At 73.1% G+C, this 56,401-nt stretch carries 51 protein-coding genes and 1 riboswitch; of the genes, 26 read left to right on the top strand and 25 right to left on the bottom strand.

All coding sequences use genetic code 11. The features are described 5' to 3' along the window. Positions 1-95: 95 nt before the first annotated feature. The 5 genes from NYZ98_RS00125 to NYZ98_RS00145 form a co-directional block, all read right to left on the bottom strand. Positions 96-1,406: an AAA family ATPase gene (locus tag NYZ98_RS00125; RefSeq protein WP_262840267.1), complete on the bottom strand. Its 1,311-nt coding sequence runs from the start codon at positions 1,404-1,406 to the stop codon at positions 96-98. Further along, positions 1,403-2,875 (bottom strand): serine/threonine-protein kinase, encoded by a 1,473-nt coding sequence (locus NYZ98_RS00130; RefSeq protein WP_262840268.1) that lies wholly within the window; start codon positions 2,873-2,875, stop codon positions 1,403-1,405. Before NYZ98_RS00130 ends, NYZ98_RS00125 begins: the two co-directional genes overlap by 4 nt. Before the next feature lie 94 nt (positions 2,876-2,969). After that, positions 2,970-4,079 (bottom strand): hypothetical protein, encoded by a 1,110-nt coding sequence (locus NYZ98_RS00135; RefSeq protein WP_262840269.1) that lies wholly within the window; start codon positions 4,077-4,079, stop codon positions 2,970-2,972. A 1-nt stretch (position 4,080) separates the two neighbouring features. Continuing rightward, complete coding sequence (locus NYZ98_RS00140; RefSeq protein ID WP_262840271.1) at positions 4,081-4,944, bottom strand: hypothetical protein; 864 nt, start codon at positions 4,942-4,944, stop codon at positions 4,081-4,083. An 80-nt stretch (positions 4,945-5,024) separates the two neighbouring features. After that, on the bottom strand, positions 5,025-6,785 hold the full coding sequence (locus NYZ98_RS00145) for a serine/threonine-protein kinase (protein ID WP_262840272.1): 1,761 nt from the start codon (positions 6,783-6,785) through the stop codon (positions 5,025-5,027). 178 nt (positions 6,786-6,963) lie between these two features. On the opposite strand from NYZ98_RS00145, the gene NYZ98_RS00150 reads away from it, so the two are divergent. Both NYZ98_RS00150 and NYZ98_RS00155 read left to right on the top strand, forming a co-directional pair. Further along, positions 6,964-7,599, top strand: coding sequence for a TetR/AcrR family transcriptional regulator (locus tag NYZ98_RS00150; RefSeq protein WP_262840273.1), 636 nt, complete (start codon positions 6,964-6,966; stop codon positions 7,597-7,599). Positions 7,600-7,774: 175 nt separating this feature from the next. Then, positions 7,775-8,764 carry a substrate-binding domain-containing protein gene (locus NYZ98_RS00155; protein WP_262840274.1) on the top strand — a complete coding sequence of 330 codons (990 nt, stop codon included), beginning with the start codon at positions 7,775-7,777 and terminating at the stop codon, positions 8,762-8,764. Positions 8,765-8,830: 66 nt separating this feature from the next. Here NYZ98_RS00155 and NYZ98_RS00160 read toward each other — a convergent pair whose 3' ends face one another. Continuing rightward, positions 8,831-9,817: a phosphotransferase family protein gene (locus NYZ98_RS00160; protein WP_262840275.1), complete on the bottom strand. Its 987-nt coding sequence runs from the start codon at positions 9,815-9,817 to the stop codon at positions 8,831-8,833. Between the two features lies 1 nt (position 9,818). After that, positions 9,819-11,009 carry an acyl-CoA dehydrogenase family protein gene (locus NYZ98_RS00165; protein ID WP_262840276.1) on the bottom strand — a complete coding sequence of 397 codons (1,191 nt, stop codon included), beginning with the start codon at positions 11,007-11,009 and terminating at the stop codon, positions 9,819-9,821. A 50-nt stretch (positions 11,010-11,059) separates the two neighbouring features. Between NYZ98_RS00165 and NYZ98_RS00170 the strand changes: the two genes are divergently transcribed. Beyond that, complete coding sequence (locus NYZ98_RS00170) at positions 11,060-11,473, top strand: DUF6285 domain-containing protein (RefSeq protein ID WP_262840277.1); 414 nt, start codon at positions 11,060-11,062, stop codon at positions 11,471-11,473. Here the strand turns inward: NYZ98_RS00170 and mctP are convergent. The 4 genes from mctP to NYZ98_RS00190 form a co-directional block, all read right to left on the bottom strand. Further along, on the bottom strand, positions 11,467-13,071 hold the full coding sequence (gene mctP, locus NYZ98_RS00175; RefSeq protein WP_262840278.1) for a monocarboxylate uptake permease MctP: 1,605 nt from the start codon (positions 13,069-13,071) through the stop codon (positions 11,467-11,469). The two genes, NYZ98_RS00170 and mctP, sit on opposite strands and share 7 nt — an antisense overlap. Next, positions 13,068-13,301: a DUF3311 domain-containing protein gene (locus NYZ98_RS00180; RefSeq protein WP_262840279.1), complete on the bottom strand. Its 234-nt coding sequence runs from the start codon at positions 13,299-13,301 to the stop codon at positions 13,068-13,070. The genes mctP and NYZ98_RS00180 overlap by 4 nt, the downstream gene beginning before the upstream one ends. Positions 13,302-13,518: 217 nt before the next feature. After that, positions 13,519-14,076 (bottom strand): VOC family protein, encoded by a 558-nt coding sequence (locus NYZ98_RS00185; protein ID WP_262840280.1) that lies wholly within the window; start codon positions 14,074-14,076, stop codon positions 13,519-13,521. Between the two features lie 57 nt (positions 14,077-14,133). Further along, complete coding sequence (locus tag NYZ98_RS00190; protein ID WP_262840282.1) at positions 14,134-15,729, bottom strand: CocE/NonD family hydrolase; 1,596 nt, start codon at positions 15,727-15,729, stop codon at positions 14,134-14,136. 331 nt (positions 15,730-16,060) lie between these two features. Here NYZ98_RS00190 and NYZ98_RS00195 point away from each other — a divergent pair, with 331 nt between their 5' ends. From NYZ98_RS00195 to thyX, 5 genes are all read left to right on the top strand, one after another. Next, a complete protein-coding gene (locus NYZ98_RS00195) occupies positions 16,061-18,196 on the top strand; it encodes an anthranilate synthase component I (protein ID WP_262840284.1) in 2,136 nt (711 codons plus the stop codon). A gap of 104 nt (positions 18,197-18,300) precedes the next feature. Then, the gene (locus NYZ98_RS00200) at positions 18,301-19,470 is read left to right on the top strand and encodes an amidohydrolase (protein WP_262840285.1); all 1,170 of its coding nucleotides are present in this window, start codon (positions 18,301-18,303) and stop codon (positions 19,468-19,470) included. A gap of 61 nt (positions 19,471-19,531) precedes the next feature. Then, the gene (locus NYZ98_RS00205; RefSeq protein WP_262840286.1) at positions 19,532-20,482 is read left to right on the top strand and encodes an ABC transporter ATP-binding protein; all 951 of its coding nucleotides are present in this window, start codon (positions 19,532-19,534) and stop codon (positions 20,480-20,482) included. Next, on the top strand, positions 20,479-21,231 hold the full coding sequence (locus NYZ98_RS00210) for an ABC transporter permease (RefSeq protein WP_262840287.1): 753 nt from the start codon (positions 20,479-20,481) through the stop codon (positions 21,229-21,231). The genes NYZ98_RS00205 and NYZ98_RS00210 overlap by 4 nt, the downstream gene beginning before the upstream one ends. A 74-nt stretch (positions 21,232-21,305) precedes the next feature. Next, positions 21,306-22,016, top strand: a complete 711-nt coding sequence (gene thyX / locus NYZ98_RS00215; protein ID WP_262840288.1) for an FAD-dependent thymidylate synthase — start codon at positions 21,306-21,308, stop codon at positions 22,014-22,016. Between the two features lie 10 nt (positions 22,017-22,026). Here thyX and NYZ98_RS00220 read toward each other — a convergent pair whose 3' ends face one another. Beyond that, on the bottom strand, positions 22,027-22,332 hold the full coding sequence (locus NYZ98_RS00220) for a ubiquitin family protein (protein WP_262840290.1): 306 nt from the start codon (positions 22,330-22,332) through the stop codon (positions 22,027-22,029). A gap of 190 nt (positions 22,333-22,522) precedes the next feature. Continuing rightward, complete coding sequence (locus tag NYZ98_RS00225; RefSeq protein WP_262840291.1) at positions 22,523-23,743, bottom strand: globin domain-containing protein; 1,221 nt, start codon at positions 23,741-23,743, stop codon at positions 22,523-22,525. A 535-nt stretch (positions 23,744-24,278) separates the two neighbouring features. On the opposite strand from NYZ98_RS00225, the gene NYZ98_RS00230 reads away from it, so the two are divergent. Next, entirely contained in the window at positions 24,279-24,965 is a 687-nt protein-coding gene (locus NYZ98_RS00230; protein ID WP_262840293.1) for a gamma-glutamyl-gamma-aminobutyrate hydrolase family protein, read from the top strand. A gap of 9 nt (positions 24,966-24,974) precedes the next feature. On the opposite strand, the gene NYZ98_RS00235 is transcribed toward NYZ98_RS00230, so the two are convergent. Then, positions 24,975-26,156 (bottom strand): acyl-CoA dehydrogenase family protein, encoded by a 1,182-nt coding sequence (locus NYZ98_RS00235; protein ID WP_262840295.1) that lies wholly within the window; start codon positions 26,154-26,156, stop codon positions 24,975-24,977. Positions 26,157-26,234: 78 nt separating this feature from the next. Beyond that, positions 26,235-26,825, bottom strand: a complete 591-nt coding sequence (locus tag NYZ98_RS00240; RefSeq protein WP_262840297.1) for a class I SAM-dependent methyltransferase — start codon at positions 26,823-26,825, stop codon at positions 26,235-26,237. 236 nt (positions 26,826-27,061) lie between these two features. Between NYZ98_RS00240 and NYZ98_RS00245 the strand changes: the two genes are divergently transcribed. The 8 genes from NYZ98_RS00245 (at position 27,062) to NYZ98_RS00280 (ending at position 37,642) form a co-directional block, all read left to right on the top strand. Then, positions 27,062-27,640: a CDP-alcohol phosphatidyltransferase family protein gene (locus NYZ98_RS00245; protein ID WP_262840298.1), complete on the top strand. Its 579-nt coding sequence runs from the start codon at positions 27,062-27,064 to the stop codon at positions 27,638-27,640. A 94-nt stretch (positions 27,641-27,734) separates the two neighbouring features. Beyond that, complete coding sequence (locus tag NYZ98_RS00250) at positions 27,735-30,236, top strand: mannose-1-phosphate guanyltransferase (RefSeq protein WP_262840299.1); 2,502 nt, start codon at positions 27,735-27,737, stop codon at positions 30,234-30,236. 441 nt (positions 30,237-30,677) lie between these two features. Further along, positions 30,678-31,181 carry an FHA domain-containing protein gene (locus NYZ98_RS00255; protein WP_262840300.1) on the top strand — a complete coding sequence of 168 codons (504 nt, stop codon included), beginning with the start codon at positions 30,678-30,680 and terminating at the stop codon, positions 31,179-31,181. A 12-nt stretch (positions 31,182-31,193) separates the two neighbouring features. Continuing rightward, a complete protein-coding gene (gene ftsR, locus NYZ98_RS00260; protein ID WP_262840302.1) occupies positions 31,194-31,871 on the top strand; it encodes a transcriptional regulator FtsR in 678 nt (225 codons plus the stop codon). 131 nt (positions 31,872-32,002) lie between these two features. Continuing rightward, positions 32,003-32,473 (top strand): bifunctional nuclease family protein, encoded by a 471-nt coding sequence (locus NYZ98_RS00265; RefSeq protein WP_262840304.1) that lies wholly within the window; start codon positions 32,003-32,005, stop codon positions 32,471-32,473. A 146-nt stretch (positions 32,474-32,619) separates the two neighbouring features. Continuing rightward, complete coding sequence (locus NYZ98_RS00270; RefSeq protein ID WP_262840305.1) at positions 32,620-33,240, top strand: MerR family transcriptional regulator; 621 nt, start codon at positions 32,620-32,622, stop codon at positions 33,238-33,240. A 189-nt stretch (positions 33,241-33,429) separates the two neighbouring features. Continuing rightward, positions 33,430-33,555: riboswitch (glycine riboswitch) on the top strand. A gap of 163 nt (positions 33,556-33,718) precedes the next feature. Beyond that, on the top strand, positions 33,719-36,577 hold the full coding sequence (gcvP, locus tag NYZ98_RS00275) for an aminomethyl-transferring glycine dehydrogenase (protein ID WP_262840306.1): 2,859 nt from the start codon (positions 33,719-33,721) through the stop codon (positions 36,575-36,577). A gap of 105 nt (positions 36,578-36,682) precedes the next feature. Then, positions 36,683-37,642 (top strand): tetratricopeptide repeat protein, encoded by a 960-nt coding sequence (locus NYZ98_RS00280; RefSeq protein ID WP_262840308.1) that lies wholly within the window; start codon positions 36,683-36,685, stop codon positions 37,640-37,642. Between the two features lie 32 nt (positions 37,643-37,674). On the opposite strand, the gene NYZ98_RS00285 is transcribed toward NYZ98_RS00280, so the two are convergent. Beyond that, positions 37,675-39,939, bottom strand: coding sequence for a polysaccharide lyase 8 family protein (locus NYZ98_RS00285; RefSeq protein WP_262840310.1), 2,265 nt, complete (start codon positions 39,937-39,939; stop codon positions 37,675-37,677). Between the two features lie 330 nt (positions 39,940-40,269). Here NYZ98_RS00285 and NYZ98_RS00290 point away from each other — a divergent pair, with 330 nt between their 5' ends. Further along, a complete protein-coding gene (locus NYZ98_RS00290) occupies positions 40,270-41,124 on the top strand; it encodes a TIGR03619 family F420-dependent LLM class oxidoreductase (protein ID WP_262840312.1) in 855 nt (284 codons plus the stop codon). Between the two features lie 9 nt (positions 41,125-41,133). Here the strand turns inward: NYZ98_RS00290 and NYZ98_RS00295 are convergent, their stop codons facing one another. Together NYZ98_RS00295 and NYZ98_RS00300 are read right to left on the bottom strand one after the other, a co-directional pair. After that, the gene (locus tag NYZ98_RS00295) at positions 41,134-41,574 is read right to left on the bottom strand and encodes a MerR family transcriptional regulator (RefSeq protein ID WP_262840314.1); all 441 of its coding nucleotides are present in this window, start codon (positions 41,572-41,574) and stop codon (positions 41,134-41,136) included. 152 nt (positions 41,575-41,726) lie between these two features. After that, positions 41,727-42,110 (bottom strand): hypothetical protein, encoded by a 384-nt coding sequence (locus NYZ98_RS00300; RefSeq protein ID WP_262840315.1) that lies wholly within the window; start codon positions 42,108-42,110, stop codon positions 41,727-41,729. Between the two features lie 80 nt (positions 42,111-42,190). On the opposite strand from NYZ98_RS00300, the gene NYZ98_RS00305 reads away from it, so the two are divergent. Beyond that, the gene (locus tag NYZ98_RS00305; protein ID WP_262840316.1) at positions 42,191-42,784 is read left to right on the top strand and encodes an alpha/beta hydrolase family protein; all 594 of its coding nucleotides are present in this window, start codon (positions 42,191-42,193) and stop codon (positions 42,782-42,784) included. A gap of 2 nt (positions 42,785-42,786) precedes the next feature. Here NYZ98_RS00305 and NYZ98_RS00310 read toward each other — a convergent pair whose 3' ends face one another. Together NYZ98_RS00310 and NYZ98_RS00315 are read right to left on the bottom strand one after the other, a co-directional pair. Continuing rightward, the gene (locus tag NYZ98_RS00310) at positions 42,787-42,987 is read right to left on the bottom strand and encodes a DUF5999 family protein (RefSeq protein ID WP_262840317.1); all 201 of its coding nucleotides are present in this window, start codon (positions 42,985-42,987) and stop codon (positions 42,787-42,789) included. A gap of 327 nt (positions 42,988-43,314) precedes the next feature. Further along, complete coding sequence (locus NYZ98_RS00315) at positions 43,315-43,908, bottom strand: TetR/AcrR family transcriptional regulator (RefSeq protein WP_262840319.1); 594 nt, start codon at positions 43,906-43,908, stop codon at positions 43,315-43,317. A 139-nt stretch (positions 43,909-44,047) separates the two neighbouring features. Here NYZ98_RS00315 and NYZ98_RS00320 point away from each other — a divergent pair, with 139 nt between their 5' ends. After that, the gene (locus NYZ98_RS00320) at positions 44,048-44,446 is read left to right on the top strand and encodes a hypothetical protein (RefSeq protein ID WP_262840321.1); all 399 of its coding nucleotides are present in this window, start codon (positions 44,048-44,050) and stop codon (positions 44,444-44,446) included. 25 nt (positions 44,447-44,471) lie between these two features. Here NYZ98_RS00320 and NYZ98_RS00325 read toward each other — a convergent pair whose 3' ends face one another. The 3 genes from NYZ98_RS00325 to NYZ98_RS00335 form a co-directional block, all read right to left on the bottom strand. Further along, positions 44,472-45,890: an RNA polymerase sigma factor gene (locus NYZ98_RS00325; protein ID WP_262840323.1), complete on the bottom strand. Its 1,419-nt coding sequence runs from the start codon at positions 45,888-45,890 to the stop codon at positions 44,472-44,474. Between the two features lie 274 nt (positions 45,891-46,164). Then, positions 46,165-46,521 carry a hypothetical protein gene (locus NYZ98_RS00330; protein ID WP_262840325.1) on the bottom strand — a complete coding sequence of 119 codons (357 nt, stop codon included), beginning with the start codon at positions 46,519-46,521 and terminating at the stop codon, positions 46,165-46,167. A gap of 78 nt (positions 46,522-46,599) precedes the next feature. After that, entirely contained in the window at positions 46,600-47,733 is a 1,134-nt protein-coding gene (locus NYZ98_RS00335) for an AMP-binding protein (protein ID WP_262840595.1), read from the bottom strand. Between the two features lie 144 nt (positions 47,734-47,877). On the opposite strand from NYZ98_RS00335, the gene menB reads away from it, so the two are divergent. From menB to NYZ98_RS00350, 3 genes are all read left to right on the top strand, one after another. Beyond that, positions 47,878-48,699 carry a 1,4-dihydroxy-2-naphthoyl-CoA synthase gene (menB, locus tag NYZ98_RS00340; protein WP_262840596.1) on the top strand — a complete coding sequence of 274 codons (822 nt, stop codon included), beginning with the start codon at positions 47,878-47,880 and terminating at the stop codon, positions 48,697-48,699. A 65-nt stretch (positions 48,700-48,764) separates the two neighbouring features. Then, positions 48,765-50,420 carry a 2-succinyl-5-enolpyruvyl-6-hydroxy-3-cyclohexene-1-carboxylic-acid synthase gene (gene menD, locus NYZ98_RS00345; RefSeq protein WP_262840327.1) on the top strand — a complete coding sequence of 552 codons (1,656 nt, stop codon included), beginning with the start codon at positions 48,765-48,767 and terminating at the stop codon, positions 50,418-50,420. A gap of 51 nt (positions 50,421-50,471) precedes the next feature. Further along, positions 50,472-51,131: a DedA family protein gene (locus NYZ98_RS00350; protein WP_262840329.1), complete on the top strand. Its 660-nt coding sequence runs from the start codon at positions 50,472-50,474 to the stop codon at positions 51,129-51,131. Here the strand turns inward: NYZ98_RS00350 and NYZ98_RS00355 are convergent. Continuing rightward, the gene (locus NYZ98_RS00355) at positions 51,098-51,838 is read right to left on the bottom strand and encodes a GntR family transcriptional regulator (RefSeq protein ID WP_262840330.1); all 741 of its coding nucleotides are present in this window, start codon (positions 51,836-51,838) and stop codon (positions 51,098-51,100) included. The two genes, NYZ98_RS00350 and NYZ98_RS00355, sit on opposite strands and share 34 nt — an antisense overlap. 338 nt (positions 51,839-52,176) lie before the next feature. Here NYZ98_RS00355 and NYZ98_RS00360 point away from each other — a divergent pair, with 338 nt between their 5' ends. The 3 genes from NYZ98_RS00360 to NYZ98_RS00370 are packed head-to-tail and all read left to right on the top strand — an operon-like array spanning position 52,177 to position 55,006. Then, positions 52,177-53,166 carry a sugar ABC transporter substrate-binding protein gene (locus NYZ98_RS00360; RefSeq protein WP_262840332.1) on the top strand — a complete coding sequence of 330 codons (990 nt, stop codon included), beginning with the start codon at positions 52,177-52,179 and terminating at the stop codon, positions 53,164-53,166. Beyond that, complete coding sequence (locus NYZ98_RS00365) at positions 53,163-54,197, top strand: ABC transporter permease (RefSeq protein ID WP_262840334.1); 1,035 nt, start codon at positions 53,163-53,165, stop codon at positions 54,195-54,197. Before NYZ98_RS00360 ends, NYZ98_RS00365 begins: the two co-directional genes overlap by 4 nt. Next, positions 54,194-55,006, top strand: coding sequence for an ATP-binding cassette domain-containing protein (locus tag NYZ98_RS00370; protein ID WP_262840335.1), 813 nt, complete (start codon positions 54,194-54,196; stop codon positions 55,004-55,006). Before NYZ98_RS00365 ends, NYZ98_RS00370 begins: the two co-directional genes overlap by 4 nt. A gap of 4 nt (positions 55,007-55,010) precedes the next feature. Here the strand turns inward: NYZ98_RS00370 and NYZ98_RS00375 are convergent, their stop codons facing one another. Continuing rightward, positions 55,011-56,240, bottom strand: coding sequence for an isochorismate synthase (locus tag NYZ98_RS00375; protein ID WP_262840337.1), 1,230 nt, complete (start codon positions 56,238-56,240; stop codon positions 55,011-55,013). Positions 56,241-56,401: the final 161 nt, after the last annotated feature.

Below are 56,401 nucleotides of genomic sequence, written 5' to 3' on the forward strand. Positions count from 1 at the left end.
CCCCCCTCGCCCAGCGGCGCCGCCCCCGGGGCCGCGGGCCCCCCGCCCCCGGGCCCCCGCGCTTCCCCGTAGCGCAGGGCCTGTGCCGCGCGGTCTCACCGCAGGGGCGCCGCCTCGACGCGGTGCGCGGCGAGGTGGGCGAGCACGGCCTGGTTGGCCTCCCAGCCGTCGGGGAACTTCACCGGCACGTTGAGCCGCACCGGTTCGGCGGACGGGTGGGCGTCCAGCAGCTCGGGGATCCCGGCACGCGCGACGACGACGCAGGCGTGCCGGTGGCGCGAGGTGAGCACGCACAGCCGCCCCGACTCCAGGTGGAAGGCCGTGGCGTCCCTGCGCCCCGACAGGGGGTGCAGGATGATCGTCACGTCGTACTCCCGGCCCTGCAACCGGTTGGCCGTGTCGACGGTCACCCCCTCCGGCACCCCGGCGGCCTGGATCGCGGCCACCTGGTCGCGGTGCGCCGCGCCGATCGCGACGCGGTCGGCGGTGACGGGGTGCTCGCCGCGCTCGGAGTGCGCGACCGGCGCCCGCTGGAGCAGCCGGGCCGCGAGCACGGCCACGGCTTGGACGGCCTCGGCGTCGGTGCGCACCGTGTGCCGGTTCGGCAGCTCGTACAGCGCCCACCCCGAAACCGCCGCCTCCTCCAGGGCGCGGTCGTAGGCCGTGCGCATGCCGCCCGCCGCGAACGACAGGCGCCGCTCGCCGGGCAGGGTGCCGGCCCGGAACCCGGTGTAGGGGTAGAACGCCTCCGACACCACCGGCGCGGCCGAGGCGGGCAGCCGCCAGGAGACCGGGAGCCGGTGGACCGGGAGGCCGGGGTTGTGGCGCAGCAGCACCGCCACCGCGCTCTGCAGCGGGTCCCACGACAGGCCCGCCCAGCGGTCGCCGTCCACGATCGAGAACGGGTCGAGCTGGCCGGGGTCCCCGACGAACAGGGCCCGGTCGAACAGCCCGGCGATGCGCAGCAGCTTGTCCGACCGCATCTGGTAGGCCTCGTCCACGATGGCCCACGGCCAGGTGCGGTCGCCGGCCCAGGCCCACTTGTCGGCGGTGGCGACCACCACGGCCGGGTCGCCCAGGTCGGGCAGCTTGGTGCCGATGCTCGCCTTGCCCATCACGCGGCGCGGCACCGAGTAGTCGGCGGCCGACAGCCGCCCGAGCGGCACGCCGGGGTGCTCGGCGGCCATCCGGACGATCAGGTCGTCCACCTGCTCGTTCGTCTGAGCGATGATCATCAGGGGTTCGCCGGTGGCGGCGAGGTGCCCGGCGGCCCGCACCACCAGGGTGGACTTGCCCGCGCCAGGCGGTGAGTCGACGACCACGCCGCGGTGGTCCGGCAGGTCGGCCAGGACCGCCTCCACGACCGCCGCCGCGTCGCGCGCGGTAGCGGGCTCCGTAACGGTCACGCCCACTCCTCCTCGTCCGGTTCCTCCACGGCGGGGACGTGCTCGGGCGGCGGCCCGCCGTGCGTCCACGGGGTGTCCTCAGGGGCGGGCAGGCTCGCCGGCGGCTGGTACTCGTCGGTCAGGGCGGCGTAGCACACCCGCTCGCCGACCTCGGGCACCGAGCCGGGGCTGGCGGTCCTGCCGCGCCCCATCCCCTTGACGATCTTCAGGGTGACGTGCCCGCCGGTGATCTCGACGACCTCGGCCTGCTGGCCGCGCCGTTCGGGCGTGCCGAGCCGGGTCCCGGCCGCCAGCCGCACGGGGTCGGAGGTACGCACGGTGAGCAGCGGGCGCAGCTTGCGTCCCCGGCCCTCGCCCTCGGCGTGGTCGGGGTCGGCGGCCAGCACCGTGCCGGTGAACGCCTCGCCGGTGAGCCGGTGGCCCGCCATGACCAGCGGGTCGTCGTAGGCCCGCTGCGCGTCGTAGGAGGCCTGCGCCCGTTCCATGCGGGCCAGCCGCGACGCCGCGCCGACCGCGCCGTCCCGTTTGGGCTGCGGCGGGCCGCCCTCGGCGAGCTGGGCCGCGAAGCCGGTGAACGACGCGCGGTCACCCTCCCACCGCGCCGCGACGCCCGGCCCGGCGGGCAGCGCGCCGAGCAGGCCGACCGCCCGCCACATCAGCCGCCACGTCGGTTCGAGCTGCGAGCGCACCGCCTCGCCGACCCGCGCCGCCGCGCGGTCGGACCGGGTCTCCGCGTACGCCCGGATGGCGGGCGCCAGGACCTCGCTGTCGAAACCCGGGTCGGTGGCCGGCCCGGCGGGCGGCCAGACCAGCGGGTCCTCCGCCTCCCTGGCCGCCTCCGCCCCCGTCATGCCCGGAGGCGGGTCGATCCACCCCATCAGGGACGCGAGGTTGGCGTCCTCCAGCGCGCTCTGGCCGGTGGCCCAGTGCAGCGACATCGCCTCGGTGGCCGCGAGCAGCGACGCCGACCCGGGGTACTGCGCCCGCTGGGCCAGGAAGGTGAGCCACCGGCCCAGCACCGGCACCGACGGGTGCACCGCGTACTCGCCCTCGGCCCGGCGGAACCGGGTCGAGCGGCCGAGCAACTGGACGAACGCGACGGCGCTCCGGTTGGGGACGATGACCTGCGGCGCGTCGACGCACCGCTCGAACGGCTCGGCGCCGCGCCGCTCGACCGTCTCGGTCGCCTTCTGCAGGCCCTCGATGTAGGGCAGCAGGATCTCGGCCAGCTCGGCGGCGAAGGCGAACCGCAGGTCGCGGTCGCGCGGCTGCGGCACCACCAGCAGCCGGGGACGGGCGGGGTCGGTGCCCGCCATCGCGGCCAGCGGCGCCGCGGCCTCGCCCGCCAGCCTCAGCGGGATCAAGACCATCGGGCGTTCCGACAGGTGGCAGTGGCGCACGGTCGCCAGCCGCTGCGCGGCGCCGGTGTGCACCGCCCGCAGGCGCGCGAGCGCGGCGAGCGTGCTCACGCCGCCCCCGCGGGCGACGGCGGGCCGAGACCCGCAGGCGACGGCCCGCCGGTCCCTGTGAGTGGCGGCCCGCCGGGGCCCGCGTCCGGCGGGGTCACGAGACCTCCGCGTACATGCGGTCGGCGAGGCGGAGCAGGCGGGCGATCTCCTCCTGCCCCTCGTCGGGGATGAGCGACCCGTCGGCCAGCCCGAGCGCCTCGGCGACCGTCGCCACCCCGCCGAGCGCGTCGCGCACCTGCCGGCCCAGCAGGTCGGTCGACCCCTCGGACGCGGCCTCGTCGCGGCAGAAGAAGCACAGGTCGCACGTCGACAGGCAGTCGGGCGCGTACCGGGCGCCGACCCCGCGCACCGCCTCGCGCAGGTCGGCCACCGGGCGGGTCGGCGCGCCGCCGGCGTCCGGCACCAGGTCGAAGGTCAGGCCGGGCTCCAGCGCGTCCACGATCGCGCCGACCCGGGTCATGCGGGCCAGCTGCCTCCTGAGCACGGCCAGCTCCCTGCGCACGTCGACCAGCGTCGCCGCCGGCCGGTTGGCGAAGTTCTCCGGGCACACCAGGACGACGTCGTGCGACACCCGCGCGGGGTCGTGGCCCAGTTCCTCCAGCGTGTCGCGCAACGCCAGCACGTACACGGCGGCCTGGCGGGCCGCCGCCGCGACCTTGTCCGGCTCGGCCTGCCCGTCGATGACGGAGAACGACTTGATCTCCACGATGTGGAACCGGCCGCCCAGCCGGAACGCCACCACGTCCGGTTCGAGGTAGGAGGTGTGGCCGGCGATGTCCAGCCGCAGCAGCGGGTGGTCGTACAGCGTCCCGGCGTCGTCGCCGTCGCGGGCCGCCCGGTCCAGTAGCCGGCGGGTGTGGGAGTGGCGGAGGTGCGCCGACGGGTTGCCGCCGACGTCCCCGAGGTCGGTGTAGGAGGCCAGCGGGATCGGCAGGCCGAGGATCTCGCGCAGCAGCCTCAGCAGCTCCGCGCACCCGCTCTCCTTCACCAGCGCCTCGAACACGTTCCCCCGGGTGATGGCGAACGGCGACTGGCCGAACGGGGCCGGGAACCCCAGGTGGGTGGCGGTGGCGTCCTTGTCGATCCCGGCCGCGTCCAGCACCGCGCGGCGGGCGCACCCGGGGTTGGCCGCCAGCGCGGCGATCGCCCGCGCGTCGTGGGGGCGCGGCGGCACCGGGCCGCGCAGTTCGTCGAGTCGGTCCACCTCACGCCTCTCTTCTGGCCAGGGTCAGCATCGCGCCGCCGAACAGCCGCTCGGGGTCGCGAAGCCGGTCGCGGGCGCGACCGGCGATCTCCGCGCGTGCCGTGGCGTCGGCGTCGGCGTGCACCGCCAGCTCGGCGCGGGCCGCCTTCACCACCACGGCCGGGTCGGGCACGGCGAACCCGGGCACCACGCCGGGACCCGCGCCCCTGACCGCGGCGCCCGCACCGGGCGTCCCGGTCCCGTACGGCGCGGCGCCGGGGATGTTCTGCGCCAGCCGGGCCAGCAGCCGCTGGGCGCCGGGCGGGGCCTGCTCGGCGGGCTCGTCCAGCCGCAGCAGGTGCTCGGCCACGCGGATGGCGGTGGTGAGGAAGTCGACGCGGGGGCTCAGCGGGCCGATGACCCGCTTCTCCAGCGGCCACGTGCTCACCGCGAGCAGTCCCCGCGACGCCGACAGGCGGTCGGTGAGCGCGGCGCACAGGTAGTACGGCCGGGCGAAGGGCGAGGTCCTGAACGAGCGTTCCTCGTCGCGGCGCAGGCTCGTGAGCTGCGGGCCCCTGAGCGAGCCCGCGCGCAGGGCGCCGTGCACCGCCACGATCATCTTCCCGGCGGCGGGCACGCCGAGCAGCGTGAGCGCCTGGTGGACCTGCTCGCGGACCGGGAGCAGCGACCCCGGCGGCTCGTCGGGGGCCGCCTCGTCGGGGGTGGGCTCGTGGGCGGCCAGCGCCTGGTCCCAGGCCCGCTCGGCCCCGCGCAGCTCGGCGCGCAACGACCTGGCGAGCGCGCCCTCGCGGGCCCGGACGGCCCGGCGGATCTCGCTCCGGAGCGTGTTGATCCGCTCCTCGAGATCGTCCAGCGATTCACTCACGCCCGGAGCGTACCAACAGTTCCCTTGAGTTCCAGGGATTTCCAGTGTTCACTCGGCGTGTCACCCGTCCCGCGCACCGGTCAGCTCAGGGGGCGGAAGTAGGTGCCGGGGCGGTCGCGGCCCATCACGCCGCCGACGCAGCGGTAGATCCGGACGCCCTCCTTGAACGCCTCGGGGGTCGGCGGCAGCACCGAGACCATCCACTTGGCCGGGGCGATCGCCTTGGCCGCGCCGTACCTCGACTGGATGAGCACCTGCATCGAGCACAGCTTCTTCACCAGAGGGTGCCCCTCCAGGTCCTGCAGGTCGTAGGTGATCGCGTCCACCGGCATCGGGGCCACGGCGAAGGTCTCCCACGAATGGGTCTCCTCGCAGCCGCGCCGCTTGACCGACACCGAGCCCGTGATCGCCACGATGCCCCCCCAGCACTCCGCCTCCCGCCCGCAGGCGGCGTTCGCGCCGGCGACGGCCGCCGCCGGGCAGTTCACGGTGGTGGTCGCGACCGTGCCGGGGGAGGAGGACGACGGGGCCGCCGACACCGGACCGGCCGTACCGGTCACCGTCCGGCCCGGACCTGAGGAGACCTGGCCGTCCCCGGGCGCGAGCCTCTCGTGCAGCATGATCGCCGTCCCGGCCGCCAGGAGCAGGGCGAACACGCCCGCCACCGCGACGTACCGCCCGGCATGCGCGTACTGCTTCGGCGAGGAGGGCGGGCGGGTCTCCCACGCGTCGCGGCCGCCCGGCCCGGCCGGCTCAGGGCCGGCACCGGGACCTCCCCGCCGGTCACGCCCGCCGTGGGTGGCCGCCCCGTCCCGGGAACCCGTCCCCGGCGCGGACTGGGACGGCGCCCCCGAATAGGACGTGGCCGGACGAGGCGGCCTGGACGGGGCCGATCCAGGTCGCGACGGGTCGTACGGGGACGGTCCTGAGGGTCCGGAGTGGGGGGCGCCGGGACGCGAGGGTCCCTGGCCGGGGGCCATGGGGTGCGGCGCGGGGGCCGGGCGGGCGCCGGAGAGGACGTGCGCGGGGACCGCCGACAGCGCGTCCCGCAGCGCGGCGGCCGAGGGGACCCGCTCGCGCGGGTCGGTGGCCAGCCCGGCGCGCAGGACGGCGGTCAGCTCCGGCGGCACCCCGGGGATCTCCGGCACCGGCCGCCGGTGCAACGCCATGATGACCGCGATGTTGACCACGCCGGACTCGGGGAAGCGCGGCGGACGGCCGTTGAGCAGCGCGTACAGCGTCGCCGCCAGCGAGTACACGTCGCCCGCCGGGCTCGGCTCGGCCAGCTCGAACGCCTCGGGCGGCCCGAACGCCGGCGTGAGCGAGTCGCGGGTGACCGACATGTCGCTGTCGGCCTGCGCGGTCATGGCCAGCCCGAAGTCCGACAGGGCCACCATCCCGTATCCGTTGACCAGGATGTTGGCGGGTTTGACGTCGCGGTGCAGCACGCCCGCCGCGTGGGCCGCCGCCAGCGCGTCGGCGACGCGCACGCCGATGTCGCGCACCTCGCGCGGGCTGAACGGGCCCTCCTCGCGCAGCCGGTCGGCCAGCGAGCCGCCAGGGCACAGCTCCAGCACCATGTACGGCCGGCCGTCGGCGAGCACCCCGGCGTCGTAGACGTCGGCCACGTGCGGGTGGCCGGACAGGGCGCCGGCCGAGGTGACCTCCCGCATGAACCGCCGCCGGTCGCGCTCGCTGACCAGAACGCGGTTGTCGACCTTGAGGGCGACCTCACGGCGCACGGCGAGCTGCCGGGCGCGGTACACCACGCCGAACCCGCCCTGCCCGAGGATGCCGAGCACCTCGTAGCCCGGCACATCGGGCGCCCCAGGCTCGCTCACCGGCCACCTCCATCACGATCCGCGAGCGGCACCCTATCGGAAACGGTCCCTCCGATATTTCCGCCAAGGCCACAGTTTCACGATGATCCATCGCTTATAACGCCAAATGGTGATGCTTGTGATGACACGATCACCTGACAGCGGTACGTGACGGAGAAGTGCCCCTATGCTGTCCAGCATGGCGACCGAGGCGGAGAAAGCGGGGCGTGACCCCGACCGCCGCCGGGCCCTGCTCGACGCCGCCGACCGCGTCATCCGGCGCGAGGGCCCGCAGGCGTCGATGGTGTCCATCGCCGCCGAGGCCGGCATCTCCAAGCCCATCCTCTACCGCCACTTCGGCGACAAGAGCGGCCTCTACCAGGCCCTCGCCGACCGGCACATCCGCACGGTGATCAAGCAGCTCCGGCCCGAGTTCGCCAAGGCCCGCGCCGACCTGCGCGGCCGCGCCCGGGCCACCATCGGCACCTACCTCGACATGATCTCCGGCAACCTCAACCTCTACCGCTTCCTGTTCCACCGCGCCGGCGCCGAGGACAGCAGGACGCACTCCCACATGGCCGGCATCGTCCGCAGCCTGGGGGAGGAGCTCGGCGCGGTCATCGCCGCCGACGGCGCCGTGGCCGACCCGGTGCGCGCCCAGATCCTCGGCCACGCGTTCGTCGGCATGGTGCAGACGACCGGCGACTGGTGGCTGGAGCACCACGAGGTCGACCGCCGCCAGGTGGTCGACGGGCTCGCCGACGTGATCGTCGCCGCCATGACGGCCCCCCCGCCCCTCAGCCGCGACCGGCCGGGCGGCCCGGCCGACGTGTAGGACGATCCCGCCCCCGGCGCGGCGGCGGGGCGGAGCGGCCTCCGGTTCGTGGTCGCCTGGGTGATCTGTCCCGCTACCATCACCTTCGGTGGAATCGATCACGCCGTCCGGGGACGAGCACGCGCGGTCCGGCCGTTCGTCACGTGAGGTCCCCGTGGAACGAAGGAGCGCCCGCATGTCCGAACTCCCCCTGTCCTTCGCCTGCTGGGACTACGACCGCGTCAAGGCGCTGCGGGAGGGCAGGGTCCGGCCCGAGGGCATCGACCTGAACTGCCTGGCGCTGCCCGTCGAGGAGACCTTCTACCGGCAGTTGCGCCACCAGGAGTTCGACGTCAGCGAGATGAGCCTGTCGTCCTACGTGCTCACCCTGAACGAGCCCGACCCGCCGTTCGTCGCGCTGCCGGTGTTCCCCTCCCGGGCCTTCCGCCACCAGTCGATCTACGTCAACGCCAGGAGCGGCATCGAGAAGCCGCAGGACCTGGTGGGCAAGCGGGTCGGCACCCCCGAGTACCAGATGACGGCCGGGGTCTGGCAGCGCGGGATCCTCGCCGAGGAGCACGGCGTGCCGGTCGACTCCGTGACCTACTGGACGGGCGGCATGGAGCAGAGCGGGCGCACCGAGAAGATCGCCCTGGACCTCCCCGGCACCATCCAGGTCACGCCGATCCCGCCCGGCAGCACCCTTTCCGGCATGCTGGCCGCGGGCGAGCTGGACGCCGTCTACAGCGCCGGGCAGCCGTCCTGCTTCGGCCGCGAACCGCACATCAGGCACTTGTTCGAGGACTTCAAGCAGGTCGAGCAGGACTACTACCGCCGCACCTCGATCTTCCCCATCATGCACACGGTCGTGATCAAGAAGGCGGTCCACGAGCGGCACCCGTGGGTCGCGCGGTCGCTGACCAAGGCCTTCGACGCGTCCCTGCGGCTGGCCTACGAGGACCTGACGCACCGCAACGCCCTGAAGGTCATGCTGCCGTGGCTGCACGACCACGTCCGCGAGACCCTGGACGTGCTCGGCGCGGGGTACTGGGACCACGGGCTCGAGCGCAACCGCCACGTGCTGGAGAGGTTCGCCGGCTACTCCCACGAGCAGGGCCTGGCGAACCGCCGCTGGACCCCCGAGGAGCTGTTCCTCCCCAGCGCCTCCGACAGCTTCCGCCTCTGACCCGCCCGCACCCGCACCCGCGCACCGCCCGCCACGTCCACCGCCCACCGCCCGGCGGGCGCGAGGTCACGCGTCGAGCAGGCCCAGCAGGCCGAGCAGGTCCCACTCGTTCTCGCACACCCGGCGGCCGATCGCGGCCAGCTCCACCGACCGCGTGCCGCCGCCGAGGTGGCGCTCGGACTGCATCACGCAGATGACGCCCCACTTCAGCACGCCGAACGTCTCCCACCAGCGCAGTGCCGCGCGTCCCACCGGGTGCCCGCCGGCCTCCTCGTAGGCCCGCAGCAGCCGGTCGTAGTCCCCGAACCCGCCCACCGGCAGGGACGAGCCGAAACGCCACGCCTTCACGCACAGCCAGCCGAGGTCCTCGGCCGGGTCCCCGAGATGGGCCAGTTCCCAGTCGAGGACGGCCCTGACGCCGTCCGGGCCGACGACCAGGTTCCCATTGCGGAAGTCACCGTGCACGACGGCCACGTCCCCCGGGGCGGGCCGGGTCGCGGCCAGGCGCCGCAGCGCCAGCTCGAACACCGGGTGCGGCCGCCCGGTCGCGTCCAGCAGCTCCCGCCACTCCTCCAGCGGATCCCGCACCCCACCCGGGCCGCCCGCCCCCGGCCCCGGGCCGTCCGGTGACAGCGGGTCGTGCGGCATGCGGTGCACGGCGGCCAGGATCCGCCCGCACTGGTCGGTCAGCAGCGGGCCCAGGCCGGGAAAGCGGCGCAGGATCCGCCTCGGGATGGTCTCGCCCTCGATCCGGTCCATCAGGATGTACGCCCGCCCCTGCCCGGTGGTCCCCTCGGCGACCACCTCAGGGACGGGCACGCCGGTGGACCGCGCGGCCCGCATCAGGGCCGCCTCGCGGGGCAGCCCGGCACCGGCGCCGGGCGCGGCGCCGGGGGAGTCCAGGCGCAGGACCAGCTCGCGCCGGGCGCCGCCGGGGGTGACGGCGTCCAGCGACCACGTCTCCCGCGAGGCGCCGCCGGGCAGCCGGACCCGCGCCTCGACGGCCGTCCCCGGCCCGAAGACCTCCGCCACCAGCTCCTCGGCGTCCCCCATGTCAGCGCAGGCCGAACTCCCAGTTGCCGCCCGAGGCGTACTCGCCGAGGATCCGGCGGCCGACCGAGTCGATGTGCACCTCGTCGGGGCCGTCGTAGATGCGGCCCGCGCGGGCGTGCCGGTACATCCGGTCGAGCGGGGTGTCGGGCGTGAGCCCCATCGCGCCGTGGACCTGGATGGCCCGGTCGATCACGTTGTGCAGCATGCGGGCGGCCACCACCTTCACCGCCCCGATCTCCACCCTGGCCTGCTCGCCCCGGTCGATGGCCTGCGCGGCGTTCAGCGTGAGCAGCCGGGCCGACTGGATCTCGGTGTAGGAGTCGAACACGTGCTGGCGCATGAGCTGCTTCTTGGCCAGCGGCTGGCCGAACGCGCTGCGCTCGTGCAGCCGGGCGCACATCAGGTCGAAGGCGCGTTGCGCCTGGCCGAGCCAGCGCATGCAGTGGAAGATGCGCCCGGGGCCGAGGCGCTGCTGGGCGATCACGAAGCCCTGCCCGCGCGGCCCGAGCAGGTTGCCCGAGGGCACGCGCACGTCCTCGTACCGCACCTCGCAGTGCCCGCTCTGGATCCCGAGCACGGGGGTGTCGCGCACGATCTCGTACCCGGGGGTGTCGGTGGGCACCAGGATCATGGAGAACGCCAGGTGGGGCGGGGCGTCGGTCTCGGTGCGGCACATCACCGTCGTGTAGGCGGCCCGGTTCGCCCCGGTGGTGAACCACTTGTGGCCGTTGACGACCCATTCGTCGCCGTCCAGCACGGCGGTGGTCCGCAACTGGGTGGGGTCGCTGCTGGACACCTCCGGCTCGGTCATCGCGAAGCTCGGCCAGATCTCCGCCTGGACCAGCGGCGCGAGGAACCGCTCGCGCTGCTCGTCGCTCGCGTACTGGTTCAGCATCAGCGAGTCCTGGAGGGTGAAGGTGCCGAGCGCGAGCTGGCCGAGCTCGCTGCGGCCCTGCACCTCGTTGACGTAGACGTAGTCGAGGAACGGAAGGCCGCCGCCGCCCAGGTCCTTCGGATGGCCGAGCGCCCACAGGCCCTCCATCTTGGCCTGGCGCTGCAGGTCGCGCAGCGTGGTGGCGGCCTGCTCGCCGCCGCGGTGCACGATCTCCTCGGCGGGTTCGACCCGCTCGGTCATGAACGCGTGCACCGCGTCGCGGATCGGCCGCACGCTGTCGGGAACGGCGAAGCTCATGCGACGATCTCATCGGAGAATCGTTGCCGGGTCAACGGACAGGAGCCCGCATGACCGAGCCACCGCCCGCCGGCCGGCAGGACGCGACCCCCGGCCGTCCTGCCGAGGTGCCGCCCGCGTGCCCTCCGCATGACGTGCCCTCCGCCGCCGACCTGGTGGCGGCGGTGCGGGAGTTCCTGTCCGGCGAGGTGCTCCCGGCCCTGGAAGGGCGCACGGCCTTCCACACCCGGGTCGCGGTGAACGTGCTCGGCATGGTGGAACGCGAGATCCGCCTCGGCCCGGCCCAGGCCGAGGCGCACGCCGCCCGCCTGGCCGCCCTCGGCGTGACCGGCGACGCCGCCCTGGCCGCCGCCATCCGCGAGGGCCGCCTGGACGGGGACCCCGCGACGGCCGCCGCGCTGGTGGCGGCCGTGCGGGACAAGCTCCTGGTCGCGAACCCCGGCTACCTCGGCGAGGCTCAGTGAGAGCCGGAGAGTTCGATCTCGTGGACGCGGGGGTCGCCCTCGTCGGCCTCGTAGTCGGCGGGGCGGGTGGCGTCGGTGCCGTCGGTGAGCTTGCCGGCCCGGGCGATGAGCGTGCCGGCGACCGCGACCACGAGGTTGACGGCCAGCGCCAGGAAACCGGCGTAGATCGTCATCTTGGTGTCCAGGCCCAGCTTGGCCAGTGAGAAGGCCGAGCCGCCGAAGTGGGCGTGGTTGGTCGCCGGGTTGGCGACGTTGTAGAGCATCAGCACCCCCGCCGCCATGCCGGCGGTCCATCCGGCGATCAGGCCGGCCCGGTGGAACCAACGGGTGTACAGGCCGAGGGCCACCGCCGGCAGGGTCTGCAGGATGATCACGCCGCCGATGAGCTGGAGGTCGATGGAGAACTGCGGGTCGATCAGCAGGATGACCAGCACCGCGCCGATCTTCACGACCAGCGAGGCGATCTTGCTGACCGCGGCCTCCTGGGCGTCGGTGGCGTCCCGCTTGATGTACTCCTTGTAGATGTTGCGGGTGAACAGGTTGGCCGCCGCGATGGACATGATCGCGGCCGGTACCAGGGCGCCGATGCCGATGGCGGCATAGGTGACCCCGGCGAACCAGTCGGGGAACATCTTGTCGAACAGCTGGGGGACCACCGTGTTGACGTCGGCCTTGCCGCCGGCGGTGATGGGCGTGATCTTGGCGGCGATGGCCATGTAGCCGAGCAGCGCGATCAGGCCGAGCAGCAGGCTGTACGCCGGCAGCGCCGACATGTTCCGCTTGATCACGCCGCGGCTGCGCGACGCGAGGACGCCGGTGACGCTGTGCGGGTACAGGAACAGCGCCATGGCCGAGCCGAGGGCCAGGGTGATGTACTGGAGCTGGTTGTTGGCGTTGAGCAGGATGCCGTCCGGCGCGGGGGTGGCGTCGAACTTGGCCTTGGCCGCGTCGAAGATCGAGCCCCAGCCGCCCAGCCGGGTCGGGATGTAGATGATCGCCACGATGATCACGACGTAGATCAGCGCGTCCTTGACGAAGGCGATCAGGGCGGGCGCGCGCAGGCCCGACTGGTAGGTGTAGGCGGCCAGGATCGCGAAGGCGATGATCAGCGGCAGGTCGCCGGTGACGCCCATCGTCTTCAGCACCGCCTCGATGCCGACGAGCTGCAGCGCGATGTACGGCATGGTGGCCACCAGGCCGGTGATCGCGATCAGCAGCGCCAGCGTGGGGGAGCCGAAGCGGGCGCGCACGAAGTCGGCGGGCGTCACCATGCCGTGCACGTGGGCCACCGACCAGAGCCGGATCAGTACCAGGAACACCAGCGGGTAGACCACGACCGTGTACGGCAGGGCGAAGAAGCCCGTCGCCCCGGCGCCGAACAGCAGCGCGGGGACCGCCACGAAGGTGTAGGCGGTGTACAGGTCGCCGCCGACCAGGAACCAGGTGACCCAGGAGCCGAACTTGCGTCCGCCGAGCCCCCATTCGTCCAGGCTCGCCAGGTCGTCGGGGCGGCGCCAGCGGGCCGCGACGAAGCCCATGCCGCTGACGATCAGGAACAGGATCGCGAAGACGACGATCTCGGTGACGTGGCCGCTCATCGCCCGCTCCTCTTCTTGCCCATCTGGTACACCACGGTGGTGGCCGTGACGCCGAGGATGATGAACGCGAGCTGGAGCCAGTAGAAGAGCGGGAACCCGAACAGGCGGGGTTCGTCCGAGTTGTACAGGGCGGTGATCAAGGGAATCACGATCGGGACGATCAGCAGCCAGTTCCACGGGCTGCGGTCGCGGCGAGCGGGGCGCTGATCGCTGGGTGGCGTGGTCAACACACTCTCCTAGGGAGAAGAGAGGCGCAACTAGCCTGGTGAGGCCAGTCCTTCGGTTCTGCGAAGCGTATTTCGCGGCGGGGACGGTCTCCTCACCAATCGCCGAACGCGCGCGTTGGCGCGCCGAACGGCCACCGCTCAGGGACGCCGGTACGCCCCGGGATCGCCCTCGACGTCGCCGGCGATGTCGGCGCCTGGCCCTGCGGGTGCGGCGCGCGGATCACAGGGTGCGGTCGGCGGCGGTCCTCGGCTCGTGGCGCACGGGGGAGGTGTCGGCGAGGTCGCGCGTCCAGGCGGCGAACTCCAGCAGGATGCCGTCGGGGTCCTTGAAGTAGATGGACCGCACGAACACGCCATCGTGCATCTCGGGGGCCACGCCGAACTCGCTGTCGTCGTGGTTGAGGATCACCCCGACGTCGACGCCCTTGGCGATGAGCTTGTGCTGGTACTCCTCGATGCGCTCGGGCGGGACGTCGATGGCGATGTGGTTCATCGACCCCACCGCCGACAGCAGCTCCCCCCGGTCGGGCAGCGACTTGGGCGCCGAGACCCCCGGCACCGCCTCGGGCGCGTCGGGGAACCAGAAGAACGCCAGCGCGTTCCCGCCGCCGCAGTCGAAGAAGAAGTGCTGGCCCCAGCCCAGGGGCAGCTCGATCGTCTTGATCAGCGGCATCCCGAGGACCTCGGAGTAGAACTCGACCGTCCGCCTCATGTCCGAGCAGACGAGCGCCAGGTGGTTGACCCCCCGCAGCTCGAACTCGGTGTTCACCGGTTCCATGGCCCCTCCTCGCGACGGCCCGCCTTCGCACCTGCCTATCACAACGCGGGGCGGAGGTCAGCCCGCCGCGTGGGGGAGGATCACCGCCGAGGGGCGGCCGGGGTCGTGGAAGATCTCCTGGTCGGCCGGGACGATCGTGCGCGCGGTGCCGAGCGGCTCGCCGCCGCCGAGGTTGCGGGCCACCCGGGGGTAGGCGCCGCTGGCCACGTGGACCCGCACGCGGTGGCCGCGCCGGAAGCGGTGGGCGATCGGCCACATCTCGACCTCGACGCGGCGCACGCCGTCGTCGTCGGAGGGCGGCGCCCCGGGGGTCAGGCGGCGGACGCCCTCGCACACGTTCAGCGAGGTGCCGTCGGGGTGCACGTCGCACACCCGGACCACCAGGTCGGTGTGCTGGGTGCTGGACCGCAGGTGGACGTCGGCCGAGACCGGCCCGATCAGGTCCAGGTCCTCGGCGAGCACCTCCCCGGTGTAGACGAGCACGTCCGAGCGGGCCTCCAGCCGCCGGTTGTCGCGGGGCTCGGAGCTGCCGAGCAGCGTCGGCCCGCCCAGGAAGGGGGTCGGCCGCGCCGGGTGGTAGCGGTACCGGTCGGGGAAGGACGGCCCGGGACCCTCGGTGCCCAGGCCGAACCCCGACTGCAGGTGCCAGCGCCGCGCGGTGGTGCCGGGCACGGGCCAGTCGTCGTAGTCGCGCCACTCCCCGGCGCCGGTGACGTACAGGCGGACGGGGCTGGCGCGCACGCCCGAGGGGTCGCCGAGCAGGTGGGCGCGGAACCAGGCCAGCGCGTCGAGGTTGGCCAGGCGCCCGTGCCGCACGTCGGCGTGGTGCCAGGGCCCGATCGTGAGGTGCGGGCGCCGCCCGGCCGCGCGCATGGCGGCGTAGTCCTTGAGCTGCCAGGGCAGGAACACGTCGTGCCAGCCGCCGGTCATGGTGACCGCCGCGTCGACCTCGCCGACGGTGGCCGAGAAGTCGCGTTTCTTCCAGAACGGCACGGCCGGGTCGGCGTGGTGGGTGACGACCTCCTGGTAGAACGGCAGCGAGCGCCCGGCCGCCACCAGGTCCAGCTCGCCGACCGGCCGGCCCGACAGCACGGCCCGCTGGGTCCGGCGCGGGGCGAACAGCACCGCGGCGCCGCTGAGCGGCCCGGTCATCAGCGAGGTCAGCGTGCTCCAGCTGAGCGTGGACTCCAGGGCGAACGACCCGCCGACGTAGGCCGCGTCGCGGAACTGGGAGGCGGTCACCTGCGTGGCCATGGCCTTCAGGTCGGGGCCTGCGAACGGGGCGATGGCCCACTGGGCGTATCCGAGGTAGCTCGGCCCGTGCATGGCGAAGGTCCCGCCGTACCACGGCTGGGCGCGCATCCACTCGACCGTCGCCAGGCCGTCGTCCTGCTCGTCGAGGGGGGCCAGCTCGCCGCCCGACCCGAACCCGCCCCGGCAGCTCTGCAGGATCACCTGGAAGCCCTGCCGGGCGAAGGCCCTGCCGTAGGCCAGCCCGAACAGGCCGCGCCGGCCGTACGGTGAGCGGATGAGGATGGTCGGGGGCCGGCTCACGCCGATCGGGATGTAGCGGTCCGCCGCGAGCAGGACGCCGTCGGTCATGGGGATCCGCATGTCCCTGTGGACGACCACCCTGTACTGAACCCCAGCCATGAGCGCTCCTCGCTGTAAGCGGAGTCATGCCCCGGTCGATGTAAGCAGCGCGTTACTCACTGGTAACATGCTAATGCTACCGTCCGCCGGGCGCTGTGACCAATGTCACCCTCCCGCCGTCCGGCCCCCGGAGGCCTCCCGTGCCGAACGAGTGGCGGGGGGACCGGCTGTGCCGCTACCATCGGGAGTATGCGAACGAATTCACCTGCTCAGTGGTGGCGCTGCTTCTAGGCGGCGCGTGTTTCGCATTCATTTCGGACGGCCGCCCCGGGAGGCGGCCTTTTTCGTGCCCGCCCGGGGTCAAACGAAGATCAAGAAGGGCGAGGCAAGGGTGGACATAAGCGGATATACCACCGCTGGCGGCATCGACGTGGAGGTGTCGACCGCCGACGTTCCGGAATCGGTGCTCGAGGAGGTCGTCTCCTCGCTCGGCGAGCGGCGCGGCGGCGTGCTCTCCTCCGGCATGGAGTACCCCGGCCGCTACAGCCGATGGCACCTCGCCTACATCGACCCCGTGCTGGAGATCGTCGCCCGGGGCCGCAGGATCTCCGCGCGCGCGCTGAACGACCGGGGCCGCGTCGTGCTCCCCGCCGTCGCCTCCTGCCTGCTGGCCGCGGGCAAGCCCACCACCGAGCCCACCGGCGACCACGTCGAGGTGCGCGTCGAGGAGTCCGCGGAGATCCTCCCCGAGGAGATGCGCAGCCGCCGTCCCACGGTCTTCACCGCCATCCGCGAGGTGATCGCCGCCTTCGCCGGCCAGGACGGGCACCTCGGGCTGTACGGGGCGTTCGGCTACGACCTGGCGTTCCAGTTCGAGCCCATCCGCCAGGAGCTCGAACGGGCCGCCGACCAGCGCGACCTGGTCCTGCACCTGCCCGACCGCGTCATGGTGATCGACCGCAAGCGCGAGACCAGCAGGGAGTACCTGTACGAGTTCACCGTCGACGGCGTCTCCACCCGGGGCCTGCCCCGCGCCGGCGAGTCGGTCCCGCTCACCCCCGCCCCCGCCGAGATCCCCGGCAACCCGGTCCGGGGGGACTACGCCACCATCGTCGAGGCCGCCAAGCGGAAATTCCGGCGCGGCGACCTGTTCGAGGTGGTCCCCGGCCAGGTCTTCCACGCCCCCTGCCCCGACCCCTCGGGCTTCTACCGGGGCCTGCGCCACAGCAACCCCGCGCCCTACGAGTTCCTGTTCAACCTCGGCGAGGGCGAGCACCTCGTCGGCGCCTCCCCGGAGATGTACGTCCGCGTCCTGGGAGACCGGGTCGAGACCTGCCCGATCTCCGGCACCATCGCCAGGGGCACCAACCCCGTCGAGGACGCCGAGGCCATCCGCACCCTGCTCACCTCGGTCAAGGAGGAGTCGGAGCTGACGATGTGCACCGACGTCGACCGCAACGACAAGTCGCGGGTCTGCGTCCCGGGCACCGTCCAGGTCATCGGCCGCCGCCAGATCGAGATGTACTCCCGCCTCATCCACACCGTCGACCACATCGAGGGCCGCCTGCGCCCCGAGTTCGACGCCCTGGACGCCTTCCTCACCCACATGTGGGCCGTCACCGTCACCGGCGCGCCCAAGACCTGGGCCATGCAGTTCATCGAGGACCATGAGTCCACCGCCCGCCGCTGGTACGGCGGGGCCGTCGGCTACCTCGGGTTCGACGGGTCGATGAACACCGGCCTCACGCTGCGCACCGCCCAGATCCGGGGCGGCGTCGCCACCGTACGGGCCGGCGCGACGCTGCTGTTCGACTCCGACCCCGGCGCCGAGGAGCGCGAGACCGAGCTCAAGGCCAGCGCCCTGCTCGGGGCCCTGGCGGCCGTCGGGGCCCCCGAGACCCCGGCCGGGGCGGCGGCGCCCGCGGCCGAACGGCCAGGGGAGGGCATGAAGGTCCTGCTCGTCGACCACGAGGACTCCTTCGTCAACACCCTGGCCGACTACTTCCGCCAGCACGGCGCCGACGTCGTCACGCTGCGGCACGGCTTCCCGGCCGCGATGCTCGACCAGATCGCCCCCGACATGGTCGTGCTCTCACCGGGCCCCGGCTGGCCGTCCGACTTCGGCTGCTCGGCCCTGGTGGACGCCCTGTACGCCCGGGAACTGCCCGTGTTCGGCGTCTGCCTCGGCCTGCAGGCGATGGTCGAGCACGCCGGCGGCACCCTGTCGCTGCTGGACCACCCCGAGCACGGCAAGCGGGGACAGGTCGGCCGCGTCGGCGACAGCGCGCTGCTGGAGGGGCTGCCCGAGCGGTTCACCGCCGCCCGCTACCACTCCCTGCACGCCAAGCGGCCCGGCGTCGAGGGCTTCACGGTGACCGCGCTGACCCCCGACGGCGCGGTCATGGCCATCGAGGACACCGCCAACCGCCGGTTCGGCGTCCAGTTCCACCCCGAGTCCATCCTCACCGCCGAGGGCGGCGCCGGGGCCAGGATCGTCGGCAACGTGTTGCGGCTGTGCCGTGGTTGAGTAAAGGCGGCGGGGAAGCCGCCGCCGGGGCCGTGACCCGCCCTTAGAGTCCACAGGCCGGGCACCGGGGCCGCGTGCACTGACGACAAGGCGGGGTGGGACCGATGGACCAGGACGGCGCGCTCCCGGTCCAGGTCCCCTCCGCGGTGCGCGCGGCGCTGCTCGCCCCGCTCGTCGACCATCACTGCCGGGGCGTCCGCCGCGACGAGCTCGACCGCGCCCGCTTCGAGACCCTGATCACCGCGGCGGGCACCCCGGCGCCGCCGGGGACGACGCACTTCGACACCCCGCTGGGCACCGCCATCCGGCGCTGGTGCGCCCCGGTGCTCGGACTCGACCCGCACGCGCCCCCGGCGGTCTACCTGGCGCGCCGGGCCGAGCTCGGCCCGGCCGAGGCCAACGGGCGGCTGCTGCGCGCGGCCGGGGTCGTCGCCTTCCTGGTCGACGGCGGACCCGACGGCGGACGAGACGGCGAGCTGCTCACCGCCGCCGAGATGGGGCGGCTCGGCGGCGCCGCCGCCGACGAGGTCGTCCGGCTGGAGCCCATCGAGGAGGACCTCGCCAAGGAGGGGCCGACCGCGGTGGGCTACCCGCGCGCCCTCGCCGAGCGGCTCGCCGACCGCGCCTCCCGTGCCGTGGCCCTGAAGTCGGTCGCCGCCTGCCGCCACGGCCTGGACCTGGACCCGGCCCGCCCCGGCCGGGGCACGGTGATCGCGGCGGCCGGGCGGCGGCTCGCCCGGCCGGGGGAGCCGCTCACCGACCCCGTCCTGCTGCGCCACCTGCTGTGGACGGCGGTCGACGTCGCCCGCGAGCGCGGCCTGCCCCTGCAGGTCCACACCGGGTACGCCGACCCGCACGCCGACCTGACCCGGTCCGACCCCGCGCTGCTGACCGGCTTCCTGCGCGCGCTGCGCCCGACCGGCGTCCCGGCGATCCTGCTGCACTGCCACCCCTTCCACCGCCAGGCGGCCTACCTGGCCGGCGTGCTGCCGCACGTGTACGTCGACGTGGGCCTCGGGCCGGCCCGCGCGGCGACCGGCTCGGCCGCGATCCTCGGCGAGCTGCTGGAACTGGCCCCGTACCACAAGCTGATGTTCAGCTCCGGCTGCCACGGCGCCGCCGAGACGAGCCACCTGGGCGCGCTGTGCTTCCGGCGCGGCCTGGCCCGCGTGCTCGCCGCCCGGCTCGGCGAGGGGGAGTGGAGCACCGCCGACGCGGCCCGCGTCGCCCACATGCTCGGCTCGGGCAACGCCCGCCGCGTCTACCGCCTCTGACGCACGCCCTCGCCGGCCCCTCCCTAGGCACGCCGGTCGAATATGCGGATAATCCCGGGTGATGCCTGCGATCGAGATCCGCAACCTGTCCAAGTCCTTCGGCGCCGTCCGCGCCGTGGACGACGTGTCGTTCACCGTGGAGGCGGGCACCGTCACGGGCTACCTCGGCCCGAACGGGGCCGGGAAGACCACCACCCTGCGCTCCCTGCTCGGCCTGGTCGCCCCCGACTCCGGCGAGGCCCTGGTCAACGGCCGCAGGTACGCCGACCTGGCCCGGCCGGTGTGCGAGGTCGGCGCGGTGCTGGAGGCGACGAACTTCCATCCCGGCCGCACCGCCCGCGACCACCTCAGGGTGCTGTGCGCCGCCGCCGGGCTGCCCGAGGCCCGCGCCGAGCAGACCCTCGGCCAGGTCGGCCTCGCCGACGTGGCGCGCAAACGGGTCGCCGGGTTCTCCCTCGGGATGCGCCAGCGCCTGGCCCTGGCGACCGCCCTGCTCGGCGAGCCCCGGATCCTCATCCTGGACGAGCCCGCGAACGGCCTGGACCCCGGCGGGATCCAGTGGCTGCGCGGGTTCCTGCGGTTCCTCGCCGACGACCAGGGCTGCGCCGTGCTGGTCTCCAGCCACGTCCTGGCCGAGGTCGAGCAGACGGTGGACGACGTCGTCATCATCGCCGGGGGCCGCATGGTGCGGGAGGGCACGCTGGCCGAGCTGACCTCGGCCGGCGACCGCGGCGTGCGGGTCGCCGGCGCCGGGGTCGAGCGGCTGCGGGCCCGCCTCGAAGCGGCCGGCGCCACCGTGGAGTCGCCGCAGGACGGTGTCCTGCTGGTGCACGGCGCCCCGCCCGAGACGGTCGGCCAGGCGGCGCTGGACGAGCGGGTCGTGCTGTCGGAGCTGGTCAGGGAGCGGTCCGACCTCGAGGCGGTCTTCATGGAACTCACCGCCGCCCCCGGCGGGCCGCCCCCGCCCCCGGTCGCCGGCGCCGTGACCGGCGCCCCCGGGAGCGCGTCATGACGCGGCTGGTCAGGGCGGAGCTGCTGAAGGTCTTCACCACGCGCATGGTCTGGGGCATGCTCGCGCTCTCCCTGGGCTTCACCGCCATCGGGCTGGTCGCGCTGAGCGTCCTGTCCGGCGCCCAGGGCGTCCCGGCCGTCACCGGCCCCGAGGGGGTGCGCAACCTGTTCAGCCAGGCGGGCACCGGCCTGGTGTTCGCGTTCGTCATCGGCACCCTGCTGATGACGGGGGAGTACCGCTTCCAGACGATCACCTACACCTTCCTGGTGACCCCGCGCAGGGAACGGGTCGTGGCCGCCAAGCTCGCCGCCTGCGCCGTCGTCGGCCTGCTGTTCGGCCTGGCGGGGATCGCGCTCGCCTTCGCCGTCGCGATACCGGCGCTGCTCATCAGGGGGGCGAGCCTGTCCCTGATCGGCGGCGACGTCGCCCGCGTGTGCGCCGGGGTCGTCGGGGCGATGGCGCTGTACGCCATCCTCGGCCTCGCCGTCGGATCCCTGCTGCGCAACCAGGTCGCGGCCATCGTCGTCGGCGTCGGCTGGGTCTATGTCCTGGAGAGCATCCTCGTGGCGCTGCTGCCGAGCGTCGGCAAGTGGCTGCCGGGCGGGGCCGCCCAGGCGGTGTACGGGGTCTCGTCGCCGTTCGGCAGCGGCTACCTGCCGGCCTGGGGCGGCGCGGCGCTGCTCGTCGGGTACGCGGCGGTCTTCGCGGCCGTCGCGTCCCTGACCACCATCCGCCGCGACATCACCTGAACATCCGAGCCGTCCGCGCCGCCGGCGGGCACCTCCCCTACGATGTGGACGGCCGACGACGAGGGGACCCGGGCGTGAGATTTCTGAACGACGTGACGGTGGAGCTGGTCAGGCACAACGCCTCCGACTCCGACGTGGTGTGGGCGGCCCGGGTGTCCACCGCGGGCGAGCAGTCCCTGGAGGCGGTCGACCAGGATCCCGCGCGCTCCAAGGGCCTGATCAACTACCTGATGCGCGACCGCCACGGCAGCCCTTTCGAGCACAACTCCATGACCTTCTTCATCGGCGCCCCCATCCTGGTGTTCCGGGAATTCCACCGGCACAGGGTGGGATGGTCATATAACGAGGAAAGCGGGAGATATCGGGAGCTTCAGCCGGTTTTTTATGTTCCCGGGCGGGAGCGGAAACTGGTGCAGGAAGGAAAGCCGGGGCGTTACGAGTTCGTCGAGGGAGACGCCGAGCAGTACAAGGTGGTGACCGAGGCGATGGAGAATTCCTATCGGCGGTCTTATGCGGCATATCAGGACATGTTGGAGGCCGGGGTCGCGCGCGAGGTGGCGCGGGCGGTGCTGCCCGTCGGGCTGTTCTCCTCCATGTACGCCACGTGCAACGCCCGCTCGCTGATGCACTTCCTGTCGCTGCGCACCAAGGACGAGCGGGCCGTCGTGCCGTCGTTCCCCCAGCGCGAGATCGAGATGGTGGCCGAGAAGATGGAGGCGCTCTGGTCGGGGCTGATGCCGCTCACCCACGCCGCCTTCAACGCCTCGGGCCGCGTGGCCCCGTAGCCGTCCGGCCCTACAGGGCGGGCAGGACGTAGACCTCCGCGCCCGGGGGCAGGGCGCAGGCCAGGCCGCCGAGGCGGCGGGCGTTCTCCCCGCACACGAACATGCTGATGTGGCGGCGGATCCCGCCGTGCTCGTCGCACAGCCGTTTCTCGAGCATCGGGTGGGTGCGGCGCAGGGTGTGGAGGGCGCCGCCCAGCGTGGGGCGGCCCTCGTCGGAGTCCGCCACGGCGAAGACGCGGACCTCGGTCGCCCCGCTGCCCCAGTGTCCGAGGGTGCTGGGCAGGACGAACGTCACGAGCGTGACCGGCTTGGCCATGGGAGTCAGCGCGCGGCCGGAGCGGCGGAGCGGACCGGCGCGGCATGGGGAGGGAGTCGCCTGGTGCCGGCGGCGGGCAGGGTGCCCTGCATGATCGCCTTCCTTTCCGGGTGCCGGGCCCGCACCGCCTGTCCCCCGGCTCGGCGTGGGCGCCCGGTCAGCGTGTTCGGCCGCTGCGCGCGGATCGGCATCATCGTGTCACGTCGCCGGGACGACCGCCGGACTCCACGCGATTTGGCTGAGCGGTTCGCCCGGATAGTCCTTGAATTTCTGGTTGAACGTGGTAGATCGACCGGGACTCTCCCTGTGCGGGGTCGCAGTGGATGCGCGCGGGCGGCACCCCGTCGCCCTCCAGGCGCCGCACGGTCTCGGCGACCATGGCCGGCGGGCCGCAGACGTACACCTCGTGGTCGGCCCAGGAGTGGAAGCGCTGCACGACCTCCGGCAGCGGGCCGCGCATCCCGTCGTAGCCCGGGTCGTCGGACACCACCGGCAGGACCCGCAACCAGGGGAACCCGGCCTCCATGCGGGACAGGTCGGCCAGGTCGTACAGCTCGGCGGCGGTGCGCGCGCCGACCAGGAGGTGGATGTTCGGCCGCCGGCCGGAGGCGATCACGTGCTCGACGATGGCCTTCAGCGGCGCCAGGCCGGTGCCGCCGGCGACGCAGATGATGTCGCGCATGCACTCCGCGGGCGGGGCCATGGTGCCGACCGGCGGCCCGAGCAGCAGGGTGTCGCCGATCCGCGTGTGCTTGACCAGGGCGGTGCTGACCCACCCGCCGCTGATGGCCCGCACGTGCAGGCGGATGGTGTTGTCGGGCCGGGGGGCGTTGGCGATGGAGAAGGTGCGCCAGACGCGCGGCCAGCGGGCGACCTGCAGGTTGAGGTACTGCCCTGGGACGAAGTCCATCGGCGTGCCCGGCCGCAGGGTGACGACGGCGATGCCGGGGGCGCGCAGCTCGTGGTCGATCACCTCGGCCGGCCACCACGCGGGCGAGACCCCGGCGTCGGCCTCGGCCGACTCGATCATGATGTTCGCCGCGGCGGTGTAGGCCGCGACCCAGGCGGCCTCGATCTCGTCGGTCCACGTGTCGCCGGCGAAGCGCTTGATCGTGGCCAGCAGCGCGTTGCCCACGGCGGTGTAGTGCTCGGCCAGCACGCCGTACTTGCGGTGGTCCCTGCCGAGCTGGGCGAGATAGGAGCCGAGGCTGTCAGGGCTGTCCAGGCTCCACACGACGCGGGTCAGCGCGCTGAACAGCCGGTCGCGCTGGACGTCCATGGCGGGCGGGAACATGCCGCGAAGGTGCGGGCTCGCCGCGAAAAGCCTGCCGTAGAAGTACGCGACGGCCTTGCCCATGACCGGCTCGATGGCCGAGAAACTCTCCTTGACAAGACGCGGATTCAACGACATATGTCGACGCCACCCTAATTGATCGGATTCAACATCCGATCTTGTTGGTCCACCTCCCTGACGGTCCGGGTCGTGAGCGTCCGGTGGCCCCGGCTCGACCGATCGCTCGAATTGGAGTCTTCCATTCCCTCATGAGCCTCACAACCGTTTCACCACAAGGTGACGTGAAAGCGAACTCTTTGTAATTGGGGCGTGATTCTCCGTAATGAGGGCCGGAGGTGCCGGGAATAGAGGTGAAAAATAATCGCGTTCGCTTTTATCGCATTCCCCGGGCCGGTGGCCGTGCCCCGCCCGGAATGCGCCGGGCCCCCCGCCGCCCCCTTCCCGGACGGCCTCCCGGGTGCGGCGCCAGGGGCCGTGGGGCGGGTGGGGCTCGTGGGACTGATGGGGCTTATGGTGCGGAAGTGACGGGACTGATACCCGGATACGTGACATACCCGAAATGTTGTGCGCAATGATGGGTTCGCCACTGCTGATGGGCTGGGTGCCGCTGCGACATGGCGGTACGACCTTGGCGCGAGCCCCTGGAGACCGCATGTCCCGACCGTTGATCGGTATCACCACCTACTTCGACGCCGCCCGCTGGGGCACGTGGGTCCGCGAGGCCGTGCTCTCGCCGCCCGCTTACGCGAAGTCGGTGGACAAGGCGGGGGGCGCCCCCGTGCTCGTCCCCCCGCTCAGCCTGGGGGCCATCGACGGCTACGTCCGTGGCCTCTCCGGCCTCATCCTGGCCGGCGGCGTGGAGGTCGACCCCGGCGCCTACGGCGAGGAGCGCGACGAGCGGGTCGAGGAGCCCCAGCCCGCGCGCGACCGGTTCGAGATCGGGCTCGCCAGGGCCGCCGTGCAGGCCGGCATCCCGGTCCTCGGCGTCTCGCGCGGCATGCACGTCCTGAACGTCGCCCTGGGCGGGAACCTGATCCGGTGGCTCCCCGAGGCGGTGCACCACGAGCGGCACGCCGCGAGCGCCCCGCACGTGATCCAGATCAGCGTGTCCAGCAAGGTGGGCAAGGCGGTGGGCGACCGCATCGAGGTGGCCACCCCCCACCACCAGGCGCTCAAGCGGCTCGGCGAGGGCTTGCTGGCCGTCGCCTGGGCCGACGACCAGATCGTCGAGGCCGTCGAGCTGCAGGGCCACCGCTTCTGCGTGGGCGTCCAGTGGCACCCCGAGCGCGGGGAGGACAACCGCCTCGTGGACGCCCTGGTCGAGGCGGCCATGCCGTAGGGAGCGGGCTCAGAAGCTCCTCGGCAGGCCGAGCACCTGCGTGGCCAGGTAGTTGAGCAGCAGCTCCTCGGTGACGGGCGCGACCCTGCCGATCCGGGCGTCGGCCAGCAACCGGGCCACCGGGTACTCCAGCGAGTACGCCATCCCGCCGTGCGTCTGGAAGGCGTGGTCGGCGGCCTCCCAGGCCACCTGCGAGGCCGTGAGCTTGGCGATGTTGGCCTCGGTGCCGCACGGCAGCTGGCGGTCGAACAGCCACGCCGCCTTGTACAGCATCAGCCTGGCCAGCTCGATCTTCGCCTTGACCTGCGCGAGCGGGAAGGCGATCGCCTGGTTGGCGCCGATGGGCCGGCCGAACACCTGGCGCTCCTTGGCGTAGGCGACCGCGACCCGCAGCGCCACCTCGGCCCCGCCCAGGGCGCTGGCGCCCAGCAGGACGCGCTCGGGGTTGAGGATGTCCCACAGCACGGCCGCGCCCTGGTCGGCCTGCCCGAGCACGCTGGTGGCGGGCACCCGCAGGTCGTCGATGAAGACCATGTTCGAGGGGGTGGTGTTGGCGCCCATCTTCGGGATCGGCCGGTAGGACATCCGGCCCGCCGCCACCGCCTCGGGCACGTTCACCAGGAACACCGTGAGCCCGTTGGTGCGCGGCCGGGCCTCGGCCGCCGGGATCGTGCGGGTGACCAGCAGCATCCACGTCGCCCGCTGGACGCCGGTGATCCAGATCTTCTGGCCGTTGATCACGTACTCGCCGCCGTCGCGGCGCGCCGAGGTCGTGATGGCCAGCGAGTTGGACCCCGCGTCCGGCTCGGTCAGCGCGAAGCAGGTCTCCACCTCGCCCGCGGCGAGCCTCGGCAGCAGTTCGGCCCGCTGCTCGGCCGAGCCGTGCCGGGCGATCGTCATCGCGCCGAAGCCGGGCGTCAGCACGTAGGTGAACGCCGACCCGCCCGCCGAGCCCGAGGCCGACAGGGTCTCGGTGGCCACCGCCAGCTCCAGCAGGCCCTGGCCGCCGCCGCCGTACTCCTCGGGCACCGCCAGGCCGAGCCAGCCGCCCTTGGCCAGCTCGGCCCACACCTCCTCGGGCCAGCGCTTCTCGGACTCGCACCGCTGCCAGTAGTCCATGTCGTAGCGCGAGCAGATGTCGCCGATGCCGCGCCGCACGTCCAGGGCGCTCTCGGGAAGCGTGAAGTCCACCGTGTCTCTCCGTTCGTCGGCGCTGCGGGCGGTGCGTCGCGGCGCCATGGTAGAACGTGGTTCGGTCGAGCGCGCGGTTCAGTGGCGCGGACGCCGGGCGTGGTACACGAAGGCCGGGGGCACGTTGCCCCACACCGTCCTGCTCGGCACGACCTCCTCGAAGGACTCCAGCAGCCGGCGGCGGAATCGCATCGCCGGCGGCAGCGTGCGCGCGTGCACGTAGGCGAACGTGGTGAACGCCCCCGCGGGCGCGAGCACCTGGCGGATCGCCTCCAGCAGCCGGTCCTGGAGCCCGCCGGGGAACGCCGCCCAGGGCAGCCCGCTGACCACCACGTCGGCCCGCTCCAGCCCGTCCTTGGCCAGCAGCGCGGGGAGGTTCACCGCGTCGGCCACGACGACCTTGGCCCCCGGATGGCGGTCGGCGAGCCGCGCGGCGAGCGCGGGGTTGATCTCGACGGCCAGGTGGTGCCCCCGCCCGCCGAGCCGGCGCTGGATCTCGGCGGTGAAGACCCCCGTCCCCGGGCCGAGCTCCACGACGACGGGGTCCCCCCGTTCGGGGACGGGCGAGGTGACGACCCTCGCCAGGCGTTGTGAGCTGGGCAGGACCGCCCCGGTGGTGCCGGGCGACCGCACGAACTGCCCGAAGAAGAGCGTTGCGTCATTGGCCATGGCACTGACCCTAAAGAACAAAACGGTCCACTCGCGTCTGACGTACGGCCGATCTCGTGGGTCCCCCGGAGGCCGCCCGCTCCTCCCCGGGGACGATGGTCCCCGCCCCGGAGGGGCCCCTGCCGGCCCGGGCGCCTCGTCGTCCCAGGATATGACGCGATACCGGGCTCCTCCCCAGCGCCGTACGGCGGCGTACCCGGGTAGGGTCGGCACCAGGATCACGAGGGGAGTCACGGGTGGAATCGGCTGAGGACCGCATCTGGACGGTTCCGAACGCGCTGAGCCTGCTGCGGCTGCTCGGCGTGCCGGTGTTCCTGTGGCTGGTGCTCGGGCCCAAGGCCGACGCGTGGGCCCTCGCGCTGCTGCTGGCGGCGGGCTTCTCCGACTGGCTGGACGGCAAACTGGCCCGGGCGTGGAACCAGACCAGCAAACTGGGCAGGCTGCTCGACCCGCTGGCCGACCGGCTCTACATCCTGGCCACGCTGATCGGGCTGACGCTGCGCGAGGTCATCCCCTGGTGGCTGACCGCCGTGGTCGTCGCGCGGGACGTGGTGCTGCTGCTCGGCGTCCCGGTCCTGCGCAGGTACGGCTTCGGCCCCGCCCTGCCGGTGCACTTCCTCGGCAAGGCGGCGACGGCCAACCTGCTCTACGCCTTCCCGCTGCTCTTCCTGGCCTCCCACGACGGCTGGTACGCCGACGTGGCCCGGATCCTGGGATGGGCCTTCGTCATCTGGGGAACAGGTCTTTATTGGTGGGCGGGGGCGCTGTACGTGGTTCAGGGGCGCCGGCTCATCGGAGGGGCGAGCCGGGCATGAGCGATCGTGGGGCCGCCCCGGCGGATCCCCACGGCGACTGCCCGCGCGAGCGCGACCGTGCGCCCACCGTGTCGGAACAGCCGGAGGGTGATCTGTGAAGGCCGTCGTGATGGCGGGCGGTGAGGGCACTCGGCTGCGGCCGATGACCGCCAACCAGCCCAAACCCCTGCTCCCCGTAGTCAACCGGCCGATCATGGAGCATGTGCTGCGCCTGCTGAAGCGGCACGGCTTCACCGAGACCGTCGTCACCGTCCAGTTCCTCGCCGCCCTGGTGCGCAACTACTTCGGCGACGGCGACGAACTGGGCATGAGCCTGCACTACGCCACCGAGGAGATCCCCCTCGGCACGGCGGGGAGCGTGAAGAACGCCGCCGACAAGCTGCGCGACGAGCGCTTCCTGGTGATCTCCGGCGACGCGCTGACCGACATCGACCTGACCGACATGATCAGGTTCCACGAGGAGAACGGCGCGATGGTCACCATCGGGCTGAAACGCGTCCCGAACCCCCTGGAGTTCGGGATCATCATCGTCGACGAGCAGGGCCGGGTGCAGCGCTTCCTGGAGAAGCCCACCTGGGGCCAGGTGTTCTCCGACACCGTCAACACCGGCGTGTACGTGATGGAGCCCGAGGTCCTGGACGAGGTCGCCCCCGGCGTGCCGGTCGACTGGTCCTCGGACGTGTTCCCCAAGCTGCTGGCCCGCGGCGCCCCGCTGTACGGCTACGTCACCGGCGGCTACTGGGAGGACGTCGGCACCCACGAGAGCTACCTGAAGGCCCAGGCCGACGCCCTGTCGGGCCGGGTGCGGCTGGACGCCGACGGCTTCGAGCTCTCCCCGGGCGTCTGGGTCGCCGAGGGCGCCTCGGTCGACCCCGACGCCATACTCAAGGGCCCCCTGTACATCGGCGGGTACGCCAAGGTCGAGGCGGGCGCCGAGATCCGCGAGTACACCGTCATCGGCGACAACGTGGTGGTCAAGGAGGGCGCCTTCCTGCACCGCGCCGTCGTCCACGACAACGTCTACATCGGCCCGAGCGCCCACCTGCGCGGCTGCGTGATCGGCAAGAACACCGACGTGATGACCGGCGCCCGCATCGAGGAGAACGCCATCGTCGGCGACGAGTGCGTGATCGAGGCCGAGGCCTACGTCTCCTCCGGCGTCAAGATCTACCCCTTCAAGACCATCGAGGCCGGCGCGGTCGTCAACACCAGCGTCATCTGGGAGTCGCGCGGCCAGCGCAGCCTGTTCGGCCCGCGCGGCGTCTCCGGCCTGGTCAACGTCGAGATCACCCCCGAGCTGTGCGTGCGCCTGGCCAGCGCCTACGCCACGACGCTGAAGAAGGGCGCCTCGGTCATCACCTCCCGCGACTCCTCGCGGGCGGCCCGCGCCCTCAAGCGCGCCGTCATCAGCGCCCTCACCGCCAGCGCGATCAACGTGCTCGACCTGGAGGCCACCCCGCTGCCGGTGGCGCGCTTCCACACCTCCAACGAGACCGCCTCGGGCGGCATCGCGCTGCGCACCACCCCGGGCGACCCCCAGAGCGTCGACATCATCTTCATGGACGAGAACGGCGCCGACCTGTCCCAGGGCGCCCAGCGCAAGCTGGAGCGCGTCTTCTCCCGCCAGGAGTTCCGCCGCGCCTTCCCCGGCGAGATCGCCGAGCTGAGCTTCCCCGCCAGGGCCGTGGAGGACTACACCCGCGAGCTGCTGCGCTGGATCGACATGTCCGGCGTGCGGGACGCCGAGATGAAGGTCGTGATCGACTGCGCGGGCGGCACCTCCTCGCTGGTGCTGCCGAGCCTGCTCGGCCGGGTCGGGGTGGACGTGCTCACCGTCAACAACCGCCTGGACGACGCCTCGCCGACCGAGACGCTCGCCGAGCGCCGCAGGGACCTCCAGCGCCTGGCGGAGCTCGTAGGGTCCTCCAGGGCCGCTTTCGGCGTGCGTTTCGACCCGGTGGGGGAGCGCATCTCCCTGGTCGACGAGATGGGGCAGCTGATCAGCGAGGAGCGGGCGCAGCTCGTCGTGCTCGACCTGGTGGCCGCCGAGCGCCGCGGCGGCCGGGTGGCCCTGCCGGTGACCACCACCCGGGTGGCCGAGCAGGTGTGCCGCTTCCACGGGGCGCAGGTGCAGTGGACCTCCACCGCCCTGGACGCCCTGACCTCCGCGGCCGCCGACCCCGAGCTGATCTTCGCGGCGGACGGGCGCGGCGGCTTCATCGTCCCGGAGTTCGCCCCGACGGTGGACGGCCTGGCGGCCTTCCTGCGCATCCTCGGGCTGGTGGCGCGCACCCGGCTGTCGCTCAGCCAGATCGACGCCCGCATCCCGCAGGCCAAGATGCTCAAACGCACCGTCCCTACCCCCTGGGCGGCCAAGGGGGCGGTCATGCGCTCGGTGGTGGAGGCCGCCGACGGGTACGACCTGGACACCACCGACGGGGTGCGCGTGGTGGAGGAGGACGGCGGCTGGGCGCTGATCCTGCCCGACCCCACCGAGGCCGTCACCCACCTGTGGGCCGAGGGGGACGACCTCGACATCGCCCAGGGGCTCCTGGAGCGCTGGGCACGCGTCGTGGAGCAGGCCGTCGGCACCTGACCCCGGCCGCGTCCCGGCACCGGCCGGGGGCCGCGCTCCGGCACCGGCCGTGCCGGGCCCACCGCGGCCCTCGGCCGGGTCCGGCCAGGGACCCGGGCCCCGTTCTGCCACGAACCACCCTTTTCCGGTCACAATCGAACGGCGCGCCGCATGGACCGGAGGGCGGCGTGGGCGGTAGCTTTGGACCGGCGCGGCGAGCCGGGCCGGAAGGAGCGTGGGCGAGCACCGTCAGGAACGTACGCGAGCCCCCGCCACCGAGTACCCGAGCGAGCCCTGCCAGTAGCATGTCCGAACACGTGAGCCTGCCCTCATCTTGACCTTTGCGACTCATCAGCGTAAGTTGCGGCATTCGCAGTCTGAGCAACTATGAGAAGCGAAGATCCGAGGCACGCCGCCCAAGCACCGTCGCCGCGACTTCGCGGTAGGAGGCCGAGCCGATCGATGCCGAGCGTCTACTGCACGCAGTGCGGTCATGCCAACCCTGACGACGCCCGTTTCTGCTCACGGTGCGGGTCGCCGCTGAATCGTGTCGAGACTACGCCGGGGGACACCACCTCCACGATCTCCCTCAGCGGGATCGAGGCGATGGACGGCGACGCGACAGGACAGACGCTCATACCCGACCGGGCGGCCGTCGACCAGTTGCCGCCCGGGACGGCCCTGCTGGTCGTGATGCGGGGCCCGAACGCCGGAAGCCGCTTCCTGCTCGACAGCGAGCTCACCACGGCGGGGCGCCACCCCGAGAGCGACATCTTCCTGGACGACGTGACCGTCTCGCGCAGGCACGCGGAGTTCTACCGGCGGGGTGACTACTTCACCGCACGCGACGTCGGCAGCCTCAACGGCACCTACGTCAACCGCGAGCGCATCGAGGAGCAGCCCCTGACGGGCGGCGACGAAGTCCAGATCGGCAAGTTCCGGCTGGTGTTCCTCACGCGTGGGTGAGGAGGAGCGGTGATGGGCGCGCAGGCGGCCAGGGCGTTCATGAGCATCGGGGAGGTCCTCGAGATCCTGCGGGGCGACTTCCCCGACGTCACCGTCTCCAAGATCCGCTTTCTGGAGGGCGAGGGGCTCATCGAGCCCCAGCGCTCCCCGTCGGGGTACCGCAAGTTCACCCACGCCGACGTCGAACGCCTGCGCTACATCCTCACCGCCCAGCGCGACCGCTACCTGCCGCTCAGGGTGATCAAGGACCACCTGGAGACCGAGGAGGCCGGGGGGCCGCACGCCACCCGGCCCCGGTCCCTCGGGGTCGACGCGTCCCCGGAGGTCCGGCTGAGTCGCGCCGAGCTGCTGCGCGCCGCCGGCGTCGACGAGGAGACCCTCGTGGAGCTGGAGGACTACGGCCTGCTGGCCCCGGTCGCCCGGTGGTACGACGCCGAGGACCTCGCCGTGGCCAGGACCTCGGGCGCGCTGTCCAGGTTCGGCCTGCACCCCCGCCACCTGCGGGTGCTCAAGGCCGCCGCCGAGCGCGAGGCCGGGCTCGTGGAGCAGGCCGTGGCGCCGCTGCGGCGCCGCCGCGCCCCGGGCGCGGCCGACCAGGCCGAGGAGACCGCCAAGGAGCTCTCGGTCCTGCTCCTTGAGCTGCACACCGCCCTGGTGCGGGGCGGTCTGAGGGGCATTCTGGGCCGCTGACGGAGGCGCCCGGACAATTCGGGGTGCGGGGATGTTACGTTGAATTTTGCGGCGATGGTCACGCCGCGAGCCGGGAGCCGCAAAGGAACAGGCCCGGAGCGGGCCGGTGACCCAATGAGACGGAGCAGCCTGTGTTGCAGATGGAGGTCGTGGGGGTTCGTGTAGAGATGCCCTCCAACCAACCCATCGTCCTGCTCAAAGAGGCGAAGGGTGAGCGTTATCTGCCTATCTGGATTGGGATGACCGAGGCCACGGCCATCGCTCTGGCGCAGGCGGAGGAGCCGCCTCCCCGGCCGCTGACCCACGACCTGTTCAAGGACGTGGTCGAGGCCCTCGGGGTGCGGTTGCAGACGGTCAACATCGTGGCGCTGCGTGACGGCATCTTCTTCGCCGACCTGGTCTTCTCCAACGGGGTCGAGGTGAGCGCGCGCCCGTCGGACTCGATCGCGCTGGCGCTCCGCACCGGCGCCAGCATCTTCGCGAGCGAGGACGTCGTGCGCGAGGCCGGCGTGATCATTCCCGACGACCAGGAGGACGAGGTCGAGAAGTTCCGCGAGTTCCTCGACACGATCACGCCGGAGGACTTCGGCCGTGCCGGTTAGCCATATCGGGCATTTACGCTTCACGACGCGCCGAGCGGGATCGTTGACTGAGGATCGCGCCAGTCCTACGGTGCAAGGGAAACCACGGTTGTAATTCGCGAACCCCCAGATCAGACCGTGGGATGAGAGAAAGCCGGAGGTCCGCAGTGGCGGTCAGCAGCGGCGAGGGAAAGACGGCCGGCCAGCATGATCCGGCCCAGCGCCAGTCGGCGCGGGAGCGCGCGGGTGAGCAGGGCCTGTTGTTCGACGAGCGGCCATCGTCGCTGCCCGCCGACGTGGGATACCGCGGCCCGACCGCTTGCTCGGCGGCCGGGATCACCTACCGCCAGCTCGACTACTGGGCACGCACCCAGCTCGTCGAGCCGTCGGTCCGGGCGGCGCACGGTTCGGGATCGCAGCGGCTCTACGGCTTCCGCGACATCCTCGTTCTGAAGGTGGTCAAGCGCCTGCTCGACACCGGGGTGTCGCTCCAGCAGATACGCACCGCCGTCCATCATCTGCGCGAGCGCGGGGTCAACGACCTGGCGCGGATCACCTTGATGAGCGATGGCGTGAGCGTCTACGAGTGCACCTCGGCCGACGAGGTGATCGACCTGCTCGAGGGCGGCCAGGGCGTGTTCGGCATCGCCCTCGGCGGCGTGTGGCGTGAGGTCGAGGGATCCCTCGCGGAGCTGCCGGGGGAACGGGTGGAGCCGGCCGTCAGGGACTCCGAGGAGCACCCCGGTGACGAGCTGGCTCGGCGCCGCAAGGCCCGCAAGACGGGCTGACCCCCACCACGGGCAGGGGTGGGGACGGTAGGGCGGGGCTCCAGAAACGGTAGGGCGGGGCTCCAGAAGGAGCCCGGGCATACGCGGATGAACCGGGCAAAGCCGCAGGTCAGGGTAAGACCCGGCAAAACCGGAGGATAGGGGTAGCCCCTTACGTGGGGCGAGAAGGTACCATTGGCGCAAGGCTTATGACCCTGTGCGGGAGAGTCCAGGGCACGGGCCGGCGCCGCGCTCCACGTGGCGCCGGTGAGTGACCCCGGCGCCGAAGGAGCAACCTCCCCGGAATCTCTCAGGCCCACGTACCGCACGGGTGAGGCGACTCTGGAAAGTAGACGTGCCCGCCAGGCGTGTCTCACCGACGGTGCAAATCCCCCGTACTGGGATGAAGCTCTCAGGTCGCGACGAGAAGGTCGCGCTGACAGAGGGGGAGACCCGGCATACGCGCGCGCCCAGTCTCTACCCCCTTCAGGAGGGCCCCATGACCGATCGGTCACCGCTCCGCGACCTTTTCGCCCCGCCCTTCGCCACCCGGCACATCGGCCCGGCGGACGCCGAGCAGGCCCGCATGCTGGAGGCCGTCGGCTACGAGTCGATCGCCGACCTGATCGCCGTGGCCGTGCCCGAGGTGATCCGCTCCCAGGGCCCGCTCGACCTGCCCGAGGCGGCCGGCGAGGCCGAGGCCATCGCCGAGCTGCGCGCCCTGGCCGGCCGCAACCAGGTGCTCACCTCGATGATCGGCCTGGGCTACCACGACACGATCACCCCCGCGGTCATCCGGCGCAACCTGCTGGAGAACCCCGGCTGGTACACCGCCTACACCCCCTACCAGCCGGAGATCTCGCAGGGACGCCTCGAGGCCCTGCTGAACTTCCAGACCGTGATCAGCGACCTGGCCGGGCTCGACGTCGCCGGAGCCTCGCTGCTCGACGAGGCCACCGCTGCCGCCGAGGCGATGACGCTCGCCCGCCGCGCCGGCCGCGTCAAGGCCCCGGTCTTCGTCGTGGACGCCGACGCCCTGCCGCAGACCAAGGCGGTGCTGGCCACCCGCGCCGAGCCGCTCGGCATCGAGCTGGTGGAGGCCGACCTCGCCCAGGGGCTGCCCGAGGGCGAGCTGTTCGGCGTGCTGGTCCAGTACCCCGGCGCCAGCGGCAGGATCGCCGACTTCCGTGACCTGGCCGCGCGGGCCCATGAACGCGGCGCGCTGGTGGTCGCCGCCGCCGACCTGCTCGCGCTGACGCTGGTCGAGGCGCCCGGCTCGCTGGGCGCCGACATCGCGATCGGCTCCTCCCAGCGGTTCGGGGTGCCCTTCGGGTTCGGCGGGCCGCACGCCGCGTACATGGCCGTCCGCGACGGGCTCCAGCGGCAGATGCCCGGCCGCCTGGTCGGGGTGTCGCAGGACGCCGACGGGCACCCGGCCTACCGGCTGGCCCTGCAGACCCGCGAGCAGCACATCCGCCGCGAGAAGGCCACCAGCAACATCTGCACCGCGCAGGTCCTGCTCGCCGTCATCGCCGGCATGTACGCCGTCTACCACGGCCCCGAGGGACTGCGGCGCATCGCCCAGCGCGCCCACCGGCACGCCGCCCTGCTCGCGGCCGGCCTGCGCGAGGCCGGCGTCCAGGTCGTGCACGACGAGTTCTTCGACACCGTGCTCGCACGCGTCCCCGGCGGCGCCGCCGCCGTCGTCGCGGCGGCCCGTGACCGGGGCGTCAACCTGCGCCTCGCCGACGCCGACCACGTGGGCGTCACCTGCGACGAGAAGACCACCGCCGGCGACCTCACGGCCGTCTGGGAGGCCTTCGGGGTCACCGGCGTCGTGCTGGACGACCTGGACACCGCCACCGCCGACGCGCTGCCCGCCGGGCTGCTGCGGACCACCGGCTACCTCACCCACCCGGTGTTCCACTCCCACCACTCCGAGACCGCGATGCTGCGCTACCTGCGCAGGCTCCAGGACAAGGACATCGCGCTCGACCGGTCGATGATCCCGCTGGGCTCCTGCACGATGAAGCTCAACGCGACCACCGAGATGGAGCCGATCACCTGGCCCGAGCTGGCCGGCATCCACCCGTACGCGCCGGTCGACCAGGTCGGCGGCTACCTGCGCCTGATCGAGGACCTGGAGGGCTGGCTGGCCGAGGTGACCGGCTACGACGCGGTGTCGCTGCAGCCCAACGCCGGCTCCCAGGGCGAGTTCGCCGGGCTGCTGGCCATCCGCGCCCACCACCGCGCCAACGGCGAGCACGAGCGCGACGTGTGCCTGATCCCCTCCTCGGCGCACGGCACCAACGCCGCGAGCGCCGTCATGGCGGGCATGCGGGTCGTCGTGGTCGCCTGCGACGACCAGGGCAACGTCGACGTCCCCGACCTCCGCGCCAAGATCGACAAGCACCGCGACCGGCTGTCCGCGATCATGGTGACCTACCCCTCCACGCACGGCGTGTTCGAGGAGACGATCACCGAGATCTGCGACCAGGTCCACGAGGCCGGCGGGCAGGTGTACGTCGACGGCGCCAACCTCAACGCGCTGGTCGGGCTGGCCAAGCCGGGCTCGTTCGGCGCCGACGTGTCCCACCTGAACCTGCACAAGACGTTCTGCATCCCGCACGGCGGCGGCGGCCCCGGCGTCGGCCCGGTGGCCGTCCGCGCCCACCTGGCCCCCTACCTGCCCGGGCACCCGCTGGAGGACTCCCCGGTCGGCCCGGTCGCCGCCGCGCCGTACGGTTCGGCGGGCATCCTGCCGATCTCCTGGGCCTACGTCAGGATGATGGGCGCCGAGGGCCTCAAGGCGGCCACCGAGCAGGCGATCCTGTCGGCCAACTACCTGGCCAGGCGGCTCGCCCCGCACTACCCGGTCCTCTACACCGGCCGCGAGGGCCTGGTGGCCCACGAGTGCATCGTCGACCTGCGCCAGATCACCAAGGACACCGGCGTCACCGTCGACGACGTGGCCAAGCGGCTCGTCGACTACGGCTTCCACGCACCGACCATGTCGTTCCCGGTGGCGGGCACCTTGATGATCGAGCCGACCGAGAGCGAGGATCTCGCCGAGCTCGACCGGTTCTGCGACGCGATGATCGCCATCCGGGAGGAGATCGCCAAGGTCGCCTCCGGGGCCTACGACAAGACCGACAACCCGCTGCGCAACGCCCCCCACACGGCCGACTGCCTGGTCGCCGACGACTGGGCCCACCCCTACACCCGCACCGAGGCCGCCTACCCCGTGCCCGCCCTGCGCGACGCCAAGTACTGGTCGCCGGTCCGCCGCATCGACCAGGCGTACGGCGACCGCAACCTGGTCTGCTCCTGCCCGCCGCTGGAGGCATACGAAGACTAGGCGACGACCCTCGGACGCCCGTCCGGATCGGCATAATATGTCGCGCGCGACGGCGCGCCCGCGTCGCGAGGCCCGGGAGTCCCCCTATGCGGAGAAGAGGTCTCGATGGCGGCCCACGAGGTCAGGTCCGGGCGGCGCATCGAGGACGCGCGGCGGCTGGCCGAGAGCGGTGAGCTCGACGCGGCGGCCGAGATCTTCGCCGAGCTGGCGTCCGACGAGCGGGAGGCCGACCGGGCCCAGGCCGCCGTCGGCCTGGCCGTCGTGCTGGAGCAGAGCGGTGACGTGACCGGTGCCAGGGCCGCCGCCCGCGTCGCCCTGGCCACCGGGCATCCGGAGTACGCCGCCCAGGCGGCCTGCCACCTCGCGCGCGGCTTCGAGCGCGACGACATGACCGATCAGGCCCGCGCGGCCTGGCAGGCCGTGATCGGCGTCGGCACCCCCGCCTACCTGCCGGCCGCCCACCTGGCCTTGGCGCGCATCGCCGTCCAGCAGGGGGACGACCGGGAGGCCGAGGCGTCCCTGCGCGCCGCCCTGGCCACCCGCGACGGCGGCGCCGCCTCCCTGGCGGCGCAGCGCCTGGCGGAGTACCTGCTCGGCGAGGGCGAACCGGGGGAGGCCGCCGACGTGCTGATCGAGGCGCTGGACATCCCCGACGTCACCGACGCCGGGCGGTTGCGCGTCCTGCTCGGCATCGCCCACCTGGACATGGCGTGCGGCCAGTTCGCCGCCGCCGTCGAGAGCGGCACCACCCCCGCCGAGGACGGCCCGCCCCCCGTCGAGCACGACGAGGACCCCTACGGCGACGCGGGCCAGGGGGACGCGGGCCACGGAGGCGCCGGCCAAGGAGACGTCGGCCAGGGAGGCCCCGGGGGCGGGGGCCTGGACGCCGGCGGCGCCGCCCTGGCCATCGAGCTGCTGGCCCGCGTCCTGCCCTTGCGCGGGCGCGACGACGACGCCGAGGCGGTGTGGGCCTACGGCCTCGACCACCCCGACCCGGACGTGGCCGACCAGGTCCGCCGCCGCCTCCACCGCGCCGGCCCCCCACCAGAGCCGACCCTCGGCTGACGACGTCGGCCCCCGCCCCCGCGCCGGGCGGTCTAGGCGAGGCCGACGGTGACCGTGTTCGAGGCGCCGCCGCGGTCCGACAGGCGGGCGAAGGTCAGTGACAGGCGTGAGCCGGTCGTGGCGCCCGTCAGGCGGGGGTGCCCCCGGAGCACCGCGGCCACCGGCCGGTCCCAGGTCACGGTCAGGTCGGCGAGGTCGCGCCGGGGGTCGGACACCGACACCGTGGCCGTGCCGTCGCCGTGCTCCCTGACCAGGACCGCGCACGGCGCCGAGGCGCCCAGGCCGCCGGCGGCGCCGGCCTGCCAGAAGTTGACGGCGGTGAGGCCGAGGGAGGGGACCTGAACGCCCTGCGCGCGGGCGGTGTTGGCGGTCACGCGCGCCCAGCCGGGCTCGGCCGCGCGGGCCCGCGTCGCGGCCAGGGTCGCGCCCGGCAGCAGCAGGTAGACGTACCCGGCCGCGACGGGGTCGGTGCCGTGGTCGAGCCACAGGGTCACGTAGCCGCGCGTCACCGGGGGCGCCCCGCCGGTGCGCTCCCCGCGCGCGGTGCGCAGGCTCGGGCGGCCGGGCAGGACGTAGCCGCCGTGCCCGGGGAGGTGCGCCCACCCCGCCGCCCGGTCGACGGTGAGCCGCGCGCCGGCCCTGCGGTTGTCCACGATGGTCTCGACCGGCACGCCGTCCCCGCCGGTGATCCCGGCGCCCAGGCAGACCACCGCGTCGTCCAGGAAGAACCAGGACTTGAAGGCCTCCATCGTGCTCTCGAAGCCGTACAGGTGCTGGCCCGCCGCCCCGTACACGCCGTCGGTGACGCCGCCCGCCCAGCGGGCCGGCGGGCAGGTGCCGCCCCACGCGGGGCCCGCGCCGTCGGCCAGGCGCCGGGTGGAGACCGTGGTGCCCGGCAGGCGGTAGGGGTCGACGGTCGGCCAGAAGGAGTCGGAGTACTGGTCGCCGTGGCCCCCGGCCCACCAGTAGAGCATGCCCGACCCGGTGTGCCAGCCGCGCGGGTTCTCGCCGTTGCCGTGCTCGTAGTGGCAGATCCGGCTGGACGCCATGCTGAGCGCCGCGCACCAGCCCGGCCGGCGGTGGACGGCGCGGGCGCTCATCGCCGTCATCCGGTGCCCGGCGGGCTCGGCCGCCGCGGGGACCGCGTCGTCGGCCAGGATCGCGGCGAGCCGGGCGTGGAACGCCAGGTCGGTACGCCCGGCCTCCGCCGCCATGGGCCGGGTGGTGTTCCGCGCCGCCCACCCCTTGACCATGGCCTGCCAGCGGGCCCGCTCGGGGGCGGAGGCGCTGTCGCCGAGCAGCAGGACCGCGGCGGCGATCTCCCGTCCCCGCCGGTGGTCGCCGTACGGCTCCCGGGTGACCGCCCGGCCGCGGACCAGGTCCATGCAGGCTCCGTCGTGGACGAACGGGGCGAACGACCGCTCCACCATGTCGAAGATCCGCTGGTCGGTGACCTGCCACGGCGAGCCGCGCAGCACCGCGAACAGCGTCGCCAGCCCGGTCAGCAGTACCGCCCCGTACCCGCCCTGGTAGGGGACGGTCGAGTGCTGGAGGTAGGAGCCGTCCCGGTAGAACCCGTCACCCTCCGACACGCAGGGGAACACCGGCGCCAGCGCCGAGACGGCCCGCGCGGCCCCCTCCGGGTCCGACGCCAGCATGGCGCGCAGCAGCCGCACCACGCACAGGTCCACGCGGTTGGCGCCGGTACTGGTGCCGCCGTAGTCGTCCAGCCGGCATTCGGGGACGAAGTGGTCCACGGCCTCCAGCAGCGCCGCGTTCCGCGTGCCGCCCAGGTGCGGGCCGATCAGCACGGCCGCGTCCAGGAGCGCCTTGGGGACGCCGATCTGCCAGGGCCACCAGTTGCCGGTCTGCTCGGCGCCCGCCGCGTACACCCGCCGCCGGTAGTGGTCCAGGCCGGCGGCGACGGCCAAGGCCAGCCCCGCGTCCCCGGTCAGGCCGGTGCCCGGCAGCACGTACGCGCGGGCCATGTCCCGCAGCCGCGCCGGGGTCCGCTCGAACGAGGGGAACGCCAGGCCCGGCCACAGCGAGCCGGCGGCCGGCGCCATGGTGTCGCGGAGCCCGGCCGCCGCCGCGCCCAGCTCCGCGAGCCGGGTGCGGTACGGCTCGGCCGACGCGTCGAACCCCGCCCCGGCCGTCACCTCCCGCCAGCGGCGGCGCAGCGGCACGAAGGAGTCGTCGGGCGCGTGCGCGGCCCGCGCCGGGAACAGCCCGCCGAGCGCCCCGGCCGCCGCCAGGGCGCCGAACCGCAGGAACGACCGCCTCGGTGAGCCACCCACACCCGAATCATCCCGCGAAACCACCCACCCGGCCCCCGGCGACCGTGGAGGACCTGCCGGCGGCTCCCGGGAACGCCGACCCGGCCGCCTGTCCGGGACGACGTCCGCACGCCAGGTCGCCTCCACGACATCGCCGGGCCGGGTCTCCTCGCGCTCAGGGCGGGACGGGCACGTCCGGCCGGGCGGGGTTGCCTTGACGTGGGTGGCAACGTTCTAGCGTGGCGGCGGCGCGGGGGAGCCGGGGTCCCGCGCCGGCGCGTGGCGGGCCCGCGACGCGGCCACGTACCGGTGCCCGGGCGGTCGCCGCGCCGTCCGGCTGGAGGACCGACGATGAAGTTCGCGATCAGCTACAACACCGCCCACTACGGCACCGACCCGGACAGGCTCATCGCCTACGCCCGGCATGCCGAGGACTGCGGCTTCGAGGCGCTCTACCTGCCCGAGCACATCGCCCTGTACCCCGGCGCGAGCCTCGGGTCCTTCGAGATCCCGCCCTCGCTGCCCTACGCCGACCCGCTCGACTGCCTGGGCCTCGCCGCCGCCGCCACCCGGCGGATCCTGCTCGGCACGGGCGTGCTGTTGCTGCCGTACCACCACCCGGTGGTGCTCGCCAAGCGGCTGGCGACCATCGACGTGCTGTCCGGGGGGCGGATGCGGCTGCTGACCGTGGGTCTGGGCAGCCTGCCGGGGGAGGCGCGGGCGATGGGCGTCGACTTCGCCACCCGGGGCCGCCGCGCGGATGAGGCGATCGACGTGATGCGGCTGCTCTGGGCGGGCGGCGAGGAGGGCGTCGGCTTCGCGGGGGAGTTCTTCTCCTTCGAGGCCCTGTGCAGCTTCCCCAAGCCCCTCGGGGTCGCCCACCTGCCGATCCACGTCGGCGGGTCGAGCCGGGCCGCCGCCCGCCGGGCCGGGCGACGCGGCGACGGGTACTTCCCCGGCGGCATGCTCACCCCGGCCGAACGGGCGGCTCAGCTCGACCTCGCCCGCGCGTCCGCCACCGAGGCCGGCCGCGACCCCGGGGCGCTGGAGTACACCCGCTGGGGATCACTGGACATGACCCCCGGACAGGTCGAGGACCTGGCCGCCCAGGGCGTGACCCGCCTCGTCCTCGGCGGACCTCCCACCCCCGACCCCTCCCACCACCACGACGCCCTGTCGACCTTCGCCACCCGCTTCGCCCTCTGAGGGGCGAGGTCAGTGCGAATGCATTTTCTCGTGGGCCTGTTCGAGGGTGGATCCGGCGAGGACGGCGGCGACGCTGCCGGTGAAGTTGGCGCACGCGAGGATGTCCTCGTGCGGGCAGGCCAGGCCGTGGGCGATGGCGGTGCGTGCCGCCTGGGTCTGGGCGATGCGCCGGTCGAGTTCGGTGAGCTTGCGCCGGTACAGCTCGCGCCAGTCGTCGTCGCCGGCCAGCAGGCGGGAGGTGACGAACACCTTGACCTCCCGCAGCGTGAAACCGGCGTCGCGCAGCAGCAGCACCACGCCGACCGTCTCGATCGCCGAGGGCGGGTAGCGCCGCTGTCCTGAGACCCGGGCGGGCGCCGGCAGCAGGCCGAGTTCCTCCCAGTAGCGCAGGGCGGAGGTGGCGACACCGGTGCGGCTCGCCAGTTCGCCGATCGTCAGCTGTTCGTCCATTGACTTCAAGCGTACTTGAAGCCGTTGACTGGCGATCATGCGGCTGACAGGCACGACCCTCAAGCAACGCGTGATCAGGAAACTGGTGGGCCAGGCGCACCGCCCCCGGGGTGTCACCCGGCGGGCACGCTGTCATGACCGGCGGGGAGGGGTCAGCGGCGGCGGCGGCCGAAGGCGGCGGCGACGTTGACCAGGATGATGCCGGTCCAGGCGAGGAACAGCCCGGCCGGGCCCGCCTGGGTGGCGGCGATCGCCGTCAGCGGGATGCCGATGCCCAGCGACCCGAGCGCGATCGGGATGGTGCCGTCCACCTGCTTGGCGGCCTTGCCCTGGCCCTGGTGCTGCCCGGTGAAGGGCGCGCCCTGGTGCCCGTAGCCGTTCTGGGCCGCCACTTCTGAACGCACCCGCGTGTCGATCGCGGCGTCGATCTTCTCGATGAAGGACTCGATCAGCGCGTGCTCGTAGTCGGGGCCGAGCTCGCGCCGGGCCTCGACGGTCGCGCGCAGCTCATCACGGGGGAGGGTGTTATCCGGCACCCTCCCAATGTGGCACGGCGCGCGGGCGCTCACATCCCCCGGGAGTAGGAGACGCGTCGTCCGCCGGTACGGTGTTCGGCATGCGGATCGTGACGGCGCGCGGGCCGGCGATCGTGGAGGTCGACCAGGCGGCCGACCCACGGTTCCTGCTCGTGCTGACCCACGGATCGGCGGGGGGAGTGGAGGCGCCCGACCTGCTGGCGGTCCGCGACGCGGTGATCGCGATCGGCGGGACGGTCGCGCGGGTCATGCAGCCGTTCCGGGTCGCCGGCGGGCGCGCGCCGGGGCCGCCGGCCGGGCAGGACGAGGCGTGGACCACGCTGGTGGCCAAGATCCGGAAACGGTATCCCGGCCTGGCCCTGGTGCAGGGCGGCCGGAGCAACGGGGCACGGGTGACCTGCCGGACGGCGCGCGCGGTGGGGGCCGAGGCGGTGGTGGCGCTGGCGTTCCCCCTGCACCCGCCCGGGAGGCCGGAGCGCTCGCGCGCTGCTGAGCTGCGCGAGGCGGGTGTCGACGTGCTGGTGGTCAGCGGTGGTCGCGACCGCTTCGGGGTGCCCGAAGCGGCGGACTCGGCCCGCCTGGTAGTGCTCCCCGCTGAGGGTCATGACCTCAGCAAAAACCCCGCCCAGGTGGGCGAGGTGGTGGCCAACTGGCTCTGCCCCCGGTTCCGCTGATCTCAGGCCGCGCTGACGGCCAGGTCGGTGGGTCGGTGCGGCGCGATCACCGCGCCGTTGGGCAGGAGCTCCCCGGTGTCCTCGAAAAGCACGATGCCGTTGCACAACAGGCTCCACCCCTGCTCAGGGTGGGCCGCTATCGTGCGGGCGGCTTCGCGGTCCGGCGCGGAAGTGCTCGGACAGGACGGCTCATGCGGGCACATCGGCGTGCCTCCGGTTTTCTCTCTCGGTCTGGTGCTCGGCCGGGAGACACCGGTGCCGGCGGCACTGCCCGGCCGATTCCCCCACTCCCCGTCGGACGGGGACGAGCGCTGTGTGAATGACGTGTGCGCTACCGCACACCTACAAGAGTAAGTGTGCTGCGGGTCACACGCGGGCGACATAGCCCGTTAGGACGATTTCGATCCTTCGAACAGGGGGTCCGAGGGGGGCCCAAAGGGCTGGTTCAGTGGTGTGACCTGCGACACAAGCGTGTCTCACCGAAGATAACGGTCCAAGCACGACTCGCCGCCGAACTGATAAACGATAGGTTACGTACGCGCAATGCCCCTGAGCAGGGCGTCCAGGCCGCGCTCGAAAGCGGCCACGGCCTCCTCGTCCGGCTCCGGGCCCGGGGCCGCCGCGCCCGCCCCCGTGTCGCCATCCCCTATCGCCGCCCAGCCCGACCGCTGGATCTCCACCGCGACGCTGCCCATCACGTACGCGCGCAGCGTCCGCACCGCCTCGGCCGCGTCGCCGAGCCCCGAGGCCGACAGCTGCTCGGCCTGTTCCCGGATCGCCGCCAGCGCGGTGCCCTGCGGCGGTTTGGTGAGGGCCAGCGCGAGCACCCCGGGGTGCGCCAGCAGCGCGGCCCGCCCCGCCCGCGCCCAGGCGCGGGCCAGCTCGGCCCAGTCGCCGGTCGAGGGCCGCTCGACGGTGACCGTGGTGACGTGCTCGGCGAGCGCGTCCATGAGGGCCTCCTTGCCGCGCGGCAGGTGGTGGTAGATCGCCATCGCCTCCACCTGCAGGGCGTCGCCCAGCCGCCGCATGGTCAGGCGCCGCAGCCCCTGGCCGTCGGCGATGTGCAGTGCGGCGTCGATGATGCGCTCGCGGGACAGGGGGACGGGAGGTCGCTTCGCCGGCATAGAAGCATGATCCAGACGATGGATTACTTTGTAAAGGGCGCCACGCCGTACCGGCGGCCCCACCTGCCCCCGGGGCGCGTACGCTATGGGCGTGCGACCTCCGCCGGACCATCGGCGGCGCGGCGAGAAGGGGCGGCAGATGGCGTTTTTCCGACCGGGCGTGAGCCGGGAGGCGGAGGTCAGGCACCACGCCGACCAGGAGGTCGGCAGGAGCTTCGAGGAGCTGCTCGGCCGGGCGCGCGAAGCGGAGCGCGAGCTGCGCCGCCTCCAGGCCGCCCGCTCCGGCGCCGCGGAGCTGCGGGCCGCGGGGCTCGCCTTCGACCGGGCGCTCACCGAGGCCCTGCGCTCCGCCGAGGCGGCCCGGCGCGCGGTCTTCGGCGTCAAGGCCTACGACGACCGCATCCGGCGCCGCAAGGGCGTCGCCACCCCCGACGGCGCGCGGTGGACCGCCGAGGTCGACCGGCTCCGCACGCTGCGCGAGGAGAACCGGCTGACCGGCATCCCCCGCGTGCCGCGCCCCTTCGCCCCCGCCCGCTGAGGAGGGGGACGGCGGGGCGGGCGGGTCAGCTCGCCCAGTCGAGCAGGGGACGGGTGTTGCTCGGGTGCCGCAGCTTGGAGAGGGACTCCTTCTCCAGCTGCCGGATCCGCTCCCGGGTCAGCCCCAGGTGCTTGCCGATCTCGTCGAGGGTGTGCGGCTTGCCGTCGACGAGCCCGAAGCGCAGCGCCATGATCTTGGCCTCGCGCGGGGTCAGGTTGCCCAGCACCCCGCGCAGCTCGGCGCCGAGCAGCTGGCGGTCCACGACCTCGGAGGCCTCGGGGGCGTCCACGTCCTCGATGAGGTCGCCGATGGTCGTCTCGCCGTCCTCGCCGATGGTGGCGTTGAGGCTGATCGGCTGGCGGCTGGTGCGCAGCAGCTCCTCGATCTGGTCGGGGGTCTTGTCGAGCTCCACCGCCAGCTCCTCGGGGGTGGGCTCGCGGCCCAGGCGCTGGTGCATGTCCCGCTCGATGCGCGACAGCTTCGACAGCAGCTCCAGCACGTGCACCGGCAGCCGGATCGTGCGGGCCGAGTCGGCGAAGCCGCGCTGGATCGCCTGCCTGATCCACCACATGGCGTAGGTCGAGAACTTGTAGCCCTTGGAGTAGTCGAACTTCTCCACCGCGCGGATGAGCCCGAGGTTGCCCTCCTGGACCACGTCCAGCAGCGCCATGCCGCGGTCGGTGTACTTCTTGGCCACCGAGACGACCAGGCGGAGGTTGGCCTCCAGCATGTGGTCCTTGGCGCGGCGGCCGTCGGCGGCCACCCACTCCAGGTCGGCGCGCCGGGCGGGGGCGGGGGACTCGGTCTCCAGCTTGTGCTCGGCGTACAGGCCGGCCTCGATGCGCTTGGCCAGCTCGACCTCCTCCGCCGCGGTCAGCAGCGTGCGGCGGCCGATCGACTTCAGGTAGGTGTGCACCGAGTCGCCCATGACCGAGGACTGGTCGTCCAGGTCGAAGGTCTCGCTCTGGACCTCCTCGGGCTCGCTCCCGCCCTCCTCGCCCTCGGCGGGCTCGTCGTCGCGGTCGGCGGGCTTGGCGGCCACCGGCGCGGCCTCGGCCGTCTTGCGCGTGCCTCGGCGGGCCGCGCGCCTGGGGCGGGGCTCGGCGGTCTCCTCGGGGGAGCCGGGGGCGTCCGCGGGGGTGATGGTGGTGCCGGTCATGGGGCTCTTCGTGGTGGTCTTCATGGTGGTGCTCTTACGGGTCTTCCCGGTCCGGCCGCCGGAGCCGAGTACGGGCTCGTTCTCCGCGGCGAGGCGCACGCCGGCCTCGGAGAGCTCGCGCAGGATGGAACGTCCCTTGGCCGGGCTGATCTGGGCCGAGGAGAAGGCCTCGCGCAGTTCCGCGAGGGAAAGGTGACCTTGGGCTCGCCCTCGGTCGAGGACCTGGGCGAGGGACGTCGGGGTCGCCTCGCGCTCAGTCGAGGTCGCCACGGCGGTTCGGGGCATGAGCACACCTCCTCCGTCACGGAGTCGTCTTTTCGGTCGATGGGATGGCGCGGCGTTCGGCGTTCGGCGCACCAGTATCAATAACGCCGAGCGGCGTCTTTTGTTCCCGTGGACTCCATGACCATTGCGAAATCCTTCCTGATCGTCGGGCTCGTCGTGCCTGGTCGTCACCCTCTTCCCGAGATCGCCCGTTCCACACGAGATCATCGGCCCGGCACGCCGAGAGGCGGGCCGCCGTCCGGCGACCCGCCTCTGGAAAGCCCGCTGGCCCGGGCTACTTCTTCGGCTTCTTCTCCCCGGTGATGACCGGGATCGGGAGCGGCTCGGCGTTCTCCATGCGCTTCTCGGTCCAGAACTCCGCGACCTTCTTCGGGTCGGGGTTGATGTCGTCGTTGGTCACGACGAAATCCTTCGGCGCCCGCGTGGGCTCGGCGTTCGCCGAGACCTCGGGGCCGGGGATCTGGCCGGGGGCCTCGCCTGGGCCGTAGGTCTTGGTGACGGCCGTCTCCTGGCTGACCTCGCCGGTCTTGTCGCCCCGTCCCGACGCCGCGGCCGCCGCGACGGAGATGCCCCCGGCGAGGACCACTCCCACCACTCCGGCGGAGATCCACATCTTGCGGGTTGGGTTCATCAAGGCGTCCTTCCTAGATCCAGATGTCTGTATGACGCGCCGGACGCGACTTCCGGTTCCCTTGACGGCACATTGTGGTCAAGAACCATCCGCTATGCCAGCAAACCCGGAAATATCCCGGCGGATGGCTACAAGATCATGCTTGCCGTTGGGCAGCACCGGCAACCGGTCCCGCAGCGCCAGCGCCCGGGGGGCCGCGTACCCCGGCAGGAGCCCCTTCACCAGGGCGCGCAGCTCGCCGAGCGCCGGCGGGTCGGCCGGGTCGGCCGCCACCACCACCGCCACGACCTCCTCGCCCCACTCCGGATGCGGGCGGCCGACCACCACCGCCTCCCGCACCGCCGGATGGCCGGCCAGCAGCCCGGCCACCGACCCGGCCACCACCTTGCGCCCCCCGGTGTTGATCACGTCGTCGGACCGTCCGAGCACCCGCAGCCGCCCCCGCGCCAGCACGCCGAGGTCGGAGGTGGCGAACACGCCGCCGGACAGGACCCCGGCCGTCAGGTCCGGCCGCAGCCGGTACCCCGAGAAAAGCACCGGCCCCGACACCCGGACCCGCCCGTCCGCGCCCACCTCCACGCCCACCCCGTCCAGCGGCACCCCGTCGTAGACGCACCCGCCGCACGTCTCGCTCATCCCGTACGTCGTGACCACCCGCGCCCCCGACCCGCGCGCCGCGTCCAGCAGGCCGGCGGGCGCGGCGGCGCCGCCGAGCAGGATCGTCCCGAACGCCGACAGGTCCGCGCCGTGGTCGATCATGCGCCTGAGCTGCGTGGGGACCAGGGACACGTGGTCGGCCCCGCTCGCGGCCACCGCGCCGGGGGAGAAGCGCTCGTGGATCATCGGCTCCGAGCCGCTCAGCAGCGCGCGGACCAGCACCTGCAGCCCCGACACGTGCGAGGGCGGCAGGCAGCACAGCCACCGCTCGCCCGGCCCGGCCGACAGCCGCCGCAGCGAGGCCGACGCCGAGGCGACCAGCGCGGCGGCCGGCAGCTCCACCCCCTTGGGCGGCCCCGTGGAGCCGCTCGTCGCGATGATCACCGCGGTGCCGCCGTCCGCGGGCACCCCCTCAGGACGGGTACGCACCCCGCCGGGGGTGACCACGTGCGTGGGCCGCAGCGCCTCCAGCGCGGACGACAGCGCGGGGGCGGGCAGGTCGGGCGGCAGGGGGAGCACGGCGGGACCCGAACCGAGCACCGCCTCGCGAACCATGTCGAACAGGGCCGGACCAGGAGGTAGCACCACCGCATGCACAGGACGCTCACTCACGGTCGTAAGGTTAGTCCCGTCGGAGGCGGCCCCCCGCCGGTGACCTCGGCCGGGGCGACGCGCAGGTGAGTGAGGAGCGAAGTGACCGTGAGCACTGTCGACTGGAAGCGGTCGGGTGACTACGAGGACATCATCTACGAGACCGCCGAAGGCATGGCGAAGATCACGATCAACCGCCCGGAGCGGCGCAACGCCTTCCGCCCCACCACGCTGTCGGAGCTGCAGCACGCCTTCACCAGCGCGCGCGACGACGGCGAGGTCGGCGTGGTCATCCTCACCGGCGCCGGCACCGAGGCGTTCTGCTCGGGCGGCGACCAGAAGATCCGCGGCGACGACGGCTACATCGGCCCCGACGGCATCGGCCGGCTGAACGTGCTCGACCTGCAGGTCCAGATACGCCGCCTGCCCAAACCGGTCATCGCCATGGTCGCCGGGTACGCCGTGGGCGGCGGCCACGTCCTGCACGTCTGCTGCGACCTGACCATCGCCGCCGACAACGCCATGTTCGGCCAGACCGGCCCCAAGGTCGGCTCCTTCGACGGCGGCTACGGCGCGTGGCTGCTGGCCGAGACCGTCGGGCTGAAGAAGGCCCGCGAGATCTGGTACCTGTGCCGGTTCTACAACGCCGAGGAGGCCCTCGGCATGGGCCTGGTCAACAAGGTCGTCCCGCTCGAGGAGCTGGAGGCCGAGACCGTCCAGTGGTGCCGGGAGATGCTCGACAAGTCCCCCCTGGCCCTGCGCATGCTCAAGGGCGCGATCAACGCCGTCAGCGACGGCGCCGCGGGCATGCAGCAGTTCGCCGGCGACGCCACCCTGCTCTACTACATGAGCGAGGAGGCGCAGGAGGGCCGCGACGCCTTCAAGGAGAAGCGCCGCCCCGACTTCTCCCGCTTCCCGCGCCGCCCCTAGATGAGGTCTCTCCCCGTTCCCCTGATCACGCGCGCACCCAGGCGGCCGGCCCCGGCGGAGGGCGGGTGAACCCCGCCACCGCCCTGTCCGGCGTCCTGCTCGACGAGCTGGTGCGCTGCGGGCTCACCGACGTGGTGCTGGCCCCCGGCTCGCGCTCGGCGCCGCTGGCCATCGCCGCCCACGGCGACTCGCGCGTCCGCCTGCACGTCCGGATCGACGAGCGCTCGGCGTCGTTCCTGGCGCTCGGCCTTGCCCGCAGGTCCGGCCGGCCGGTCGCCCTGGCCTGCACCTCCGGCACCGCCGCCGCCAACTTCCACCCGGCGGTGATCGAGGCCCACGAGTCCGGCGTCCCGCTGCTGGTCCTGACCGCCGACCGGCCCCCCGAGCTGCGCGCCACCGGCGCCAGCCAGACCATCGACCAGATCAAGCTGTACGGCGACGCGGTCCGCTGGTTCTGCGAGGTCGGCGCCCCCGAGGAGCGGCCCGGCCAGGTCGCCTACTGGCGGTCCCTGGCCTGCCGCGCCTACCAGCGTGCCCTCGGCCCCGGCGACGCCGGCCCGGTCCACCTCAACCTCGCCTTCCGCGAGCCGCTCATCCCCGACGGCGACTCCTCCTGGTGCGAGCCCCTGGACGGCGACGCCGCCGGCCCCTGGGTACGGGCCCGCGTCGCGTCCCCCTCGTCGGGCCTGCACGTCTCACCCACGCGCAGGGGCGTGCTGGTCGTCGGCGACGGCGCCGTCAACGTGCGGCGCCACGTCGCCGCCGCGAACATGGCCGGCTGGCCGGTGCTGTCGGAGCCCACCGGCGGCGGCCGGTACGGCGACCACGCCGTCTCCGCCTACCACTTCCTGCTCGGCACCCCCGAGTTCGCCGACGCCCACCGGCCCGACGTGGTGGTGACCCTCGGCCGTCCGAGCCTGTCGCGCCCGCTGCTGTCGTGGCTCAAGCACGCGGGCGAGCACATCGTCGTCGCCTCCGACCTCACCCGCTGGCCCGACCCCACCCGCTCGGCCACCCAGGTCGCCGAGGCCGTGGAGATCGCCGTCGCGGCCGGCGACGACACCTGGCTGCGGTCCTGGCGCGCCGCCGACGCCGCCGCCCGCGAGGCCGTGGACGCCGTGCTGGACGACTCGGGCATGAGCGAGCCGCGCCTGGCCCGCGACCTGGCCGAGGCGCTGCCGAACAACGCCCTGCTGTTCTGCGGCTCCTCGATGCCCATCAGGGACCTGGACCAGGCCATGCGCCCCCGTCGCGGCCTGCGCCTGCTCGCCAACCGCGGCGCCTCGGGCATCGACGGGCTGGTCTCCACCGCGATCGGCGCCGCCCTGGCCCACAACGGCCCCTCCTACGCGCTGCTCGGCGACCTGACCCTGCTGCACGACCAGAACGGCCTCATCCTCGGGCCGCGCGAGCCCCGGCCCGACCTGTGCCTGGTCGTCGTCAACAACGACGGCGGCGGCATCTTCTCCCTGCTGCCGCAGGCCGCGCTGCCCGACTCCTTCGAACGCGTCTTCGGCACCCCGCACGGGGTGGACCTGTCGTTCCTGGCGGCGGCCACCGGCACCCCGTACACCCTGCTGTCCTCGATCGAGGACCTGCCGAAGGCGATCAGGGGCGGCGGCGTGCGCGTCGTCGAGGCCAGGACCGATCGCGAGGAGAACGCCCGCGTGCACGTCGCGATGCGCGAGGCCGCCCAGAAGGCGGTCCGCGCGCTGTCCTGAAGATCGGCGGTCCCGCCGTACGGGCCCAACTCACGACATAGGGTGTGAGCCATGCATGTCGAGGAATGGCTTCAGTCGATCCCCCCGGTCTGGATCTGCGTGATCGTGGGCGTCGTGATCGGCGTGGAGAGCCTCGGCATCCCGCTGCCCGGCGAGGTGGTCCTGGTCAGCGCGGCGCTGCTGTCGGCGCAGCACGTCGTCGACCCGCTGTGGGTGGGGGTGTGCGCGAGCGCCGGCGCCATCATCGGCGACTCGATCGGCTACCTCATCGGCCGCAAGGGCGGGCAGCCGCTGTTCGACCGCCTCGGCCGCCGATTCCCCAAGCACTTCGGCCCCGGCCACATCGCCAAGGCCAAGAACGCCTTCGACCGGTGGGGCATGTGGGCGGTCTTCTTCGGCCGCTTCATCGCGCTGCTGCGCATCCTCGCCGGGCCGCTCGCGGGGGCCCTGCACATGCCCTACTGGCGGTTCCTGATCGCCAACGTGCTCGGCGGCGTCGCCTGGGCGGGCGGCACCACCGCCGTGATCTACTACCTCGGCGTCGTGGCCGACCGGTGGCTCAAGGGCTTCTCCTGGGTGGCGCTCGCCGCCGCGGTCCTGTTCGGCATCGGCACCACCCTGTACATCAAGCACCGCGCCTCCCGCGCCTCTGAACCCGAGGAGGGCGCGGAGGCCGATCAGCGCTCGATGAGCGTGACTTCCAGCGAGTAGTGCGAGGCGCGGTAGACGTGGGAGCCGTGCTCCACGGCCCTGCCCTGGTCGTCGTAGGTCGTGCGGACCATCGTGAGCAGCGGCGCGCCCCGGCGCTCGTCCAGCAGCCGCGCCTCGGCCGGGCCGGCCGACCGGGCGCCGATGCGCTGGTTGGCCACCCGCATCCGCACCCCGGCCGCGCGCAGCAGCTCGTACAGGCCGCGCTCCTCCAGGGCCTGCGCGGTCAGCGGCCCGAGCCCGGCGGGCAGCCAGTTGTGCAGCAGGGCCAGCGGCTCGCCCCCGGCGTAGCGCACCCGCTCCAGGCGCAGGACCTGCGTGCCCGCCGCGACCCCGAGGACGGCGGCGATCTCCTCGTCGGCGCCGACGGGCTGCAGGGAGATGACGCGGGTGGTGGGCTCCTGGCCGGCGCGGCGCAGGTCGTCGTACAGGCTGGTCAGCTCGACCGAGCGCTTGACCTGGCCGTGCACGACCTGGGTGCCGACGCCGCGCTTGCGCACCAGCAGGCCCTTGTCGACCAGATACTGGATGGCCTGGCGGATGGTGGGACGGGACAGGCCTAGCCGCTCGGCGAGCAGGATCTCGTTGTCGAGGCGGGCGCCGGGCGCGAGCTCGCCCTTGCGTATCGCCTCGGCGATCTGCTCGGCCACCTGGAAGTACAGCGGCACGGGGCTGGAGCGATCGAGGTCGATGTCGAGTCGAGTGCCCATGACTACTCCCGGCTCTTCACTGATCGCTGGCCCTACGAGGCTAGCGGACATCAGAATGTCCTGACAAATATCGACCTGCGAGAACACCGGCTCGTGCGCGATCTGAGCTGACGTACCTGTCCCCCCGCCCGGCGAGGCCTTCTCGCCGGGCTCTTTGGTGTCACGGACCAGGTGGGAGCCTTGACCGCCCGCGCGAGCGTCAGTATGTCCGGACAAAGCCAGGGAAAAGTAAGCAATACATCAGAATGTCACGACAAACAATTGACAGGGGCGTTACCTGAGGTTACAAACCTGGAATGTGGCCGATCCCGCCCCCTGGGACGGCACGGGAGGTTTCCATGAGGCGAGTCACCCGATTGATCACAGCGGCGGCGCTGGGCGCGCTGGTGCTGAGCGGTTGTTCCAGCGGCGATGACCCCGCGCCGGCGCCGGGCGCCTCCGCGTCCCCCGCGGCGGGCGGGGGCGAGAGCGGCGGCACCTTCGCCGTCATCACGCACGGCGCGCCCGGAGACTCCTTCTGGGACGTCGTCAAGAACGGCGCCGAGGCGGCCGGCAAGCAGTACGGCGCCAAGGTCACCTACCAGGGCGACGGCGACCCCGCCAAGCAGGCCCAGCTCATCGACCAGGCCATCAGCCAGAAGGTCGACGGCGTGGTGGTCTCCATGGCCAACCCCGACGCGCTCAAGGAGTCCATCGCCAAGGCCGTCTCGGCCAAGATCCCGGTCGTCACCATCAACTCCGGCGCCGACGAGTCCAAGGAGTTCGGCGCGATCACCCACGTCGGCCAGTCCGAGGAGGTGGCCGGGCGCGGCGCGGGGGAGAAGCTGAAGGCCGAGGGCGTCACCAAGCTCCTGTGCGTCATCCACGAGGCGGGCAACGTCGGCCTCGACCAGCGGTGCAACGGCGCCACGGCGACCCTGGGCGGCAGTGTCGAACGGCTGCAGGTGGACGTCAGCAACCTCGCCGACGCCACCTCCAAGATCAAGGCCAAGCTGCAGAGCGACACCTCGGTCAACGGCGTGCTCACCCTCAACCCCGCGGTGGCCGTGGCCGCCCGCGACGCGATCGCCGACGGCGGCTCCAAGGCCAAGCTCGCCACCTTCGACCTGTCGGCCGACGTCGTCGACGCGATCGAGGCCGGGGAGATCCTTTTCGCGGTCGACCAGCAGCAGTACCTCCAGGGATGGCTGCCGATCACCTTCCTCTACCTGTACAAGAAGAACCTCAACACCGTCGGCGGCGGCCTGCCGGTCAACACCGGGCCGGGCTTCGTCACCAAGGAGAACGCCGCCCAGGTGGCCAAGCTCGCGCAAAGCGGCACTCGGTGACCACGGTCACCGCCGACGAACGGGTCGCGGGCGCCGGGCCCCTCCGGCGCCTGCTGGTCCGCCCCGAGCTCGGCTCGGTGGTCGGCGCCATCGCGGTCTTCGCGTTCTTCTCCGCCCAGTCGCCGGTGTTCCGCTCGGCCGACGGCGTGGCGAACTGGCTGGACCCGGCGTCCACGCTCGGCATCATGGCCGTCGCCATCGCCCTGCTGATGATCGGCGGGGAGTTCGACCTGTCGGCCGGCGTGCTGACGGGGACGACCGGGCTGGTCATGGTCACCCTCGCCACCCGGTACGGGTGGAACGTGTGGGCGGCCATGCTCGCCGGCCTGGTCCTGGCGCTGGCCGTCGGGTTCGCCAACGGCCTGCTGGTGGTGCGCACCAAGCTGCCCAGCTTCATCGTCACCCTCGGCACGTTCTTGATGCTGCAGGGCCTCAACCTCGGCGTCACCAAGGCGCTCACCGGCACCGTGCAGGTCAGCGGCCTGCGCAGGGCCGAGGGGTACCAGGCGGCGCGGTCGCTGCTGGCCGGTTCGGTCTCGGTCGGCGGGGTGGAGTTCCGGGTGGCGATCTTCTGGTGGATCGGGGTGACCGTCCTGGCCACCTGGGTGCTGATGCGCTCCCGGGCCGGGAACTGGATCTTCGCGGTCGGTGGGAACGAGCAGGCGGCGCGGGCCGTCGGCGTGCCCGCCGCGCGCACCAAGATCGTGCTGTTCATGACCACGGCCACCGCCGCCTGGCTGGTCGGCTCGATCCTGGCCCTGCGCTTCACCTCGGTCCAGGCCAACTCCGGCATCGGCCAGGAGTTCATCTACATCATCGCCGCGGTGATCGGCGGCTGCCTGCTCACCGGCGGCTACGGATCGGCGATCGGCGCGTCCATCGGCGCGGTGATCTTCGGGATGGCCGACAAGGGCATCGTGTTCGCCGGCTGGGACGCCGACTGGTTCAAGTTCTTCCTGGGCGCGATGCTGCTGCTGGCGACGCTCGCCAACCGCCTGGTCCGCCGCTACGCCGAGGAGGTGCGGCGATGACCCCGCCGCTTCTCGAAGCCCGTGACGTGGGCAAGGTCTTCGGCAGCGTGATCGCCCTGCGGGGCGTCTCGCTGCTGGTGCGGGCCGGTGAGGTCACCTGCGTGCTGGGCGACAACGGCGCCGGCAAGTCGACGCTCATCAAGATCCTTTCCGGGGTGCACGGCCAGGACACCGGCGAGTACCTCCTGGACGGGGTGCCGGTCCGGCTCGGCGGCCCGCGCGAGGCCCTGGACCGGGGCATCGCCACCGTCTACCAGGACCTGGCGATGATCCCGCTGATGTCGGTCTGGCGGAACTTCTTCCTCGGCTCTGAGCCGGTCACCGGGCCGTTGCGCCGCCTGGACGTGGCCCGCGCCAAGCGGGTCGCCCGCGACGAGCTGCGCGACATGGGCATCGACATCCGCGACGTGGACCAGCCGGTCGGCACACTGTCCGGCGGCGAGCGCCAGTCGGTGGCCATCGCCCGCGCGGTGTACTTCGGGGCGCGGGTGCTCATCCTGGACGAGCCGACCTCCGCGCTCGGCGTCAAGCAGGCCGGGGTGGTGCTGCGCTACATCGCCCGGGCGCGTGACCGGGGTCTCGGTGTGGTGTTCATCACCCACAACCCCCACCACGCCTTCCCGGTCGGCGACCGGTTCCTGCTGCTCAACCGGGGCACCAGCCTCGGGCAGTTCGACAAGGCCGACATCACCCGCGACGAGCTGACCTCGCTGATGGCCGGCGGCGCCGAACTGGACCAGCTCGCCCACGAGCTGGACCGCGACGGCCCGGACCGGGACGCCGCCCCGGGGGCCGCGACGGGCCCCTGACGACTCAGCCCTCCAGGGCGTAGCGCATCACGCGGAACTTGGCCTGGGCCTCGGCGAGCTCGGCCGCCGGGTCCGAGCCGCCCATGATGCCGCACCCGGCGAACAGGCGGGCCCGGCGGCCCTCGACCTGCGCGCACCGCAGGGCGATGCCCCACTCGCCGTCGCCGCGGGCGTCGATCCAGCCGACCGGGCCGGCGTACCCGCCGCGTTCCATGCCCTCCAGCTCGCGGATCACCTCCAGGGCGACGCCGGTGGGGGTGCCGCCGACGGCGGCCGTCGGGTGCATGGCGGCGACCACGTCGAGCACCGAGGCGCCGTCGGTCAGCCGGCCGCTGACCCGGCTGGCGAGGTGCTGGACGTTCGGCAGCACCAGCAGCTCCGGCTCCTCGGGCACCGTCAGCGCCGAGCACAGCGGGGTGAGGGCGTCGCGCACCGAGGCCACCGCGCAGGCGTGCTCGTGGCGGTCCTTGGCCGAGGCGAACAGAGCGGCGCCCTTGGCGCGGTCCTCGGCCGGGCCGGCGCCCCGGTAGGTGGTCCCGGCCAGCACCAGCGACTCGATGGCCTGCCCGGTGTGCCGTACCAGCAGCTCGGGGGTGGCGCCGACCAGGCCGGCGCAGGAGAAGGTGTAGCAGTCGGGGTAGGCGCGGGCCAGGCGGTCGAGCAGGACCCGCACGTCGATGTCCCGCTCGGCGGTCGCGACCAGGTCGCGGGCCAGCACGGCCTTCTCCAGCCGCCCCGACCGGATCCGGCGCACCGCGCGCGACACGGCGTGCTGCCACTGGGGCGCGCTGAGCGACCCGTCGCCGTACACGATCCTGCCGGGGGTGGCGGCCGGGGTCATCAGGTCGATGGGCGCCTCGCCGACCGTGGTCAGCCACGCGTGCCCGTCCCTGCGGCCGAGCACGACCCGGGGGACCACCAGCACCGACCCCGCGGCGTCGGGGTCGAAGGTGAACGAGCCGAACGCCACCGGTCCCGAGCCGGGCACGTGCACGCCGTCGTCGATGTGCGCCTCGCCGAACACCGAGGCCAGCCAGCCCCGGGCCCAGTCGAACCGGCCGGGGCCCGGCGGGACGTTCACCCGCGCGGCCTCGCCCCAGGCGACCAGGCCCTCGCCGTGGTGGACCCAGGCGTAGGGCGGGGCCTGCGGCAGTCGCGCGATCAGGTCTTCGGGGTGGTGGACGGGGATGCTGCGAACCAGCGGGGGGCGGGTTATCCCGAGCGCGACACTCACTCTGCCCACCCTATGCGGAAACTGAACGCGTTCGACAAGGAGTGGCCGGTCTCACAGCTTCACGGGCGCGGGGTGATTCGCTGACACGGATCTCTACACGAGAGTCATGTCCTGTCAAGCCGCGATAGGAACTTGGTCAACGGTAGCAACGCCTCGCCTCA

The sequence above is a fragment of the Sphaerisporangium corydalis genome, from assembly GCF_025506355.1.
Classification (GTDB): Bacteria; Actinomycetota; Actinomycetes; order Streptosporangiales; family Streptosporangiaceae; genus Sphaerisporangium; species Sphaerisporangium corydalis.

Bases quoted from the DNA above. Each gene is read 5' to 3' on its own strand.
- NYZ98_RS00150 (WP_262840273.1), top strand. From the start codon at position 6,964: ATGGCGACCGAGGCGGAGAAAGCGGGGCGTGACCCCGACCGCCGCCGG.
- NYZ98_RS00155 (WP_262840274.1), top strand. From the start codon at position 7,775: ATGTCCGAACTCCCCCTGTCCTTCGCCTGCTGGGACTACGACCGCGTC.
- NYZ98_RS00160 (WP_262840275.1), bottom strand. From the start codon at position 9,817: ATGGGGGACGCCGAGGAGCTGGTGGCGGAGGTCTTCGGGCCGGGGACG.
- NYZ98_RS00165 (WP_262840276.1), bottom strand. From the start codon at position 11,009: ATGAGCTTCGCCGTTCCCGACAGCGTGCGGCCGATCCGCGACGCGGTG.
- NYZ98_RS00170 (WP_262840277.1), top strand. From the start codon at position 11,060: ATGACCGAGCCACCGCCCGCCGGCCGGCAGGACGCGACCCCCGGCCGT.
- mctP (WP_262840278.1), bottom strand. From the start codon at position 13,071: ATGAGCGGCCACGTCACCGAGATCGTCGTCTTCGCGATCCTGTTCCTG.
- NYZ98_RS00185 (WP_262840280.1), bottom strand. From the start codon at position 14,076: ATGGAACCGGTGAACACCGAGTTCGAGCTGCGGGGGGTCAACCACCTG.
- NYZ98_RS00190 (WP_262840282.1), bottom strand. From the start codon at position 15,729: ATGGCTGGGGTTCAGTACAGGGTGGTCGTCCACAGGGACATGCGGATC.
- NYZ98_RS00200 (WP_262840285.1), top strand. From the start codon at position 18,301: ATGGACCAGGACGGCGCGCTCCCGGTCCAGGTCCCCTCCGCGGTGCGC.
- NYZ98_RS00205 (WP_262840286.1), top strand. From the start codon at position 19,532: ATGCCTGCGATCGAGATCCGCAACCTGTCCAAGTCCTTCGGCGCCGTC.
- NYZ98_RS00210 (WP_262840287.1), top strand. From the start codon at position 20,479: ATGACGCGGCTGGTCAGGGCGGAGCTGCTGAAGGTCTTCACCACGCGC.
- NYZ98_RS00220 (WP_262840290.1), bottom strand. From the start codon at position 22,332: ATGGCCAAGCCGGTCACGCTCGTGACGTTCGTCCTGCCCAGCACCCTC.
- NYZ98_RS00225 (WP_262840291.1), bottom strand. From the start codon at position 23,743: ATGTCGTTGAATCCGCGTCTTGTCAAGGAGAGTTTCTCGGCCATCGAG.
- NYZ98_RS00230 (WP_262840293.1), top strand. From the start codon at position 24,279: ATGTCCCGACCGTTGATCGGTATCACCACCTACTTCGACGCCGCCCGC.
- NYZ98_RS00240 (WP_262840297.1), bottom strand. From the start codon at position 26,825: ATGGCCAATGACGCAACGCTCTTCTTCGGGCAGTTCGTGCGGTCGCCC.
- NYZ98_RS00255 (WP_262840300.1), top strand. From the start codon at position 30,678: ATGCCGAGCGTCTACTGCACGCAGTGCGGTCATGCCAACCCTGACGAC.
- ftsR (WP_262840302.1), top strand. From the start codon at position 31,194: ATGGGCGCGCAGGCGGCCAGGGCGTTCATGAGCATCGGGGAGGTCCTC.
- gcvP (WP_262840306.1), top strand. From the start codon at position 33,719: ATGACCGATCGGTCACCGCTCCGCGACCTTTTCGCCCCGCCCTTCGCC.
- NYZ98_RS00280 (WP_262840308.1), top strand. From the start codon at position 36,683: ATGGCGGCCCACGAGGTCAGGTCCGGGCGGCGCATCGAGGACGCGCGG.
- NYZ98_RS00290 (WP_262840312.1), top strand. From the start codon at position 40,270: ATGAAGTTCGCGATCAGCTACAACACCGCCCACTACGGCACCGACCCG.
- NYZ98_RS00295 (WP_262840314.1), bottom strand. From the start codon at position 41,574: ATGGACGAACAGCTGACGATCGGCGAACTGGCGAGCCGCACCGGTGTC.
- NYZ98_RS00305 (WP_262840316.1), top strand. From the start codon at position 42,191: ATGCGGATCGTGACGGCGCGCGGGCCGGCGATCGTGGAGGTCGACCAG.
- NYZ98_RS00310 (WP_262840317.1), bottom strand. From the start codon at position 42,987: ATGTGCCCGCATGAGCCGTCCTGTCCGAGCACTTCCGCGCCGGACCGC.
- NYZ98_RS00315 (WP_262840319.1), bottom strand. From the start codon at position 43,908: ATGCCGGCGAAGCGACCTCCCGTCCCCCTGTCCCGCGAGCGCATCATC.
- NYZ98_RS00320 (WP_262840321.1), top strand. From the start codon at position 44,048: ATGGCGTTTTTCCGACCGGGCGTGAGCCGGGAGGCGGAGGTCAGGCAC.
- NYZ98_RS00325 (WP_262840323.1), bottom strand. From the start codon at position 45,890: ATGCCCCGAACCGCCGTGGCGACCTCGACTGAGCGCGAGGCGACCCCG.
- NYZ98_RS00330 (WP_262840325.1), bottom strand. From the start codon at position 46,521: ATGAACCCAACCCGCAAGATGTGGATCTCCGCCGGAGTGGTGGGAGTG.
- NYZ98_RS00335 (WP_262840595.1), bottom strand. From the start codon at position 47,733: ATGGTTCGCGAGGCGGTGCTCGGTTCGGGTCCCGCCGTGCTCCCCCTG.
- NYZ98_RS00350 (WP_262840329.1), top strand. From the start codon at position 50,472: ATGCATGTCGAGGAATGGCTTCAGTCGATCCCCCCGGTCTGGATCTGC.
- NYZ98_RS00355 (WP_262840330.1), bottom strand. From the start codon at position 51,838: ATGGGCACTCGACTCGACATCGACCTCGATCGCTCCAGCCCCGTGCCG.
- NYZ98_RS00360 (WP_262840332.1), top strand. From the start codon at position 52,177: ATGAGGCGAGTCACCCGATTGATCACAGCGGCGGCGCTGGGCGCGCTG.
- NYZ98_RS00370 (WP_262840335.1), top strand. From the start codon at position 54,194: ATGACCCCGCCGCTTCTCGAAGCCCGTGACGTGGGCAAGGTCTTCGGC.